Here is a 57,671-nt window from a genome sequence, read left to right on the forward strand (position 1 = left end):
AACAGCGGTGGCAGGAGGCATTAAACTGAATACACTTCCTGAAGTTGTGCAGTCACAGCCTGATCTTGTGATTGTAGGCGGGGGGATTACAAGTGAAAAAGACAAAAGAAACGTTGCAGAAGAAATGAAAAAAGTAGTCAAACAAGCAACTTTGGTCTAAAAATAAGCAAAAGTATTTAGGCCTTCAAAATTAATTAATCGGTAAATGGTTTAAAAAGAAGATAGCTAAGTTATTTTAGCTATCTTCTTTCCGTCATTTTTAGTATAACCATTCATTGATAAGAGTCATTTTGACAGATAGATAGTTTCTTTAAAATTCGTTATTCAAAAGAAAAAGACGGCGGTTTTTCTGGGATTTTAAAGTTAAGAAAGCGTTATCCGAACATTAGCGGAAGAAAGTGCAAAAAAATCTATGTCACACTTTTTGACAAAATACTTTGAAAATTATGAATATTAAAAATATAATTAACTATCGACAATATTTAACATCTTTAAACCAAAAAAGGAGGGAGATATGAAGTGATGGAACATAAGAGGATAGTAGTCATAGGAGCTGGAATTGTCGGGTGCAGCATTGCCTACTATTTAAGTAAAATGGGGCAAAGAAACATAACAGTGATTGAGCAAGGCCCTTTGTTTGAAACGGGAGGATCTACTTCTCACGCTCCGGGGCTTGTATTTCAGCTTAGCTTTTCAAAAATCCTGACAACACTAGCTTCTCAAACGGTCGAGACCTTTAAAGAGTTGAGTACAGATGAACAGCGCTCTTTTTACCCGGTCGGCAGTTTAGAAGTTGCCCGTACATCCGAGCGATTAGAAGACCTAAAGAGAAAGGCTGGTGTTGCCAGCTCATGGGGAATCGAAGCTTTTCTTCTTTCACCGCAGGAATGCGCGGAAAAAAATTCGCTGATTTGTCCTGAGCGTATTTGCGGAGGTCTCTATGTTCCGTCAGACGGTATTGCCAAACCTTTGCATGCCGTTGATAAAATGACTCGTTTTTCTAAAGAGTGCGGAGTAGAATTTTACGGTCATACAGAAGTGACGAATATCGAAGTGACAAATGGTCAAGTAAAAGCAGTGTACACGAGCGCTGGAAAATTTGAAGCAGATGTAATCGTGTGCTGTGCCGGATTTTGGGGACCTCGCATCGGAGAAATGGTCGGTGTAACGATTCCTCTTCAGCCGATGGCTCATCAATATGTGTTTACAAATGATTTACTTGAATTAAACGGAGAAACGGAAGAAACCGCGACTCCTCTTATTCGAGATCAGGATAATGCAATTTATTTTCGTCAGGTAGAGAAAGGGCTTGGGATTGGATCATATCAGCATGAGCCGTTTCCAGTCGAACTCAGTGACATTACAAAATACGGAGAAACAAAAGAAATGCCTTCTGTTAAACCCTTTACACCAAAAGATTTTGAAAAACCGTGGGAAGATGCAATGGAATTAATTCCGGCATTAAAACAAGCAGGAATAAAAAAAGGAATGAATGGCATTTTTTCATTCACACCTGATGGGATGCCGCTGCTTGGCGAATCACAAGCAGTAGGGGGATTTTGGGTAGCGGAAGCCATATGGGTAACGCACTCTGCGGGTGTCGCTAGGCAAATGGCCGAATGGGTGATGAATGGTGCTCCGACTGTGGATTTGGAGCTATGCGATATTAATCGTTTCGATACGTATGCATGCAGCCCTGTTTATTACAAACAGCGGTCTATTGAAGAGTATGAAGAGGTTTATAGCATTCATCATCCATTTATGCAGCGAAAAGTATCGCGAAACATGCGCGTAAGTCCATTTTATATGCGTCAGCAAGAACTAAAAGCGTATTTTAACGAAAAAGCAGGGTGGGAGCAGCCGCAGTGGTATGAAGCTAACTATCCGCTTATATCCACATATGAAAAGAAGATGGTAATAAGAAAGGGGTGGTCCGCTGAATATTGGTCACCAATTATCGAAGCTGAACAGTTGCATACTCGTCAGTACGCAGCGATTTACGATACAACGGCAGCAAAGAAAAGGTTGGAGATTAAAGGGGAAGGAGCTCTCCAGTTTTTACAGAAGCTAACGACAGGAAATATAGACATTACAGTAGGTCAAAGCATACGTACGTGTATGTTGCATGAGCGAGGCGGCATAAAAGATCAAATAACGGTTATTCGCAAAAATATATCCACTTTCTTGATTGTTTGTACGGGAGCTGTAGAAGCAAGCTGGATTCAAAAACACGTGCCTCAAGACGGTCAAGTTGTTTTTCAAGATGTAACGTCAGGGACATGCAGTATAGCATTAATTGGTCCTAAAGCTACAGGAGTAATGAAGTCCGTGGTTCAACGCTCAGACCTTAGCAGCACTTGGCTTCAAGGGCAAGCGAAAACCCTGTTTATTGAAAATAGTTCAGTTCTTGCTCTGCGTGATTCCTACGGGGGAATGGAGAGCTGGGAGTTGATTACGACTTCTGATCAAGGCCTGAATTTATGGGATTTATTAATTGAACAAGGACAGCCTTATCAGCTGATTGCCGCGGGAGACCGAGCTCTTGAAAACCTTCGAATTGAATCTTTTTCGTTAAAAAGCGGGAAAGACTTTTGGAGCGAGCATCATCCATATGAAGTTAACCTTCATGAAATGGTTGATTTAACAAAACCAGTTTTTATTGGGAAAGAGGCATTGCTTGATCGTCAGCGAAAAGATTCTGAAACAGTATTAGCGACGCTCATATTAGATGATCCTTCAGCGATAGTAATGGGATATGAACCGGTCTTTTATGGGGAAACAGCCCTCGGATTTGTTACAAGTGCCGGCTATTCATACAGCTTAGGAAAAGGAATTGTATACACTTTATTATCTCAAGCTGTACATGAAGAAATGGTTTTAGAAGTTGAATACTTTGGTCAGCGTTATAAAGCAAAAATGATGACACACTCCCCAGCGGTAGTTTAATTGATCAATCGAAAGACAGGAGGAATGCAGATGTCAACACATTATGATGTCATTATTATCGGATTAGGAGCTATGGGGAGTACGGCTGCTTATCAGCTCGCCAAAAAAGGTCAGCGGGTATTGGGGTTAGAACAATACGGTCCCGCTCATGACCTAGGATCGAGTCACGGCGGTTCTAGAATCATTCGACAGTCGTATTTTGAAGACCCTGCTTACGTTCCATTATTGCTTCGCGCCTACGAATTATGGAATGAAATTGAAAGAGAAAGCGGTCAAGAAATTCTTACGGTTACCGGTGGACTTATGATGGGACCTCCTGATAGCTTGACGGTTTCTGGAAGCATCGAAAGCTCTAAACAGTGGAATCTTGCGTATGAGATTCTAGAAGCAAAGGATATTTACAAACGGTTTCCGGCGTTTACACCTTCACCTGCTACGGTTGCTCTATATGAAGAAAGAGCTGGATTCGTTAGGCCGGAAGCGAGCGTATATACTCACCTTCTTCAAGCAGAAAAGTACGGAGCTGAGCTTCATTTTTTTAAGGAAGTGGTGTCGTGGGAAGCTCATCCTTCTGGTGAAGGCGTGCGCGTTGTAACAGCTAATGGAATATACGAAGCTGGAAAAATCATTATTTCTGCAGGCGCTTGGGCACCCGATTTATTACGGGATTTAGGTGTTAGCTTACAAGTAGAGCGTCATGTGCAAATGTTTTTTGAACCAACACAAGGAATAGATGTTTTTTCAGTGGGAAAACAGCCGATTTATATTTGGGAAGCAGATGATTATGTACAGTTGTATGGTTTCCCTTCTTTTGGATTAAAGGCTGAAGGAGCAAAAGTGGCGTTTTTCCGAAAAGGAACAGCGTGTACGCCGGAAACGATTGATCGAAATATATATGAAGACGAAGTGAACATGATGCGGCACTATTTAGCTCAAGGTATTCCGCAGCTTAACGGTCGATTTTTACAAGGGAAAACGTGCATGTATACCAATACACCAGATGAACACTTTGTCATTTCACTGCATCCTGAATATCCTCAAGTAGCGATTGCAGCGGGATTTTCTGGACATGGTTTTAAGTTTGCAAGCGTAGTAGGAGAGATTTTAGCAGATTTAGTGATAGAGGGAAAAACTAATCACCCAATTGATTTGTTTACTCCGCAGCGATTTGCGGCGAATAAAATAGTATAAATCGTCGTCAGCTCTTGCGAATGGTTCTATTTAAATGTTTCTAAAGAAGCGAAGGAGGAATAGTAGATGGTTATGGAACATGGTTTAGTGAATGATAATGGGAGACTTGAGCCCACGTTGAAAGGAGAGCTGTATACATCTTCGGACATTTTTAAGTTAGAAAAAGATCATATATTTTCTAAATCATGGAGTTTAGTTGCATTTGAATACGAAATAGCAGAACCAGGACAATATATTACGACGAGAGTTGAAGGCGAAAATATTTTAATTACTAGAGGAAAAGATCACGTGCTGCGTGGATTCTTGAACGTATGTCGGCATCGAGGAGCTAAGCTGTGCAGCCAAGCATCCGGTAAAGCAGGTGTCATTCGCTGTCCATATCATTCGTGGAGCTATAGCTTAGATGGTGATTTAGTAGGTGTTCCTAACACAAGCCACTGTCGAGAAGAACTCGTGCATAATGAAAATTACGGACTAACATCCGTTCACATTGAAGTGTGGCACGGCATGGTTTGGGTTAATTTATCTGACAATCCTATGTCTGTTGAATATCAGCTAGACGCACAAATTTTTGATCGTTTTGGAGAACTTTATACGTTTGCTAGATATGAAATTCAAAACTTGAAATCCGCTCATCGTGAAGAATATGAAGTCGAGGCAAACTGGAAGCTTATTGTAGAAAACTTTCAAGAGTGCTATCACTGTTCCTCTATTCATCCTGAACTTACGGCAACGCTGCCTGAATTTCGTTCGGGAATCGGCACTCAAAGTTCCGTGGGAGGCGGAGCTAAGTTTGGGAATGAATTAGAAGCTTTTTCAATCAGCGGGAAAGGAAGCCGTCCTATGCTAAAAGGATTGCTTCCTGAAGATGACCGCACGTATTTTGGCATTACCGTTCTGCCGCTTGTATTTATCAATTTAACACCGGATCACGTTATTATTCATCGTATTATTCCAATTAGTGCGGAAAAGTCTAAAGTGATTTGTGAATGGTTATTCGACCCGGAAGAAATGGCTAAGCCTGATTTTGACCCAAAAGATGCCGTGGAATTATTTCACCGCGTTAATTTACAAGACTTTGAAGCGTGTGAGTGGTGTCAAGAAAATATGAGCTCAAAATCTTATAAAGAAGGAGGTATTTTAGTACCTATCGAACAGCACGTTTCTCATTTTTACAATTATGTATTGGAAGCAATCGGTATGAAGGTCGAATAGTAAGTAGAAGTGGTCTGATACGTTACCTTAAGGTGTCAGACCACCTCTAACAATCTACTTTAAAATAAGGGGGAAATAAATTGAGTACAAGCTCTAAACTAACAGAACCCATTATCCGCGTTACCGATGTTTCAAAAGTATTTGGTCGCCAAAAAGAACAGGCTCTTAAGCTACGAGAAGCTGGAGAAAGTAAATATGAAGTCGAACAAGCTACTAAGACAACCGTTGCTATTTACAATGCTCATTTCGAAGTAAAAAAGGGAGAAACCTTTGTATTAATTGGATTATCAGGAAGCGGGAAATCTACTTTACTTCGATGCTTGAACGGGCTTGTAGAACCGACGGAAGGGACGGTATATCTAGAAAACACAGATATTTCTCATATGCCAAAAAGACAGCTTCAGGAAGTCCGGAGAAATAAAATTGGGATGGTCTTTCAAAATGTGGGCCTCCTTCCAAACCGCACCGTGATTGACAACATTACGTTCGGTCTAGAGATACAAGGTGTATCAGCAAACGAAAGAGAAAAGCGAGGGAAAAAAGCGCTTGAAATGGTGGGCTTAAATGGACAAGCTTATAAAAGAATTTATGAATTATCAGGAGGTATGCAGCAGCGGGTTGGATTAGCGAGAGCTCTTGCTTCTGAACAGGAGATTTTGCTGATGGATGAGCCTTTTTCAGCTTTAGATCCTCTTATTCGAAGAGATATGCAAAAGCTATTTCTTGATATTCAGGGAGAAGTACAAAAAACAGTTATTTTTGTGACGCATGATTTGGATGAAGCATTAACTTTAGGCCACCGGGCTGCCGTGATGAAAGATGGGGAAATTGTACAGCTTGGAACCGCTGAAGATATTTTAAGTCAACCGGCAACTGGTTATGTAAAGCTGCTTGTTCAAGACGTTAATTACGGCAAAATTCGCCTTGCTAAAGACGCGGTGGTTCCGGTAGAAACGGCTGCCTATGAGTATGAATCACCGCAAGTCGTATTAAGAAGAATGAGAACCAATCATTTATCTACTATTTTTGTTCTTGATAGTGCTGACCGCTTATTGGGCTTAATAAGCATTTATACGGTGATGGAGCTGATAGAAGCTCATAAGCATGATTTAAAAGGAAAAGAAATGACACAGCCGCATTGTGTTAATCCGGATATGTCTTTACAAGAAATGATTCCTTTATTTACAGACAGTCATTCGCCTGTAGTCATTGTTGATAATCATCATCGCCTACAAGGTATGATTTCCCCAAACACTCTTATTGCAAATCTCACTGAGCGTACTGCAGTGACCGAGCAACAAGAAGTTAAGTCATATCAAATGGAGGTCCGATAAATATGATGGTAAATTCCGCGACGATTCCTCGTATCCCTTTAGATAAATGGGCAAACTCATTTGTTGATTACATGATTGATAGTTTTTCAGGTGTATTTACTGGAATCAACCAGATAATGACCAGCTTAATAAGCAGTCTCGAATGGGTATTGACCGCTTCTCCTCCGCTAGTAACGGTCGTTGTTTTTGTTCTATTAGCGCTATGGTTAACAGATTTGAAGATAGCTGTATTTACGTGTTTTGGTTTACTTCTTATTATTAGCTTGAATTTATGGGAAGCATCGATGCTGACCTTATCTCTCGTTTTAGCTTCTACTATTATCTCACTTCTATTTGGCGTTCCTTTAGGCATATTATCACACCGTTTTAACAAAGTTGGAGCAGTGATAAAGCCCATTCTTGATATTATGCAAACAATGCCTGCTTTTGTTTACTTAATTCCGTCCGTACTTTTATTTGGATTAGGGAATGTTACAGCTCTTATTGCTACTTTTATTTTCGCAATGCCGCCTGCCGTTCGTCTGACGCTGCTTGGACTTCAGCAAGTTCCCCAAACCACTTTAGAAGCGGCAGAAGCTTTTGGAGCGACGGAATGGCAAAAATTAATTAAAGTCCAGCTGCCGCTCGCTTTGCCTATGATTATGTCGGGTGTAAACCAGGTTATTATGCTATCTCTTTCGATGGTTGTTATTTCTTCAATGGTCGGTGCAGGGGGCTTGGGTGCTGAGGTATTAAGAAGCATCAGTATGTTGGATGTAGGCTTAGGATTTATCGGTGGGATTGCAGTTGTCATTATTGCCGTTATTTTAGATCGTCTGACGCACTTTTCTACTCAAAAAAGAGAAGGTATTCAATCAAGTGAATAAAATGAATAAAGGTGGGAGTATATGAAACAATCAAAAAAAATTTCTTTTATTATGCTAACAATCGTCATTATGCTGCTTGTCTCCGCATGTGGCAATAGCAATACGGCAAGCAGCACCACGACTAAAAAAGAAATTACAATTGGATACATACCATGGGACGAAGCCGTAGCTGTTACGTTTCTATGGAAGGAATTATTAGAGGAAAAAGGTTATAAAGTTAAAGCAGTTCAAAGCGACGTAGCTCCGCTTTTCTCAGGAGTTGCTCAAGGAAACATTGATTTATTTTTGGATGTATGGATGCCGACCACCCATAGTTCTTATATGAAAAGATTTGGAAAACAAGTTGATGTGCTCGATACTTGGTATGATCAAGCAGATAGCGGATTGGCCGTTCCCGACTACGTAGATGCGCAGTCACTAGCTGATTTAAAAAATAAGAAAGATGAGTTTAACGGAAAGATTATTAGTATTGAACCAGGATCTGGAATAAACGGTCTTACTAAAGATCATGCGATGCCAAGCTATGGGTTAACAGACTGGAATTTAGTAGAAAGCAGCACAGCCGCCATGTTATCGGAATTAGATAAAGCCATTGCTAATAAAGAACCCATTGTTGTTACGTTATGGCGCCCGCACTGGGCTTTTGAAAAGTATAATCTCAGATACTTAAAAGATCCCAAAAATACGATGAATCCAACTGGACCTGAAAAAATACAGTCGATTAGCAAAAAGGCATTTAAAGAAGATTATCCAGAAGCAGCAAAGTGGCTGAAAGATTTTTCTATTAGTGCTGATCAATTGGCATCGTTGGAATCAGAAATTAACAGTGCAAAAGACGAAACAAAAGGCGTAAAAAACTGGATTTCTAAAAATAAAAAAGTGGCTGGAAGCTGGGTGAAATAAAGAAGAGAACGAAAATAAAAGAGCTGTCTCATAAGTGAAGCTATTGACTTAGAGACGGCTTTTTTGTGGGAATATAACTATTTTTATATGAAGCTTATCTCTTTCATTGAAGTGGGCATCCTATGTTAAAAGGATGGTGAAAGGCGATGGCAATCGACCGAATCTGTACAATTGGGCCTGCTAGTAATAAAGAAGATGTACTAGCGAAACTGTTAGCAAAAGGAATGACAATAGCTCGGCTGAACCTATCTCATGGGTCGCATGAAAGCCACAAGAAAATTATAGATACAGTAAGGTTTTTAGATCCCTCTATTCAAATCCTAGGAGATTTGCAAGGTCCTAAAATTAGGCTTGGAGTGATGAAACTAAAAGAAGTGGTGTTAAAAGAAGGAACCTCTTTTGTTTTGTATACAGAGGAGGTATTAGGAAATGAAAAGGGAGCCAGCGTTGATTACAAGGGTATCGTGCAGGATGTTCAAAAAGGAAGCAAAATCTTAATGAATGACGGCCAAGTAGAGCTAATTGTTGAAAGAGTAGAAGAAGATAAACTTGTCACAAAAGTAAAAAAAGGCGGCGTTATTTCTTCACATAAAGGAGTAAATTTACCAGCTACTCGCGTGCGTTTACCAGCCATTACTGAAAAGGATAAACAAGATATCAGATTCTTGGTGAAAGAAAAAGTAGATTTTCTTGCTTGTTCATTCGTAAGAACCCCTGAGCATTTAAAAGAAATTAAAGATTTTATCCATTTAAAAAATCCAAATACCCCAAAGCTAATTGCAAAAGTAGAAACGATGGAAGCTATAGAAAATTTTCAGAGAATATGTGAAGAAGGCGACGGAATTATGATTGCACGAGGAGATTTAGGAGTAGAGCTTCCATATGAATGGATTCCCTTACTGCAAAAAATATTAATTCACGAGTGCCGGTTGCACGATAAATACGTAATCACAGCGACACAAATGCTTCAATCAATGGTAGACAGCACGATTCCCACAAGAGCTGAAGTGACAGATGTGTTTCAAGCGGTGTTTGACGGAACGAATGCAGTGATGCTTTCTGCTGAAACAGCAGCTGGAAAATATCCGATTGAAAGCATAGAAACTCTTTATAAAATATCTTATTTTGCTGAAACTATTTTAAATAAAAACGCCCCTAGCCTCTCAGAGTTTTTAACAATGTTAAAGAGCTCGAGATAAAAAGTGCAGCAAGTAAATATGTAAATTTAAAAAAGTGGCATTGCTTTCTACTGTCCAAGTACAATTTAAATAATGAATGCTTTACGTTTCGTATGTAAGTATTTATTTATACCTATGTTGTCATAATTTATGTGATTCCCCAAAGCATAAATTACTTTTCATTACCTTATTGTGTACAAATATACTACGAGATAAGCCCATGCCTTTAAAGGCATGGGCTTATCTTTATATGGAGTTTTAAAACGTCAATTTCTAATTGGGGAATTAATCTTCACCTCTTGCACAATAAATATTCTTCTGTACAAAAATAGAGTGTATAATAGGAATGTTGACTTGATAGGAAAAAGAGAGAAGCCCTATCAAGTAAAGGAAGATGGAGTGGAGAGTGTGTACTGAAAGTGAAATTGTCCAGCGGCAAAAATAAACATGTTTTTCGAATGCTTCTAGAAGAATATCTAGAATGAAAGTAGGAACATTATGGAAAAGAAAATGAGGTTTGGCATCAAATCCAAAATTATTATTGGATATTTAATTGTTATTGTCTGTTTATTTATTGCATTTATTGTTTTAAACAGTCAAATTTCATCTTTGCAAAAAGAACGAAATTTTATCATTGATCATGATATTGAAGTGCATGATCTGACCAATCGAATTGAAAAACACCTGCTCGATATGGAAACCGGACAAAGAGGCTATATTATTACAGGAGAAGCGAGTTACTTAGAACCTTATAACAGCGCAGCATCAAGTTGGGAAAAAGATTATAATGCACTGTATCAGCTTCTAAATAATAATCCAAATCAGCAGGAGAAACTGGAGAAGATTAAAGGAAGCATTCAAGACTGGATTGAAGCTGCTGGTGAACCGACCATTGCATTAAAAAAAGAAAATAATACAAAAGAGCTTCAGCAGTTTTTTGAGAAAGATCCTGGGCGCCAGTATATGGACGATATACGCAGCCAGTTTACTTCTTTTAGAAATGTAGAGAAAAAATCGACTGAAACAAGAGCAACAGAGTTAGACGAGAAAAATCAAAAAATTAAAATTGGACTTTACGGTTTGCTGTTATTTGTTACGCTTATTTCACTTGCTATCGCTATTGTTTTGTCCAAGTCCATTGTGAATACGATTAAAGAAGTTACGCAAACGATCAAACGAATTACGGCTTCAAAAGGCGAGTTAAAAGGAAGAATTAAAGTTCGATCTAATGATGAAATTAAAGATTTAGGGATAGCCACGAACGCGTTGTTAGAAAATATTGAAGAGCGAAACTGGCTTCAAACGAACATTGCTCATGCTGTAACGATGTACCAAGGCATAGCATCTGTAGACAAGCTTGCGGAAAAATTTCTCTTTACGGTTTCAGAAATGACAGGAGCTTCTTTCGGAGCATTTTATGTTCGAGAGGAAAATGATAAAGGAGATCTATTCGTCAAACAAGCTGCTTTTGCAGATAGAAAAGGCGACGCGGGAAGAGAGAGCTTTTTGATAGGCGAAGGGCTCATTGGACAAGCTGCTTTAGAAAAAAGAACCCTTGTCATAAACGATGTACCTGACACGTACCAGCTCATTGCTTCAGGATTAGGAGACGTAAAACCTAAGAGTATTTTTATTGTACCCGTCTTGTTTGAAGATGAAGTAATTGCAGTTATCGAGCTGGCATCGCTGCACGAATTTACAGTTTTAGAGCAAGAACTTATTAGTCAAGTGATTGAAACGTTTGGTCTCACTATCAATGGTGTAATCAGACGTATGGAAATTGCCCGTCTATTAAAAGAATCTCAGGCGATGACAGAAGAGCTCCAGGCTCAGTCTGAAGAACTTCAAACACAATCAGAAGAACTGCAAATGCAGTCTGAAGAGCTGCGTATGATTAATGAGCAGCTAGAAGAAAGAACAAAAGATGCAGAAGAAAAATCGTTTGAATTAGAGGCTGCAAAAGAAGATTTAGAAGAAAAAGCGCATCAGCTGGAATTGAATTCTCAATACAAATCTGAATTCCTTGCTAATATGTCGCACGAGCTTCGAACACCGCTTAACAGCATTCTTATTTTGTCTGAAATGCTTGAGGAAAACGCGGCTAAAACGCTATCTGAAGATGAAGAAGAATATGCTCGTATTATTCATTCTTCAGGAAAAGACTTGTTGGCATTAATCAACGACATCTTGGATTTATCAAAAGTAGAGTCTGGAAAACTAGATGTCTTGCTTGCTGAGATGAATATGAGTGAGCTTCCAGATCAAATTGAACGTAATTTCAGCCACGTTGCTGAACAGAAAAAAGTACAATTAAAAATTAATAAAGCACAAGATGTACCGAACATCATTCACACAGATGAAAAGAGATTCCAGCAAATTGTGAAAAACCTTTTATCAAATGCATTTAAATTTACGGAATCGGGATCTGTCACAGTATCCATTCAACGAGTGGCTGACCATCGTCTTACAACAGCTATGCGTACAGTGGATACGGATTGCTGGCTAGAAATAGCTGTAGCTGATACAGGGATTGGTATACCAAAAGAAAAGCATCAGCTTATTTTTGAAGCGTTTCAGCAGGCGGATGGAGCTACGGTTCGCAAGTACGGAGGAACGGGACTTGGCTTATCTATTTGCAGTGAGTTTGCAAAATTATTGGGCGGCTGGATTTCCCTAAGCAGTGAAGTAGGAAAAGGAAGTACGTTTACACTCTATCTTCCTAGTCTCTCTAACGGTCTTGTTGACTATGAAAAAGTAAATTTTGCATATGAAGAAGTAGCAGTATCTATAGAAGAAGCTGAACCTGAAGCAGAAATAACTGAAATTGACCATCCTGTACAACCAGTTGAACCTTCATTGCCAGATGATGAAAATGTGTTTCAGGATAAGCGAGTGCTCATCGTAGATGATGACCAGCGCAACATCTTTGCCTTAAAAACTGCGTTAGCTAAACAAGGTATGACCATTATGACAGCTCATAACGGAATAGAGTGTCTTGAAATGATGAAGAATAGTGAACCATTTGATCTCATTTTAATGGATATTATGATGCCGCAAATGGACGGATATGAAGCGATGCAGAAAATTAGAGGAGAGCTAAAGCTTGTTGATTTGCCTATTATTGCACTAACCGCTAAAGCGATGAAAAATGATCGTGAAAAATGCTTGGAAGCTGGAGCATCAGATTATATCAGCAAACCTTTAGATTTAAATCAGCTGTTCTCCGTTATGCGTGTATGGCTAGTAAATTAAGCGGGGTATGAAACATAAATGGATATGAAGCACCTAGATTTAAGTGAAGACTTAGTTATGAATAAAAAAACAGATTTAGAGATTGATTTACTGCTGACGGCTATTTATCGATTAACAGGATTCGATTTCAGACAGTACGCTAAATCTTCTATCTGTCGCCGGGTCTATAATCGAATGAAAATTGAACGTATTCCAACCGTATCTCGATTGTTAGAAAAAGCGATTCATGAAGAAGAATTTATGAATCAGCTTTTAAATGATTTTTCGATAAATGTAACAGAGATGTTTCGCGATCCAAGCTTTTTTAAAGCATTTCGCACAAAAGTGATTCCGGTATTAAAGGATTATCCGGAAATTCGCATTTGGCACGCTGGCTGTGCAACGGGTGAAGAGGTATTTTCTATGGCGATTCTTTTAGAAGAAGAAGGGTTAATGGATAAAACGGTCATTTACGCAACCGATATGAACGAAGATGTATTAGAAAAAGCAAAACAAGGTGCCTTTTCTTTACGTAAAATGAAGTCATATACAAAAAATTATATTCAAGCCGGTGGAAAGAACGCCTTCTCGGAATATTATCAGACGGACCATCACTATGCATATTTTCATCCGTCGCTGTTAAAAAATATTATCTTTGCTCAGCATAATTTAGTCACGGATCAGTCATTTAATGAATTTCACGTCATCATTTGCCGAAACGTCCTTATTTATTTTACAGCTCAGCTGCAAAATCAAGTGTATAATTTATTTTCAGAAAGCCTGTGTGCAAAAGGATTTCTTGGGCTTGGTGATAAAGAAACGCTTCGCTTTGCTGAAGGAGAAGCTTCTTATATCGAGTTTGCAGGGAACGAGCGCATCTATCAAAAGCAATAAAAAAAGACCTCATTTATGAGGTCTTTTTTTATTCTGCTTGTGCTTGAATCATAAGCACGCACATGTCATCAGGCTGATTTAACTTTTGTTCTTCTGAAAAAATTTCATTCATAAATGTCTGCGGATTTGTCCATTTTTGTTCAGTAAGCTTTTGAAGACGAAGAGCAGATTCATTTTCGCAAGGGCCCATTGATTCAAGAGCTCCGTCTGTAAATAACAAAATTTGCACATCGTTTTCAAAGCTGACAACAGATTTCTGAACGTCCATTTCTTCAAAAAACCCTACAGGACAGCTTCCTCGTTGAAGAGGAACGAGCGTATGTTCATCCACTAACATATAACCTTCTGGATGCCCGGCATTCACATATTCTACTGTCTTAGCTTCCGTATCAACCACTAAATAAATAGCAGTGAAATAGTAAGGGATTTCATCTTTTTCGCTGTGCAATAATTCCATGTAGCGATTCAACTCTGTAATAACCTGCTCAGGGTCTATGAGAGACTTGATAGCTTCTCTGAGCACAGACGAAATAAACATACAAACAAGCGAGGCAGAGATGCCGTGCCCCATCATATCAAAAAGAATAATTCCGTACCGATGCTCGTCAATTTTGTGCCAATAGTACATATCACCCGCTAATTTAAAAGAAGGATAATATGAAACTTCCATTTGAATATCTTTCTCTCGTAAAGGGGGACTGAGTAAGTTTTGCTGTACGTGCGTAGCTAAATCTAACTCAGTTTGAATTTTCTTTTCATGTTCCGTGTGCCAGTCAATTTCTGCTTTAAGGCGTAAGGCTACCCGCATACGAGCCAGCAGTTCCACTTTATTAATCGGCTTTGTGACGTAATCTGTTCCGCCGGCGTCTAGAGCTTCTACTAATTTGCTGCTGTCTTCTAGAGCTGTGACAAAGATAATTGGAATATGTTTTAAGCGTTCTACCTGTTGAATTCGCCTGCAGGCTTCAATTCCATCAATTTCGGGCATCATAATATCAAGTAAGATCAAATCGACCGAATTCGTTTTTGAGTTCTCATCGTCCAGGTTAAGATAGTCGAAAAGGGCATGGGCAGACGTAAGAGACACACAGTTATCGTAGCCAGCACCTTTTAAAATTTTTTCAATCACAAATAGATTGACTTGATTGTCATCTACTAGAAGAATGGTCATGCTTTATTTCCCCTTATTATGTTTGAAGACTAATGATTGAGTATGTAGTTTTCAAGCATTTTTATACTTTTTCTGTTTTTCTATTTATCTATTATACAGAAAAGACAGCGTTTAGGGTATTTTTTAAGATTATTCTTTTTTATCAAAAAAGTAATTTACTCCCATAAAAGGAGACGGATTACTTTTTATAGCAACTTGTATAACGCAAATATCCCGAAAGTCAGTACAACTGCTCCCGAAATACGATTTACCCAGATCAAGCTGTTATTCGTAAACTTCGACCGGGCAAGACTAATAGCAAAACTGAGCGAAAGCCACCAGCAGGCCGATCCTAAAAATACGCCTGCAACCATTGTCAAAGCAGAAGCAACATCAAATGCTGATTTACTAATGCCTACACCAGAAAATACACCAATAAAAAATAAGATCGTCATTGGATTCGTAACCGTTAAAAAAAGAACGGATGTATAAGAACGAAGCAAACCCCCTCCTTTAGCAGCGGCAGCGTGCTCTGCAGGTTGAGAACGAAAGGTTTGTACACCTAAATAACATAAAAATAATCCCCCAATCAGCTGAAGCCAAATCTTTTGGGTTAGTAAAAAGGTTGTAATGAACGTTAGGCCAAACGCAGCGATGCATCCATAAAGAGCATCTGCTGTAGCTGCTCCCAGCCCGGATACAAATCCGTGTAATCGCCCTTTAGATAACGTGCGATTAATACATAAAATACCAATGGGACCGACGGGAGCAGCAACGGAAAAACCCATCACTAACCCCTTTAGAAAATAAAATAAGTTCATCTTTTACGTTGCTCCTATGAAGTTTTTCTTTAGTATAGTACAAAAGCAAGCGTGAATGAAGCCAATTTTGAGAAAGTTGTTAACACATGTTTTTAGTCTGTTCGGGTACATCATGATGGTGTTATAAAAAACATCACTAGTAAATTTATTTTAATCATTAAAAAGTTAAAAAACTAAATTATTTTACACAGAAAATTAAATGTAGTAAAATAATTCACTGTTACATATATAGAAAGATCTACCACTAAAAAGTAGTCATTCGTAATGAGATAAAGAGAGGTTAGTCATCATGAGTAATCTGTTTGCAAAAAAAGATGTTAACAAGCTGTTAGAGGAAAATGCAGCAAAAGAATCAACTAAGACCCTAGGGTTATTTGATGTGATTTTGATGGGAGTAGGAGCAACTATTGGGACAGGAGTTCTGGTTATAGCAGGGTTAGTTGCCGCCAGGGATGCAGGGCCCTCGGTTTCCATTTCCTTTGTTATTTCTGCAGTAGCCTGTATTCTTGTTGCGCTGTGTTATGCAGAATTTGGTTCAGCTATTCCAAGTTCGGGAGGCGCATATACATACATATATGTTTCACTAGGAAAATTTGTAGCGCATTTAATAGGGTGGTCCATCGTAGGCTGCTATACGGTATCTTTAGCTTCAGTAGCGGGTGGATGGTCATCTTATGTGAATAATGTGCTTACTGAATTTGGTATTAGACTTCCTGAATCGTTCACGGCCATACCGAGCGATGGAGGTATTATTAATCTTCCGGCAGTATTTATTGTGCTGTGCATGTCGTTTTTATTAACAAGAGGGGTAAAAGAAAGTAAAAAAATAAATAACTTAATGGTTTTAATCAAGATAGGTATTGTTCTTTTATTTGTAGCCGTCGGCGTCTTTTTTATTCATACAAATAACTGGCACCCATTTACCCCTTTTGGTGTGAAAGGAATCTTTGCAGGCGCAGCTTCCGTCTTTTTTGCATATAACGGATTTGATGCCATTTCTACTTCGGCAGAAGAAGTGAAAAATCCGCAAAGAAACTTGCCGCTAGGCATTTTGATTGCACTAAGTGTTTGTGCAGTCATTTACGTAGTAATTGCATTAGTATTAACAGGAATGGTTTCCTATAAAGAGCTAAACGTAGGCGATGCGTTGTCATATGCGCTCAATAGTGTAGGACAAGAATGGGCAGCGCTCATTGTATCTATAGGAGCGGTTATTGGTATTATGGCCGTCGTATTTGCTTATTTGTTTGTCGTGCCTCGCATACTGATGTCAATGAGCCATGATGGATTATTGCCGTCTCTTTTTGCGAAAGTAAACCGAAAAAACAGCGAACCTGTCATATCCACATGGCTTGTGGGCGCGTTAGGCGCTGTTGTAGCTGGTTTTGTTGATTTAAAACAGCTGGCAGATTTAGCGAATATGCTAGCGATTGTCACGTTTGCTGCCGTTTCATTTTCGATTTTGGCTCTACGAAAAACTCAGCCTAACCTAAAACGCGGTTTCAAAGTACCTTTTGTACCATTTATTCCGATTATTGCTATTCTTTGCTGTATCTTTCTCATGTTCAACTTATCAATGAAAACGTGGATGTATTCAATCTGCTGGATGCTGATTGGCGTCTTTATTTACGTTGGATATGGCAGAAATAAAAAGAGCGTTTAGCAAAAAAAGACTCTAAGCGAACAAGCTAGAGTCTTTTTTGTGTATATATTTATCTTGAAAGTGAGCTATGAACATAACGTAAAAATTAAAAATTTATTTGAGACATATGTCCTTTTTATTTTAGGAAATGTTATTGTTTAATAAAAGAAACCGTTATGATGGAGAGGAAAACATGAGGGAAATTACGAGTGAGAAACAGCTGATGGAGTATATAAATACTTATAAATTAGAGTCGGTTTTCAAAAAAGAGTTACTACCGCATTTGTCATTGTATGATGTCGAGGCAGGGGAACGTCTTTGTTCTCAAGGAGATGCGTCTCACTGTTTGTACATATTGATGAAAGGCAAGGTTAAAGTTTATACCATATCGCCCGAAGGCAAGACGCTTGTTCTTTCCTTTAAACAGCCCCTTGAAGTAATAGGCGATATTGAGTATGTACAAGATGTTGATATTATGAATACGGTTGAAGCCGTTTCACCTTTAGTTGTTATCGGTATACCATACAAACGATTAAAACAGCATGCGAGCAATGATCCACAGCTGCTGACGTTTTTACTGGAAATGCTCACAAAAAAGTTTTGCGCAAAATCGAACTCGCTAAGCTTTAATTTAATGTACCCAGTTGAAGTGCGGCTGGCTAGTTACTTGCTCTCTATTTTTTGTGAAGAATCGCATTTGGTTATGAATCAAAAAACAGAAAGCTTAAAAGATATAGCTAATTTAATCGGAACGACTTACCGGCATTTAAATCGTGTTCTTCAGAAATTTGTAGCGCAAGGAGTTATTGAAAAAAAGAAAGGCTCCATTATTCTCAAAGATAAGGAAAAACTGAGCTGTCTAGCAAACGACAATATATACGAGTAGACAAAGTAATAGATTAGTTGAAGGAGAGAGAGAAGAATGAAAACGTACCGAACGCTGCTATTTGACATTGATAATACGCTTTTAGATTTTAACGCAGCCGAAGAGCAGGCTTTACAGCTTCTTTTTGCTAACCACGATATTCCGCTGACTGAGGAAAGCAAAAAACGTTATAGCTTGATAAACCAGGGGTTATGGACAGCTTTTGAAGAAAATAAAATAAGCCGTGAGCAAGTTGTAAATACTCGCTTTTCTACTCTATGTAAAGAATATGGAATAGAAAAAGACGGAAAGCTGCTTGAAGTAGAGTACCGAACGTATTTGAACAATGGTCATCAGCTAATTGACGGAGCAATTGAGGTAATTAAAAACCTGAGCTGTCACTATGAGTTATATGTTGTTACAAATGGCGTATCGGCTACGCAATATAAGCGCCTTCAGGACTCGGGTCTATATCCTTATTTTAAAGAAGTATTTGTTTCAGAAGATACGGGCTTTCAAAAACCTATGAAGGAATATTTTGATTATATTTTTTCACGTATAAAAGAGCTATCCGTACATGAAACATTAATTGTTGGAGATTCTTTGAGTGCAGACATTCAAGGCGGGCAGCTAGCGGGTATTGACACGTGCTGGTTTAATCCTCAGGAAAAAAAGAATGATACAAATTGGAATTCAACCTATGAAATAGGAAGGCTTCAAGAGCTTTATGACCTGCTGAACGTAAATAATGAAGTAGCTTCGGTACAAGTGTAAAAGTGTATAAACGTTAGAGAACGCAAAAAGTGCTAACCTTTTTTTAAAACAAAAAGGGTTGGCGCTTTTTCTATTTTATGGCTTTCAAAGGCTTAAAATACGCTAGGGATATTGGTCTATAAATAGGATGGCTAAAGTAATCAATACAAATTTAAACAGTTTTATCACAAAAGCAATAGGGTATTTTACCAATATCCCAGATAAAGTAAGTAACTAGGAGGTCATAAAAGATGATTAATGGAAAAAGTTTATCTCGTTCAGGAAAGAGTTCATATAGAAGAGAAACAGCGGTTGGAAAAACAGGAATGGTAGCCAGTGCTCATCCAATTGCAACAGACGCCGGAGAACAGGTGCTAAGAGCTGGAGGCAATGCAATTGATGCAGCAATTGCCGTTCAGTTTGGGCTCAACGTTGGAGAACCGATGATGACCGGTATTGGAGGCAGCGGCTTTTTTATGGTATACCACAATGAAAGCAAAACAACTAAAATTTTTGACGGTCATTCGCAGGCTCCTAAAGCAGCTTATCCTGAAATGTTTCTTGATGAAAATAAAGAAGTTATTCCGTTTAGAAAGCGTTCTACTCATGCAACAGCAATTGGAATTCCAGGGATTTTAAAGGCGATGGAAGCAGCCCGTAAAGAGTATGGAACAAAACCCCTTGCAGAATTGATTGAACCGGCTGCCAAAGCAGCAGAAGCAGGTGTGGAAACAAACTGGGTTCTTGGAGATATTTTAAAAACATATGCCTACCGACTAGGAGAACATGCTAAGCAGCTATATTCTCCAAACGGCAAGCCGATACAAGAAGGAGATATGATTAATAAAAAAGATCTTGCTAAAACATTTCGCATTCTTCAGGAAAAAGGTATCGAGGCTTTTTATGAAGGTGAAATTGCAGAAGCCATTATTTCAACGATCAAAGAGCACGGCGGTTTTATGGAACTGTCGGATTTGAAAGAATACCAGATTAAGATCGATGAGCCCGTGTGGGGAGATTATAAAGGATACCGAATTGCTTCTTCCAACATGCCTAGTGCAGGAGGAGCCACCGTGCTGCAAATCTTAAAGCTATTAGAAGACTTTGATGTGTCTCAGTACGACGTGAAATCTTGGGAAAAGTATTATTTGTTTGCAGAGGCTATGCGCATTGCATTTTCAGATAAAATTGCATTCTCTGGAGATCCAGCCTACAGTGACATTCCATTAAAAGGGCTTTTAAATGACGAATATATAAAGGAACGTCAAAAATTAATTAATTGGAAGCATAAAAATGAGAAAGTTGATTTTGGCAACCCGTGGGATTATGAGAAAGGCCAAAAAGTGAACGTTGTGCGTCAGCCTTATGAACCTGAACGTGAGCTTAGTGAAACAACTCACTTCACGGTAGTTGACCGCTGGGGCAATATTGTCGCTTGTACATCGACTGTGGAACATCCTTTTGGTACAGGAATTATGGTTAAAGACCATGGATTTTTACTCAACAACGAGCTTACTGATTTTGATGCTGTTCCTGGAGGGTTAAATCAAGCGGATGCAGGAAAGCGTCCGGTTAGCTGTAAAAGTCCCACCATCGTTTTTAAAGACAGTGAACCTGTACTCACTTTAGGGTCTCCAGGCGGACCAACGATTGTAGGGTCTGTGTTTCAAACGCTTATGAATGTCTTAGACTATGGGATGGATATAAAAGAAGCGATTGAAGAACCAAGAATTTTTAATAGTACAGGATCACTTATCGGTTGGGAAGCCGGAGTGGATATGAATGCCAAAGGAGAGCTAGAAGCCATGGGGTTTAATTTTGGAGATGAGCCATTCCCAATCGGAAATGTTCAAGGTATTCAAATTGATAAAGAAAACGGCCGTTTATTTGGAGCAGCTGATTCCAGCCGTGAAGGAAAAGCGACTGGCTTAGACTCTTAATATTTAAAAAATGCATTATACGCTCTCTCTTTTGTAAAAAGGGAGAGCGTATAATGCATTAAAAAAGATAAAAATAAGTAGGTAAAAAGAAGGAAAATTTTTTTCTGAAAACATACTTTAGACCTTTATTATTATCAGCCTAATCTTCAGAAAGGAAAAAGAATAGAACGTTTTCATGTCCGGATAATAAAAAAAGGTACTAATTTTTCAAGAGATTGAGGAAAACGAAATGATCGGAAAGTATAAAAAACGGAATAGCGTTTTCAATGCTGGAAAGATAAAGTGTTTAATCATGTAGAAAGTATAAAACGCAACGTCTGGAAATCGTGGTTTGAAATGTAAAAAAGCCGTCCACTTTTGTTGGAAAAACGGTTACATAAAAAAGGCTCTTACACGTAAACTTTGGTCCTAGTTACAGCTCAATGAAAAAGATGAAAATGAGAAATAGCTACATTTGGCATGTTTGACTTTCGTCATTTATCCAAGTAATCTTTTGGTTGAACGGAACCGGTTCTGTTTTCGGATTTTTGATAGCTAATTGAATTAATAAATTTATATTCTTTACTAACACAAAAGGAGAAAACATATGAAAATGAAACGAGTTGCTAAGCATACAACTGCTGCTACATTGGCTGCAGCCCTACTAGTAGGCGGGGGATATCAAACATTTGCTAAAGGAAATGACAGCAAAGACTTTAATAATAGCTACGGAATTTCGCATATTACTCGCGATAATATGGTGAAAATTCCACAGCAGCAAAACAGTGATCAGTTTAAAGTTCCTGCTTTTGATGAATCAACTATTAAAAACATTGCTTCTGCTAAGGGAAAAGATGCATCGGGAAATACAATTGACTTAGATGTATGGGACAGCTGGCCATTACAAAACGCTGACGGAACAGTGGCGACTTATCATGGATATCAAATTGTGTTTGCCCTAGCAGGTGATCCAAAAGATTCGAATGACACGTCTGTTTATATTTTTTATAAAAAAGCTGGAGACAAATCTATTGACAGCTGGAAAAACGCTGGAAGAGTGTTTAAAGACAGCGATAAATTCGTTCCGAATGACCCGCATCTTAAAAATCAAACACAAGAATGGTCTGGTTCTGCCACGTTAACAAAAGATGGTAAAGTTCGTTTATTCTATACGGATTATTCAGGTAAACAATACGGAAAACAAACGTTAACGACAGCTCAAGTAAACATGTCACAGCCCAACGATAATACGTTAAAAGTTGATGGAGTAGAAGATTACAAGTCAATCTTTGACGGTGACGGAAAGATTTATCAAACGGTTCAGCAGTTTATTGATGAAGGCGGTTATGACACAGGGGATAACCATACGCTAAGAGATCCTCATTACATAGAAGACAACGGACATAAGTACCTTGTTTTCGAAGCTAACACTGGAACAGAAGATGGCTATCAAGGCGAAGACTCTCTATATAACAGAGCATACTACGGAGGAAACAATCCTTTCTTCCAATCTGAAAAGAAAAAGCTTCTTGAAGGATCTAATAAAGAAAAAGCTTCTTTAGCAAACGGGGCTTTGGGCATTATTGAGTTAAATGATGACTATACGCTTAAAAAAGTAATGAAGCCGCTTATTACTTCAAACACAGTTACAGACGAAATTGAACGTGCAAACATTTTCAAAAAAGATGGAAAATGGTACTTGTTCACTGATTCTCGCGGATCTAAAATGACGATTGATGGAATCGGACAAGATGATGTGTATATGCTAGGCTATGTTTCAAATACGTTAACAGGAAAATATAAGCCTTTAAATGATACGGGATTAGTTCTTCATATGGATTTAGATCCTAATGATAAAACATTTACGTATTCTCACTTTGCTGTACCTCAAACAAAAGGCGATAATGTCGTTATTACAAGCTACATGACAAATAGAGGCTTTTATGAAGACAACCACTCTACATTTGCACCAAGCTTCTTAGTAAATATTGACGGTTCAAAAACATCGGTTGTAAAAGATAGCGTTCTTGAGCAAGGTCAGTTAACAGTGGATGAAAACTAAGTGCTTTGCAATAGCAACAAAAGAAAATGGTGATTGTAATCACCATTTTCTTTTGTTTTATTCGATGTAGACAAAAAAGAGAAAGGCGGGGTTTGTTTGAAGAAAAAAGGTGCTTATAAATGGATAATGCTTGCCGTTCTTTTAGTTGTAATAGCCGGACTCATTATAGCAGGCGTATCCAAAAAAGAGGATACAAAAGATCAAGGAAAAGAAAAAGGGAATAAAAGTGAATCCACTTATCGCCCGGTGTATCACTTTAGCACGCCTGATAAATGGAAAAATGATCCTCAAAAGCCTATTTATTTTGACGGGAAATATCATTACTATTACTTATACAATCATGATTACCCTAAAGGCAACGGGACGGAATGGCGACATGCAACGTCTAAAGATTTGGTTCACTGGAAAGATGAAGGAGTAGCTATTCCAAAGTATACAAATAAAAATGGCGATATATGGTCCGGATCCGTTGTAGAAGATAAAGAGAATACAGCAGGCTTTGGTAAAGGCGCAATTGTAGCGATTATGACCCAGCCTTCTGCTGATGGACAAAAGCAAGAACAGTATCTATGGTATAGTACCGATAGAGGAAAAACCTTTAAATCATATAGCAAAAATCCTATCATGCCTAATCCAGGCACCAAAGATTTTAGAGATCCCAAAGTCATATGGGATAATGAACATGACAAGTGGGTTCTCGTCATGTCAGAAGGTGAAAAAATCGGATTTTATGAATCTTCTAATCTAAAGGATTGGACGTATACGGGAGGATTTGTAACTAAAGATATTGGCATTACCGAATGTCCAGATCTTTTTCAAATGAAGGCAGATGACGGGACAGTTAAGTGGGTTCTCGGGACAAGTGCAAATGGAAAAGAAAGCGGAAAGCCAAACACCTATGCTTATTGGACAGGAAATTACGATGGAACAACATTCACTCCCGATATGGATGAGCCACAATGGCTCGATCATGGCTTTGATTGGTACGGAGCAGTCACGTTTGAAGACGGTAAAAATAAAGGTTCCTTAGAAAAACGCTACGCTTTTGCATGGATGAACAACTGGGATTATCCAGATAAGACGCCAACGATGAAAGAAGGGTTTAACGGCTTCGATTCAGTAACCCGTGAAGTTACGCTTTCAAAACAAGACGACGATCAGTACAGCCTGTTATCAAAGCCTGTTGAAGAATTAAATCAGCTAACTGATTCAACAAACTCTCTTGAACAAGTAGAAGTAAACGGAGAGAAAAAGTTAAAGATAAAAGGTGAAGCTTATCAGCTTGATACAGATATTTCATGGTCAGATGCAGAAAATGTAGGCTTACGACTTCGAGAGTCCGCAGATCAAAAGCGGCACATTGATGTGGGCATTTTTGCAAAAGATAACGTCTCGTATGTGAACAGAAGCTATAGCAATCAGCCTGATCAAAGCAAAAAGTATGTGGAAAGCCGTGATTATTTTGATGCAGGCAAGAAAAATGTTCATTTGAAGATATTGGTAGATAAAACAAGCATTGAAGTCTTTGTTGATGATGGAAAAACCGTGCATTCTAGCGAGGTGTTTCCGCGTCACAACGACCAAGGAATTACGCTTTTCTCTCAAGGAGGAACGGCTCTCTTTAAAAATATAGAAATCAAACATCTTCGCTCCATTCAGTAATTTCCCTACTTTTAAAAAGAAAGAGCAGAATATCGCCTTATTGCGGTTTAGGACTAGGTAGAAAGGGTACATGTCTACTAACAGCAAATGAAAGGGTGTTTATTCAAATGGAAGAGAAAATGAGACAACTAATAGAGGGACTTAATACCGATTTAGCGGGTGAATATTCGGCGGTTATTCAGTACACTTACTATGCGTCTACAGTAACCGGCCTAGAATATCAAATTTTAAAACCTTTCTTTGAAGGAGAAATTCCTGACGAGCAAGGACACGCCCTTTATTTATCAGAAAAAATCAAAAACCTTGGCGGTGAACCAACAACAAAGCCGGCTGAGGTAAAGCACGTTTCAAACGTGACGGAAATGCTTAAAGAAGCGAGCAAGGCTGAAAAAGAAACTATCCAGCGCTACGAAGAGCGTAAAAAGCAAGCCGAAGAGTTAGGGTTAACAGAGCTTGTTGTAAAGCTTGAAGATATGATTGCAGATGAAACAAATCATATGGAAGAAATGGAACGTTTATTAAAAGATCCCCGACTAAGCTAATCATACAAAATTACAAAAAAGCATCCCGTACCAGGTATTACGGGATGCTTTTTTGTAATTTAAAAAGGAAATAAAACATCATGTAAGCATGTTTCTATCAATGAGAGGAAAGTCATATTTTTGAAATTATCTATCGCTTTGAAAAAATTTATAGTAAAATAATTATTTGGCTGCATATGGCAGCAACTATATGCGGGGCATCACATACATATAAAGGTTAAAAGGGTATCCGTATATTGAAACCGCTTTTATCTTCTATAAGAAAAACCATGGTATGCCCGCAGTTGCAAGGAGAGAGAAAGATGAGGAAACGAATCATGACAGCGCTGCTGCTTGTCACTGTTTTAGCTGCAATGGAAGGAACCATTGTCAGTACGGCTGTTCCAAGAATTACAAGTGATTTGTCGGGCATTGAGCTAGTTAGTTGGGTATATGCCATTTATATGCTGACAACTGCTGTATCTACACCTATATACGGAAAGTTAGCGGATCTATTCGGCCGCAAAAAAGTTATGCTTGTTGGAATCATTATTTTCTTAATTGGATCGATACTTTGCGGACTTAGCTTTTCAATGCAGCAATTAATTGTCTATAGAGCTATCCAAGGGCTAGGCGCCGGGGTCGTTATGCCGCTTACAATGATTATTATTGGCGATTTGTATGAAGAAGCAAAAGAAAGAGCCAAAGCGCAAGGGTGGATTAGCGCAGTTTGGGGAGTTGCGGGAGTTCTCGGGCCTCTTCTTGGGGGATTCTTAGTGGATACGCTGTCTTGGCGCTATATTTTCTTTTTAAATATACCGTTTGGACTAATGGCTTTTTTTGTTCTTTTAGTAAACTATAAAGAAGAAGTGGTAAAAGAAAAACGCTATATCGATTATATTGGAGCGGTGACGTTTTCAGTGGGAACAATTGCGTTTTTATATGCGCTTTTAACCGGAAGTCAGCATCAAAACTGGGGAGATCTCACCATTATAGGGTTATTTGTTCTAGCTGTTCTAACATTCATTGGCTTTATTTATATAGAAAAGAAATCTCCCGAACCTCTTATCCCGCTTGAACTGTTTTCCATTCGAAGTGTATCTGTTATAAACTTATTAACACTTCTTGTGGGATCAGTAGTTATTAGTATTACGGTCTACCTTCCAATTTGGAGTCAAGGAGTGCTGGGGAAAAGTGCAACCGCTGCTGGTTTTGTATTAATGCCTATGCCAGTATGCTGGACGATTGGTTCACTGCTTTCAGGGAATTTAGTAGGGCGTCTTAAAACGCACTCCATCCTTACGCTGGGCACGGCAATTGTAAGTACGGCTTGTTTTATGCTGTTTTTAGTTTCCACCCACTCACCCGTATTTTTAATTTATGTAGCCGTTGGGGTCCTTGGGTTAGGAATGGGTATTATTACGCCTATTTTTATGCTAGTTATTCAATCAGCGGTCCCGGCTAGCAAAAGAGGAGTAGCGGTGGCTCTTAATACGTTTACAAATACATTTAGTCAAACGCTAGGTTCTGCGGTGTTTGGTACAATCTTTAACTTAGTGACACTTTCACAAGCAAAGAAATTAGGGCAAGAAAATTTAAATGCTTCGTTTGAGACAGGTGGAGTACCAGCAGAAGAACTGTCAAAGCTGCATGAAATTCTTGCATCGGGTGTTCACATTATTTACAGTGGAACGTTTTTAGCTGCATTACTAAGCTTTGCTGTTTCATGCTTATTAGTAAAAAACGAACATAAAAAAATAAAGACCATATCTATGCAAAAGTAACGGAAGAGGCTGTTACAAAAGTATTTTAGTTGAAGGACCATCCGAACGAGTTTGATTAAGAACCAAACTCGTTCGGATTTTTTTATGGGTATGGTGAAGGTAGGTTTCATGTATGTGGCTGCTTCTAGCTGTTGATTGGATTGATTTCGTTATATATCAGTCTCTTCCTTAAAAGAATTATCAAAGAAAGAAAATAAAAAAGATATTGTCTGATAACGTTCCCGTAAACTCATTCATAATAAGAAAGATTCTTATCAATGCAGAAAATTTTTTATTTTTTGTTTTTTTAGTATGGACATTTACCTAGTTGTTTATTATTATGAATTCTATAAGCATTGAATTTTAAGCGCTTTCAAAAGAAACATTTGTCTTTCTCAGGAATACACTTGATTTTCAACTCATATACTGTAAGTGCTTAGATTAATCTTTTAATGGGGAAAAGAGAAGTTTATAAGACGTGTTGAACAACAATGAGGGGGTATGGAAGATGACAAGCAGACGTTTAAAAGAATTCTTGAATAATAATTTAGAAGATTTAAAAGATAAAGGATTATACAATGTCATTAATCCGGTAGAGGGGCCAAACGGACCTGTGATTCAAATTGAGGGAAAGCAATTAATTAATTTATCATCCAACAATTATTTGGGTCTTGCTACAGACGAGAGGCTTATTAATGCGTGCAACGAAGCCACTGAAAAATACGGAGTGGGGGCTGGAGCTGTCCGAACGATTAATGGAACTCTAGATATTCATATTAAGCTAGAGGAAAAGCTAGCCGAGTTTAAGCATACAGAAGCAGCTATAGCTTATCAGTCTGGCTTTAACTGTAATATGGCAGCCATCTCCGCGGTTATGGATAAACATGATGCGATTTTATCAGATGAGCTGAATCACGCTTCAATTATTGACGGATGCCGGCTATCAAAAGCAAAAATTATTCCTTTTAAGCATTCAGATATGGAAGATCTTCGTGCAAAAGCAGGCGAAGCACAAAAATCCGGTTTATATAATAAAATAATGGTAATTACCGATGGTGTATTCTCAATGGATGGAGACATTGCTAAGCTTCCGGAAATTGTAGAAATCGCAGAGGAATTTGACTTAATCACATACGTAGATGATGCTCACGGGTCGGGCGTATTAGGGAACGGCATGGGCACAGTCAAACATTTTGGCTTATCTGAAAAAGTAGACTTCCAGATTGGAACATTATCAAAAGCGATTGGAGCTGTAGGTGGGTACGTGGCCGGAAAAAAAGACTTAATCGACTGGTTAAAAGTAAGAAGTCGTCCGTTTTTGTTTTCGACTGCTATTACACCAGGCACGGCTGCTGCCTGTATGAAAGCAATTGAAATCCTAAGCACAAGTACAGAACTGCAGCAGCAAATGTGGGAAAACAGCCGGTATTTAAAGCAAGGATTAAAAGAACTAGGCTTTAACATTGGAGAAAGTGAAACACCTATCACTCCGTGCATCATAGGAGATGAAAACCAAACGCAGATTTTTAGTGAGAGATTAATAGAAGAAGGGGTATACGCTAAATCAATTGTTTTCCCAACCGTTCCAAGAGGGACAGGACGCGTTCGCAATATGCCGACGGCTGCTCATACGAAAGAAATGTTAGATGAAGCACTTCGTATCTACAAAAAGGTAGGCAAGGAAATGAAATTAATCTAAACGTTTAATCTAGGCAGTACACGAGGAGGATATTGACATGAAAAAAGTATTAATAACGGGCTCTTTAGGGCAAATCGGTTCTGAGTTAACGACGAAAATGAGAGAGATATATGGTTCAGAAAATATTATTGCCACTGATATTCGCAAAACGACGAGCGATGTCGTGACTTCAGGTCCATTCGAGATTTTAGATGTAACGGATCAGACTGCGTTATTTACGATCGCTAAAAAGCATAAAGTTGATACGATTATTCACTTGGCTGCGCTGTTATCAGCGACAGCCGAGCAAAAACCGCTTCTAGCTTGGAATCTAAATATGGGCGGATTAGTAAACGCGCTCGAAGCAGCACGTGAGCTTCAGTGTCAATTTTTCACTCCAAGTTCAATTGGTGCATTTGGTCCAACGACTCCAAAAGACTGGACGCCGCAGGATACAATTCAACGTCCTACCACGATGTATGGTGTTAACAAAGTAGCGGGTGAATTACTTTGCGATTACTACCACCATAAATTCGGACTAGATACACGAGGGCTACGTTTTCCAGGCTTAATTTCATACGTAACGCCTCCGGGTGGAGGAACAACGGACTACGCTGTTGAGATTTATTATGAAGCCGTTAAGCATAAGCGATATACCTCTTATATTGACAAAGGAACATATATGGATATGATGTATATGCCTGATGCATTAAATGCTGTTATCCAACTAATGGAAGCAGACGGTTCTAAGCTGAAGCACCGAAATTCATTTAACGTTTCTGCCATGAGCTTTGATCCAGAACAAATGGCGACTGAAATCAGAAAAACGATTCCGGAATTTGTGCTGAATTACCAAGTAGATCCTGTTCGACAAGCAATTGCTGAAAGCTGGCCTAACCATATAGATTCCAGCTGTGCGATGGAAGAGTGGGGATTTAAAGCAGAATATAACCTGGAAAAAATGACGAGAGAGATGCTGGGAAAGTTAAAAGTTGAATCACAGCTTGTCTTAACGTAAGTAGAGAAAAATGATTTCTTCCTTAGAAATAAAGTAAGCGCTTACTAAACGGTGGGTTACTTATTTATGCAAATTCTACTTCGTAAGAGTGGTGGACAGTACACATAGATCTCCTAACCCTTTAAGTGAGCGCTCGTTCGTTGAATAATCAGCACCCTTTTAGGTACCGTCTGTTAAAATAATAAGGGGATAGAAGGGAGGGAATGACAGTTGAGTAATAAATTTCAACAAGTTAATGATTTTTCAATGGGAAGATTAACATCTTTACTCGTTCTTTTACATAATACGGAACTAGCTGAAGGTATTGAAAAGGAAATCAATGAGAGAGGATACAGCTACACAGTAGGAAAAGTGGGAGCGATGGAGCTGTCTAAAGTCGTGGCGGCAATTGAAACGAGCGCCAAGACAAATAAAATTATTAATGCCCAGTCGTACCGGGAAGTTCACGCTCTTTATCATGCTATACTTGAAGCCATTCAAGGAGTTAGTCGAGGAACGCTGCAGCTGGGTGATATTTTACGGACGGTCGGACTCACATTTTCAATCGTACGAGGAAAAATTGAGTTTTCAGGATCAAGCGACGAATGGATTAGCGTTTGTGTGTATGGAACGATAGGTGCGCCTAAAAAAGGTTTTGAACATGATACATTAGGCTTTGGTTTTAACCATATTTAAAAAATAATGAACGAAATAGTATGAATGTAAAAAGTGAGAGATGTACATAGCTGCTTTAAAGAAGATATTTTTCTTATTGAAAGGTTCTGTGCGGCGTGTTAACATAATGATTAATATAATAACTGCCTTTAAGACGGTCCAGAGAGGCCGAAAAGGACGGATCACTTATTTACTGCTTCTATGCCTATCTGTGCCCTTTTGCCCTCTGCGACAAAAGGGCTTTTATGTGTTACTTACCTCTTTTAAACGAAGTCCAGAGAGGCTTCAAAAGAGAATGGAGATATGTTATTTATCCATTCCTTCAAAAAAGAAAGAGCGTTGATACAGAAAGAATACACTGGAGGGTGGAACAACATGAATTATCGTAACAAGACAGTTGTAGCATCAGTAGCAGGTTTGACGTTAGAAGGGATGGACATTATGTTTATCTCGTTTGCTATGTCAATGATTATTGCTGAATTTCACATTGATTTAGCAACAGGTGGACTTATTTCTTCTATTACGAATATAGGAATGCTGATAGGTGGAGTCATCTTCGGAATTTTAGCAGATAAATTTGGAAGAGTGCGGGTTTTTACCTACACGGTTCTTCTATTTGCAGTCGGAACGGCATTGACAGGTTTTGCAGCAAATGTTGAACAAGTGTATGCTTCGCGATTTATTGCCGGAATTGGGGCTGGAGGAGAGTACGGGATCGGTATGGCCCTTGTAGCAGAAGCGTGGCCGAAACATAAGCAAGGACGAGCTTCATCCTATGTTAGTATTGGCGCACAATTTGGAGTGATCCTTGCGGCGCTTTTAAGTTCTCTGATCCTGCCGATTTTCGGATGGAGAGCGCTGTTTTTTGTCGGAATTATCCCCGTCATTTTTGCTTTTATCGTACGAAAAAATTTAAACGAATCTCCTGAGTGGCTACAAGCTCAAAAAGAGAAAACAGCGGTTGTTAAAAATAATGGTAAGCTTCGTCAATTATTCGCTACGCCTAGGACGGCGATGACGACTATTTCGCTGGCAGTGATGGCTACAGTTCAAATTGCAGGCTATAACGGACTCATGATATGGCTTCCGTCTATGCTTCAGCAATCACAAGGCCTCTCTGTTTCAAGTTCAGCTCTTTGGACAATCAGTACAGCCGTTGGAATGATTATAGGCATGCTAACATTTGGTCAATTTATGGATCGTTTTGGTTCGAAACGTACTTTTGGAATCTTTCTTCTCGCTTCAGCGTGTGCGGTATTTTTATACTCGTATGCCGAAGGAAGTGCAGGGCTGCTTATAGGAGGAGCTGTAGTCGGATTTTTCTCAAACGGAATGTTCGCGGGATACGGAGCATTGATCAGCAGCCACTATTCAGTAGAAGTGCGCAGCACTGCAACGAACACTATTTTTAACTTTGGGCGAGCGTTGGGAGGGTTATCACCCATTCTTGTCGGCTATCTTTTGCAAAGCTATGATATGACAGTAGCGATGACGTACTTGGCGGGGCTGTACTGTATTTCGTTTATTTTTATGGTAAGTCTTAAAAGAACGGGAGAAAAGAAAGTGAAACAAATGAACGCTCAATCTGTTCTTTAAAATAAAAGACAGATTCTATGCTTTTCTGGAAAAACCGCGCTTACTCAAAAGGGCGGTTTTTTTGAGTGTATAAAAAATAAGTTCAGGTGTTATATGGTTGTTTCTTTCGGAGATGCTTTATTAACAATGACACATTATCTATAAAAATATTTATGGATAAGCAGATATTTTCTAATTTGTATTATAGTAATTCCTCTTTTACAATATAGTGTGTAAGGCGGAAACAGAAAATACTATCTTTATTTACAGGAGGACGTTACTATGTCTAAACATATATTAATGGTCGTAACAACGGCTGACAAAATGAAAGAAAATCATCCAACAGGCCTTTGGCTTTCAGAATTTGGTGAAGCGTACGTAGAGTTCGAAAAAGCTGGATTTACGATTACGGTAGCAAGTCCTCTAGGAGGAAAAGCGCCGGTGGATGCTCGCAGCCTTGAAGGGGAGACTTCTCAAGAAATCTTAAATACAGCTAAGCATCTAGAGAATACCCTAAAACTTGATACAATTACAGACAGTGCTAAATTCGATGCTGTTTTCTTACCAGGCGGTCACGGCACAATGTTTGATCTGCCAGATAATCAAACGCTCCATGATTTAATTCGTGAACTATACGAAGGAGACAAAGTAGTAGCCGCTGTATGCCACGGACCCGCAGGCTTAGTAGGTGTTACATTATCAGATGAAAAGCCGTTGGTCGAAGGAAAAGATGTCGCTGCGTTTACAGATGATGAAGAACGTGAAACAACATTGGACCGCTTCATGCCGTTTCTTTTGGAAACACGTCTGCGTGAACTTGGGGCAAATGTAGTAACTGCTCCAAACTGGACAGATAATGTACAAGCAGATGGCAACCTAATAACAGGTCAAAATCCTCAGTCAACAATCAGTGTAGCAAAAGCAGTGGTAAAGCAATTATTGAAATAAGATGTAAAAAAGCCTGTAGGCTTATAGCCTACAGGCTTTTTTATCAACAGCATCAAGAAAGACCGCTGTAGATAACATGGATGTTTTGCTGTCTTGGACTAGAGAAATCAATCATCATACAAAAAATATGATGGTCAGTGTAATAAATACAAAAAGAGGGAAGCTTTTTATGGGAAATATTTTTTAAAGAAATGAGGAAAAACGATGTCAGAAATTATTATTAACGCCATTTTGAAAGCCAAGCCAGGAAAAGAAGAAGAGCTTCGATCAGAGTTAGTAAAAGTTATTGAACCATCAAGAGGAGAAAAAGGATGTATTCAATACACTCTCCACCAGGATACAGAAAAAGCAGGCACATTTGTTTTTTATGAGAAATGGGAAAGCAAAGAAGATGTTGAAGCTCACATTGAAACACCTCACTATCAACAATACAGACAGCAAACAGAACCGTTAATTGAAAGCAGAGTGGTACATCGTTTACAAGAAGTACGTTAATACAAAAGAGGGGAAAACAAAAGTGTTTTAGTTGAAGGAAGATCCGAACGAGGAACCGAGATTCTTGACGTAGAATCAAACTCGTTGGGATTTTTTTGTGGTTATGGTGAATATAGGTTCCATTTAGTGAGACCACGCATAAGGGTAAGCGATGAGGAGACTCATCGACCGCCCGCGGAAAGCGAAGGCTTGCACGGAAATCAACAGGGGTATAACAAATAATCCATACTAGCTCCTTTAGCCCAATTGTTCATCTTTAGATGGGATTGATTTCGTTATGACTCAATCTCTGTTTGTTATAAAGAACTAAAAAGCTTCAGGGGGAAAATAATTTCAGCTGCGAAAAGCGGATTGGAAAAGGGATAAGGCAGTGAAAGAAACAAAAAATAATAGAAGCGGTGTTTGAGAAGCAGACAGGCGGGTAGATAAAAACTAGATGACATAGTTCAACAATTAACAAACTAAAAGTAACAAACTAAAAGGAGAGATCAAATCAATGCGTACAAATTTAAAACACTTCATTAACGGAGAATGGATTGAATCAACAGGAAACGAAACGTCAGATGTGATCAATCCTGCTACTGAAAAATCAATTGGTAAAATTAGTTTAGGTACAAAAGAAGATCTAGATAAAGCCGTGGCAGCAGCTAAAGCAGCTCTTCCCACATTTTCAAGAACAACAAAAGAAGAGCGAATTAAAATGCTTCGCAATATTGCAAAAGGATATGAAAAGCGTAAACAGGAGCTTATTGAAGTTATGACTGAAGAGCTTGGCGCTCCTTTAAAGATTTCAGAAGAAGTTCACTATGAAATGGGACTTAGCCACTTTAAAGAAGCAGCTAATGCACTTGAAGATTACACATTTGAAAAAGATCATGGAAGCTACAAGGTCGTGAAGGAGTCTATTGGAGTAAGCGGACTTATTACCCCATGGAACTTCCCAACAAATCAGACGTCTACTAAAATTGCAGGAGCTATCGCAGCAGGAAGCCCAATGGTATTAAAACCATCAGAACTTACACCGTATGCAGCGATGATATTAGCAGAGATCATTGATGAAGCTGGTGTACCAAAAGGTGCCTTTAACCTTGTAAACGGAACGGGAAGCACAATCGGTGACGGTATTAGTTCTCACCCGGACATTGATTTTGTATCATTTACAGGATCAGGTGCTGTAGGCGAAAAAATTATGCAAAATGCGGCTAAAACAATCAAAAAAGTAGCGCTTGAGCTAGGCGGGAAATCACCGCTAGTTGTATTAGAGGATGCGGATGTAGAAGAAGCGGCTAAAATAGCAGTTTCACACATTGCAATGAATACAGGGCAAGTATGTACGGCAGCAACGCGCATTATCATTCCTGCCTCTATGAAAGAAAAATTTGAAGAAGCAGTGAAGAAGGTTCTACCATCATTCCCAGTTGGTGATCCATTAAATAAAGACAACGTAACTGGACCGCTCGTAGCGGAAAAACAGTGGGATCGCGTACAGGATTATATTAAAAAAGGAATGGACGAAGGTGCAAAACTTCTTACTGGCGGAACGGGCAAACCAGACGGCTTAGAGACAGGATACTTTGTTAAACCCACAGTCTTTACCGACGTTTCAAATGATATGGTTATTGCACAAGAAGAAATCTTTGGACCTGTAACAACTATTATTACGTATAATGATCTAGAGCAAGCTCTTGAAATTGCAAATGATACAATTTATGGACTTGCAGGCTATGCGGTCGGAAAAGACCAAGAAACACTTGACTATGTTGCTAAAAATATTAGAGCTGGTCAAATCATCGTCAACGATGCCGAGCAAGACAGAGCTGCACCATTCGGTGGATTTAAGCAATCTGGTATTGGACGCGAGTGGGGAGCATTTGGTATCGAAGAATACCTAGAGCCAAAAGCGATCATGGGCGTTAAAGTTCCGGCAAAAGTATAATTGGTGTAAAAAAAGAAAGGAGTTTTTCTCCTTTCTTTTTTTATGGATACATAAAAGAAAGCCAGTTAAAGAAAGAATAACGAAAGCAAAGGTGGATAGCATAAACGTGTATCACGTATACGAAGTGACACGTTAAAGGAGGGAATTATAAATTGAATAGAGAGATGCACGGAAGTTCATCAACGGAAAGTTTCATTCCTATGAGCTCTATAGCCAGTGGAAAAGGAGTCGAAGTGGCGCCGGATATCTACAGCTACACTACACAGATTGTTAACGTATGTTTTATAGGAAATCCAGACAAAGAAAATAGTTTTGTACTTGTGGATGCGGGAATGCCTAATTCGGCTTCTATGATTATCAAAGAGGCAGAAGAAAGGTTTGGAAAAGAAAAAAAACCAAAAGCAATTATTCTTACACATGCACATTTTGATCATATTGGATCTATTATTGAATTAGTGGAGAAGTGGAACATACCGGTATATGCACATCCACTTGAACTTCCATATGTGACGGGTAAAAAAAATTATCCTACACCAGATGGTACAGTGGAAGGCGGGCTCGTGGCAAAGCTTTCTCCATTATTTCCAACGGAAGCCATTGATTTAGGCTCTCACGTGCAAGCTTTACCAGCCGACGGCTCCGTACCTCATATGCCGGAATGGGAATGGATTCACACCCCTGGTCATTCTCCAGGACATATTTCTCTTTTTAGAAAGCAGGATCTGGCGCTTATCGCAGGAGATGCTTTTGTTACCACTAAGCAAGAATATTTACTGGATGTACTAGAGCAAGAATTGGAAATTAGTGGACCTCCTCGTTATTTAACTACGGACTGGGCATCTGCCAAAAGATCAGTTGAAGTGCTTCAGTCACTTTATCCATCTGTGGCGGTGACCGGACATGGAAAACCAGTTTCCGGAGAATGGCTTTCAACTAATTTATTGAAGCTTACGAAGAATTTCGATGAAATTGCTCGTCCTGATTACGGAAAGTATGTATAAGGCTAAAGAAAAAATGATACTCTTTACGCAGCTCTTAAAAGCTGCAGGTGAAGATCAAAAGCTCTACGAACTCAGTGAGTTCGTAGAGCTTTTTTAGTTTTTCGTATAAAAGTAAAAAAAGTTATAACTACCCTTATTAAAAATTTTGCTGAATAGCCTGCTGGGCTTCGCGTAAATGTCTTAAGTGTTCTTCCATTCGTCTTAATTCTTTATCACCAGACGCCGCTTCTTTTTGTTCATTAATTTGCTGCTGAACCATATTCAAATGCATTTGAGCTTTTTGAAAATTGGCTGCATCCAAATTCATCTGTCCTTGATAAACAGCCTGTTCAGCTAATTGTAATGCTTCTTTAATATGAGTGTATGAATTCATGCTTCTCATCCTTCTGTATAGTATTTACAGTTAACATGCGCTGGTTTTTCGCAGGTATACAAACGGATTTAGAAATAAAATAAAAATTACGTAGTACAAGCTAAGCAGGCTGCATACATTTATCATAGTTCAATTTATAAAACCTCAGAAGCAGGGAGGGATGCATGTGGGAGCTTTTTTCAGCTATATGTTATTAGGGCTATCGTTAGCCGCACCAATCGGTCCAATTAACGCCGCTCAGCTTGATAAAGGAATCAAAAATGGTTTTTTACATGCTTGGTTCTTAGGGATAGGAGCAACATCGGTTGACGCTCTTTATATGCTTGTGGTTTATTTTGGGTCCGTTCATTTTTTAAGCAGCGATTTTATGAAAACGTTTCTTTTTTCGTTTGGGTGCTTTGTATTAATTTATACAGGTGTTGAGGGGCTAATGGGCGCAGGGAGGATTACACAGCATAGAAAAACAAACGGTGATTCTGTGTTAAAGTGTTTTTTCTCAGGTTTTTTGCTGTCATTAACGAATCCGCTTACAATTCTCTTTTGGCTTGGCATTTATGGCTCTGTTTTAGCAAAAACAGCTAATACATATGAAACCGAACAGCTTATCTTATATAGCTGCGCTATTTTTACGGGAATTCTGTCTTGGGATATTGCGATGGCAGCTTTAGCAAGCACGTTTCGACGATACTTAGCTGCGACGTTTTTAACTGCCGTGTCCGTTGTATCGGGGTTATCTTTAATAGGGTTTGGCCTGTATTTCGGCTGGCAAGCCGCACAGCAATTAGGCTAAAAGAAGTGCTAAATCTAAAGTGTTTTCAGTACGTTGAAAAATAATAGAAAAGGTGCTTCTTTTACGCATAAATTTTTCAAACTATCACACACTACATCGAAGTGTGAGGAGTGATAGAGTGAAAAAGAAAATAGGCTGCGGAAGTCAAGTTGAAGGGAAATTAAAATGGTGGCAGCTGTCTTTAATCGGAGTAGGATGCATAATCGGTACAGGCTATTTTTTAGGATCAAGTATTGCAATAAAAGCAGCCGGCCCCGCTGTATTAATCGCCTTTTTATTAGCGGCAGTGTGTACATTTATTGTGTTTGATGCGCTTGCTAAAATGAGTGCTCAAGATCCTCAAAAAGGTTCTTTTCGTTCCTATGCTAAAAAGGCTTATGGAAGATGGGCAGGATTTAGCAGCGGATGGGTGTACTGGAGTTCAGAGATGCTGATCATGGGGAGTCAGCTCACTGCTTTATCTCTTTTTACACGTTTTTGGTTTGACGGTATTCCACTTTGGGTCTTTGCCTCTATTTATGCTGTTTTAGGCATTGCTGTTGTATTAATCGGAACAAAAGGCTTTGAGCGAATGGAAAATGTATTTGCTGTCACAAAAGTGGCTGCCATTTTAATGTTTATTGTATTAGCTAGTCTCGCTTTATTTGGATTTCTTGATCAAGGTGCCAAACAAGGAGTGCCGCGAACGATAAGTGAAGTATTTCCTCATGGATTTTTAGGTTTATGGGGCGCTTTGCTTTATGCCTTTTATGCTTTCGGCGGCATCGAAGTTATGGGGATCATGACGGTTCGTTTAGAAAAAAAAGAAGACGCACCGAAAGCGGGAAGAAGTATGCTTATTCTCCTTGGAATTATTTATATCGCTTCACTGAGTTTAGCTATTTTAATTGTGCCATTTCATGATTTTCATGGAAATCAAAGTCCATTTATAACGGCTTTAGAAACATACCATCTTCCATTTTTTCCTCATGTTTTTAATGGAGCAATGATTGTTGCTGGGTTTTCAACAATGTCGGCGTCTTTCTTTTCTGTAACAACAATGATTGTCACTCTTTCAGAAGATGGAGATGCTCCTGCATTATTTTCAAAGCAAAAAAAGAAAAAGCTGCAATTTCCTTTACCGGCTTTACTTTTAACAACAGCGGGATTAGTTGTTTCTATTGTTCTTTCCTTGCTATTGCCCGGGAAAATTTATGAGTACATTACAACAGCAGCGGGACTGATGCTGATTTATAACTGGTTCTTTATTTTAATTTCTTTTCATCGCCTAATGGAACAAACCGTTTGGGATAAAGTAAAACAAGCTGTTGGTCTCTTATTAATCCTGCTAGCGGTAAGCGGTACGCTGTTAGAATCTGCAAGCAGGCCAGGTTTCTTTGCAAGCTTAGGCTTCTTAATTGTTATAAGCCTTGTTATTTTAAAACTGCGCCATAAGTGGAAAGAAGAAGAAGCCGCTAGCTAACATATATTTAATCTTTATGAGGGATACTATGCACGTTGTACAATTACAAAAATAAAAGGTGGTTATGATCATGCCAAAAAACAAGCAGACTCCTTCTTCACAAGTAGATCAAAAACAAGTAGTAGATGACAAAGCAAAAGCGCTACGAGAAAATAATTATGAAGATGGTCATATTCGCAAGATAACTCAAAGCGGGGCAGACGGCCAATAATAAAAAATAAAAAAAAGACGCGTTCGCGTCTTTTTTTGTTGAAGTGTACCCTTACCAACGATGAGCTTTTGCATTACTTCGCAGGATGATGTTCGTTTGAGACATCTCTGTATGTCCATTTACTTGGGACTTTGAACGCTTCGGTCTCGTCCAGTTGTGGCGGAATAGTTCTGAATGCTGATCTACGTGATTTTTATCATTCATCATAATCACCTCAAGGATAGGATACTTTCACAAGATATTTGCGGTGAAATATCTCTCTTATAGAATGGGATAAAAAAGAAGAAATACACCTAACACTTTTAACCATACATATAAAAGCAGTGCCTATTCATAAACTACAGAAGGCCACTTCTAACTTTAGGTTAAGCTTCGGATTTATAAAGCAAAAACTGCCTTAGTGGGGACTAAGGCAGTTTTTGCTGGAGGGATTAAACTTCAATAATGATGGGAAGAATCATAGGTCTTCTTTTCGTTTGGTTATATAAGAACTGTCCAAGGGTGGTCTTAATTTCTTTTTTCATAATATTCCATTGGTGAACGTGCGCTTTTTGTAATTGGTTTACGATTTTAGTCACTTGTCGATTAACGTCTTTTAATAGCTGCTCTGAGTCTCTTGTATAAACAAAACCTCGCGAAATTGTATCTGGACCAGACACAATTTTTCCTTCCGTTTTATTTAAAGTAATCACAATAACCAGCATGCCATCTTCCGAAAGTTGTTTACGGTCACGTAAAACCGCGTTTCCAACATCGCCAATGCCAAAACCGTCTACATATACATTGCCTGCAGGGATTTTTCTTGTTTGAACAGCTGTTCCGTCCTTGATGTCAACAATATCACCGTTATTTATAATAAAAATGTTCTCTTTTTCCACCCCGACGGATTCTGCTAATAAGCTGTGGTGATGAAGCATTCGAAACTCACCGTGAATCGGGATAAAATACTTCGGCTTCATCAATGTAGTCATTAGTTTTAGCTCTTCTTGATAGCCATGTCCTGATACGTGCATACCTGTTGCGCTTCCTGAACCGTAAATCACATGAGCCCCGAGTGTGAAAAGACTGTCGACAATACGAGAGATATTACGTTCATTGCCAGGAATAGGCCCTGCTGATAAAATGACCGTGTCTTCAGGAAGAATCTCTACTTGTCGGTGATTTCCACTGGCTAACCTAGATAAAGCGGCCATTGGCTCGCCTTGGCTTCCAGTGCAGAGAATAGCGACTTGCTCAGGCGCAAGTGAATGTACTTCATAAGGTTCAATTAGCATCCCTTCAGGAATGGTTAAATACCCTTTCTCTAAGGCAACTGATACAACGTTAACCATGCTTCTTCCAAGAAGCGCAAGCTTTCTATTCGTTTTAATCGCTGCATCTACAATTTGCTGTACGCGGTTAACATTGGAGGCGAAAGTAGAAATAATCACTTTTCGCTTTGCTTTACGAAAAGCTTCTTCTACATGTTTGCCAACTAGCTTTTCTGAAGGCGTAAATCCAGGGCGTTCAGCATTTGTGCTTTCTGATATTAAAGCCAGTACGCCTTCACTGCCGATTTTCGCCATTTTATGAAGATCTGGATATTGGTCGTTAACAGGAGTTAAATCAAACTTAAAATCTCCCGTATGCACAACAGCTCCTTCAGGGGTATGAAAGACAATGCCGAGACAATCTGGAATGCTGTGATTCGTTTTAAAAAAAGAAAGCGGAATATTGCCTAATGTAATTTCTGACTCTTCGTTGATTTCAATAAGCTCCGTCTCTGCAGATAATTGATGCTCCTGGAGTTTAATGTCAATTAATCCAAGGGTAAGGCTTGTTGCATAAATTGGAAGGTTCAACTGTTTTAAAAGATAAGGAATACCTCCAATATGGTCTTCATGACCATGAGTCACAACCAGTGCGCGAACTTTTTCTCGATTCTCTTGTAAGTATGTAATATCAGGTATGATCAAATCTATTCCTAATAAACTTTCATCAGGAAATTTAGACCCGCAGTCAATCACAATGATGTCATCGTCATATTGAACGGCATACATATTTTTTCCTATTTCATTAATGCCGCCTAAAGCAAAAATGGATAGTGTATTGCTATTTGTACTCACGCTTATTTCCTCCTATATTTTCAAAATAGACACATACAGTTTCTACTCTTAGTATGAGCAGTTATTTCTGGTGCATTCTGTTAAATATGGAGATTTTATTTTTATTTAATAGGAGGAATACAAGCAAAAAGAAAAGAAGGTCATTTTCCTAATACTACCTCTTATTTTCTTTTCATAACTCCATAAAATATAGACGTTACACATGGAGGTGGATGTAATGAGTAAACAAAATAAAAGCAAAAACCAAGGAATCAGCAGCAGTGCAGCTGCTGTCGATAATGTGAATAAAAGTATTTTATCAAACGATATTCATACAGATGAGCTTCAAAAAGCAAAAGTAAGCCGTCATAACAAATAAAAGAATGACAACCAAAAGAGCAGCTTTGAGCTGCTCTGAATAAAATAGAGATAGGGAAGTGAAAAACGTGTCCGAAAATAAAAATTATCATTATAAAGAAGAAAAGGTGTCAACTCCTAATCGTCCTCTTGAATATAAAGAACGCGCAAACGAATCAAAAAGTACACGTCAAATGCTGCGCAGTATTCTCGAATATTCAAGTCGTTATCGTTAACAAATTTTACATATAATCATGGGCATATTTAAAAGGGCTCGTCTCGACAAATATAAGGTATAAAGAACCTTTTTTGAAAAAATATATATTATTTACAATAAATTTAAAAAAATCATAAATGAACCTGCTATAATCCTCTTGAAAAGACAAGCTTTGCAAAAATTTGAGAGGAGCATTTTATATGCGAAAAAAATATACTCGCGTAGGTTATGCCGTTTTAACAATGTGTACAGCTTTATCTATCTCACTGCCTTTTACTACTCATTCAGCATCAGCAGAAAGCGCTGCTGACCCTGCACCAGAAATTAAAGCCTCTGTCGTAAATGAAAATAACGGTAAAAAAATCTTGTTTGATAATACCCATGGTCAAACTGCGGGTACAGCAGATTGGGTTATTGACGGAGGTTTTTCTGATTTTGGGAAAGGACTGGCTGGTAGCGGGTTTGATGTAAAAGAGCTGCGAAAATCTACGCCGATTACATACAGTGACCTCAGTGGCTATAGCGTGTTTGTTGTGCCAGAAGCGAATATTCCGTATAAATCTTCTGAACAAGCCGCCCTTTTACAATATGTTCAGAGCGGGGGAAGCGTCTTTTTTATTGCTGATCATTACAATGCAGACCGAAACAAAAACCGGTGGGACTCTTCAGAAGTTTTTAACGGATACCGTCGCGGAGCATGGACAAACCCCCAAAAAGGCATGACAACGGAAGAAGCAACCTCCGATGCAATGCAAAACGTAACAAGCTCTGACTGGTTAGCGAGTAACTTTGGTGTTCGCTTTCGCTATAATGCCATTGGTGATGTGACAGCCAATGATATTGTAGCTCCTTCTCAGGCATTCGGTATTACGCTAGGTGTTTCCACCGTTGCTATGCATGCAGGTTCTACGGTTGCTATTACGGACCCAAACAAAGCAAAAGGAATTGTGTATCTTCCTAAGACAACGACAAAATGGTCAAATGCTGTAGATCAAGGAGTGTATAATGGAGGAGGAAGAGCGGAGGGACCTTTTGCTGCTGTTTCAAAAGTAGGGACAGGTAAAGCTGCTTTTATAGGAGATTCTTCACCGGTTGAAGATGCTACACCAAAATATAAACGAGAAGATACAGGATCTTCTAAAACCACATATGACGGATTTAAGGAACAAGACGATTCTACACTGCTTGTAAATATGGTCAATTGGCTAGCGAAGAAAGAAAGCTATACGTCTTTGAATCAAGTATCAGGACTTCAATTAGATCAGGCTACAGCATTACTTTCGTCGGAAACGCCAAGTCAGTCCACTGAGCCTCAGCCAGAGCCATGGTCAGCACCTACATCAGGCTATAAATGGTACGATACGTCAACTTTTGCATCTGGTTCATATGGTTATAAAGGTGGAACCACACAGCCCCCAGCTGCTAGTGCTTACGTATTGGAACATCAAGCCATTTTACCAACGAGCGGCGTATTCCAAATACGCGTAAAGGTAAGCGGGCTTTCAGCTAACACTACGTACAGCACGTTTAATCTAGGTGCATATAACGGATCGGGAACTCAAATTGCTAAAGTTCAAAACGCAGATGGAAGCTGGCCTTCATCGTATGGATACAGCAGCAATTTTTCAATTACAACGGACGCAGCTGGAAATGGAGAAAAGGTTTTGAATGTCCAATTAAATCCAAGCGCAGCGGGGAGTGCCAATCTTCGCTTACGCCAAAGCGGTACGAATGCATATACAGAAGCTGTAACGGTAGGGAACGTAGCGGTTCAACCATTGCCTTAATAAGAGCGGAAGCAAGCACTTGTGCTTGCTTTTTTATTGTTGTATTCTCTATCTTTGAGCGTTAAAGAAGCGTCAGACGAGAGGCTTATCCATAAAGGAGAAATATGATATCTTAGAAGAAAGAAAGAAGTAAAAGGAGTCAGCTAATATGTCTAAATATAAAGAATTAGAGACGGGTTATCTAATGGATAAGATTAAAGAATACAAAGAATTAATTTGGAGAGTAGGGCCAGGAAGTGAAAGAACTATAGAAGCTGTTCAAGAGATTCAAGGAATGGAAAAAGAGTTAAAAGCACGCAATGCAGAATTTGAAACTACGGATTGGAAAGCTTTTACTCGGGAAATAAAAGAAAACTACGATTTTACTTATTAAGAAGACACATTCATAATAATGTGATAAGGAAAAATGTCTCCAAGTAGAAGGCTTTCTGCTTTCTACTTGGAAACGATAGAAATAGTATGAAGACGATTAAGAAAAATGATCTAGTATCAGTGAAGCAAGTAATCCAAGTGCAGCAATTAATCCCGTAATAGAACCTCCTTCTTCATAGGCCTCTGGCATCATTGTAGAACCTACCATAGCAATAATACCACCGCCGGCAAAAGCAGCAATAGCAGCCATAAGTGTCTCAGATGCATGGTCTAAAAAAACAAAGCCTGTCCATGAGCTAAAAGCTGAAATGAACAAAACAGCTGCCCATAGTAAAAAAATTTTCTTTTTAGAGAATCCGCTTTTCAATAGACCTGTCGTACTGGACAGTCCTTCAGGAATATTACTTATAAAAATAGCGATAACTAGAAGCCAGCTAACGGTTGCATTTTCAAGTAAGCTAGCCCCAATCATAATGGACTCTGGGATTGCATCCATTACGGTTCCTATAAATATAGCAATTCCAGAACTATTCGCAGCCATTTGTTTGGTAGACCTCTTTCTTTTATTCGCTCCTTGACGTGAAATTAGATAGTCTAAAAAAGTAAAAACGACAGCCCCGGCAAGAAAACCAAGGGAAGTAGCTTTTAAACCACCGTTATGAACCGAGTCTCCAAGCAGCTCATAGGTAGATGCTCCGATTAATACACCTGTCCCAAAAGCCATAATATAACCAATTATCTTTTTGCCGATAGGCAAAAAAACTGCTGCTAAAGCACCAAGAAGGACAGCTGATCCTGAAATTCCGCCCCACATCGCAGCTTGCCACATGAAAAATCCCTCCTCATCTCTATTTTCTATGGATACTTTCCCTAAGAAGAGAAAGAAAAAACGTAAAAGTAGAAGAAAGGAATTTTTTCGATTAAGTAGTGGTTTCATTTCGTTATCCTTAAGAAATAGAGTGTTCCGGCACCCTGCGTCTATATCTGTTTTTAATATTCATAAAATTTAAATTATACTGAAATAAAAAACTATTTCACTGAGATGACTGATTTAACAAAGGTAAATGGTTTACTTGAGTGTTTTTCTGAAAAAAACAATTGTATTTCTGAGGGAAATTCATTATCATAAAATAAGTAATTATACAGTCGAATAGCTAAAAATAGAAAAAATAGTTTAGTTGTAAAGGTGCTGGTTAAAAATGGAAGGTTTTAAAAACGATAGCTGTTCCATCAGACACAAAAAGTATCTTTCCTAACAGAGCTATAACAAGTTTAGGAGGAGGAAATGGAATGGCAGACAAAGAGCTAAAAAGAGGCTTAGAATCCCGTCACATTCAAATGATCGCGCTAGGCGGAACAATTGGCGTTGGATTATTTATGGGATCAGCAAGCACCATCCAATGGACAGGTCCATCGGTATTGCTTGCTTACGCAATCTGCGGAATGTTTATTTTCTTTATTATGCGTGCCATGGGCGAAATGCTGTACATGGAACCAAGCACAGGTTCATTCGCTACATTTGGCCACAAATATATTCATCCATTAGCAGGTTATATGGCTGCGTGGAGCAACTGGTTTCAATTTGTAATCGTAGGTATGTCTGAAATTATAGCGGTAGGAGCATATATGCATTACTGGTTTCCCCATTTACCAGCTTGGGTGCCTGGTATTATCGCCATGTTGATTTTAGGCACAGCAAACTTAATTTCAGTAAAATCATTTGGAGAGTTTGAATTTTGGTTTGCGATGATTAAGATTGTAACAATTATTTTAATGATTATCGCAGGACTTGGGTTAATTTTCTTTGGATTTGGAAATGGCGGAGACGCAATCGGGTTATCAAACCTTTGGGCACACGGCGGCTTCTTTGCAGGTGGATGGTCAGGCTTTTTCTTTGCGCTATCTCTTGTTATTGCAGCTTATCAAGGAGTCGAGCTAATTGGTATTACAGCTGGTGAAGCAAAAGATCCTAAAAAAACGTTAACAAGCGCAATTCAAAGCATCATTTGGCGAATCTTAATTTTTTATATTGGAGCAATTTTTGTCATCGTGACGGTATATCCGTGGAATGAGTTAGATTCTTTAGGAAGTCCATTTGTATCTACATTTGCTAAAGTTGGTGTTACAGCAGCTGCAGGTATCATTAACTTTGTAGTTATTACAGCAGCGATGTCAGGCTGTAATAGTGGAATTTTTAGTGCAGGACGCATGCTTTATACGCTTGGTGTAAACGGTCAAGCACCTAAATTCTTTACGAAAATTTCTCGTAACGGTGTTCCAATTTACAGCACACTCGCTGTTATGATTGGGTTAGTAATTGGCGTTATTTTAAACTACATCGCTCCACCGAATGTATTTGTTTATGTATACAGCGCTAGCGTGCTTCCAGGAATGATTCCTTGGTTCATTATTCTTATCAGCCAAATTCGTTTCCGTAAAGCTAAAGGTGCTGAAATGAACAGTCATCCTTTCAAAATGCCTTTTGCGCCTGTAACAAACTATATAACTATTGCTTTTTTACTTATGGTGCTTGTAGGCATGTGGTTTAATGATGAAACGCGTATTTCACTTATTGTAGGGGTTATTTTCCTCGCTCTTGTTGTCATTAGTTTTTACGCATTCGGAATAAATAAGCGTATGATACCTGATACAGAGAACGGTCAAATAAAGAAATAAATATGCTTTTTCATAAGTGAAAGGCAAAACAAAAAAACGGCTGAGAAAAGCCGTTTTTTTGTTTTGTTTAAATGAAAGATACAAGAAAAATGTCATTGTACGCTGATAGTTTGGATAAACTATATTCGTTCATATAACGTAAAGGGAGCGAATATTATGAGAAGCCACAGATATATTATTAAAGATTCACTAAAAGCTGAGGAAGTTGCCCGAGATTTGGAACTGCAGCTGGATATAAACCGAATGTCGGATGTCAGAATCCTTTCGGTAAATGCACAAAACGAAATACTCGTTCAAATGGAGGAGGAGAACGAAGAAGCAGGAGATGTCATTGATGTATTTATGAAAGAGTATAAAACCGCAGAAATTATTGAATAGCATGTAATTGAGAAGAATATTGAGGGGTTTCGTTGAATAAATAAAAAGAAAACACCTTTACTTTTTATTTAAAAAGGAACGCACGAAGAAAACTTCTTGTTTATCAAGAAGTTTCTTTTGTATCTGAACATTTGTTTGTATAGGTAGGGAGAGGTGATGAAGGTGAAAAGAAATGGTGAGGGTCACGTCTTTTTTATTATTCTCGGAGGCCTGTTTATTTTAATAGGCACACTCTTTGCAAATACTTCCGTTTATTTTCTCATCTCCGGATGGATAGCAGCTGTCTGTTGTTTAGGAATCAGCGCTGTACTAAAGAAAGGAAAAACAAAATCAGTCAGTAAAGAGGAGGAAGAATAATAATTTTTATATAAAGATGGAAAGTAAATATATGAAAAGGAAGAATGGATATCCATTCTTCCTTAAGTCATGGTGTGTATGAAATTGTCTTAGAAACGTCCGCCGCCAAGTTGTTGCTCAGCTAATTGTACAAGACGTTTTGTGATTTCGCCGCCTACTGATCCGTTTGCACGTGCAGTAGTGTCAGCTCCTAAATTTACTCCGAACTCGCTAGCGATTTCATATTTCATTTGATCGATTGCTTGTTCAGCTCCGTATACTAATAATTCATTATTATTGCTGCTTTTGTTGTTTGCCATTGTATTCAACTCCTTTCTGTAACGTTAAGTTGTGAACAAAGGAAGAAGAATATGCAACAAACTGATATTTATTTTATAAAAAACGTATTTTTACGTTGTTTGTCCCTCTAGAAGCTTAACGGGAAGGCAGATTTCACGAGGTATATTGCTGAATTCTCCTTCAATTTCTTTTAGTAAAATATCAATGGCTGTTTGAGCAATCGATTCAATGGGCTGTTGAACTGTAGTTAGACCAGGTAACAAAGTCTGACTGGCCTCCGTTCCGTCATAGCCCACGATTTTTAAATCTCTTGGGATGTTTTTTCCTCTTTTTTGTGCTTCCGCAACTACTAAAGCTGCAAGTAAGTCATCACTTGCAAAAATACCATCTACTTCCGGATGTTCTTCGAAAACCTTAGAAATAGTTTCTCGCTGAATGTTGCGGTCAAAGGTATTTGAAATTTCATACGTGATAGGCTGTTTTCCGTCCTTTTTCATCACGTTTTCATAAGCTTTCCTTCTTAAGTTAGCTGGAGTTTCAAGTTTAAGGGGGCCGTTAATATGAACAATATGCTTACAACCTTTTGAAATGAGCAATTCCGTGGCTTGTTTTCCTCCAGAATAGTTATCAGAAGATACGGTAGGAATATCTTTCGATAAATAATGATCCACTGCTACCACAGGAAGACTTTGACTTTCTGAATCAAAAATACCTCTATTATAAGTAACGGCAATAACACCATCTACCTGATTTCTAATGAGCATCTCTACATATTTTTTTTCTTTATCAATTCGATTAAGACTGTTACAAAGAAGTACTTTGTAGTTAAGAGAAGCACATATACTTTCAATGTGAAAGGCTAACTCTCCGAAAAAAGGGTTGCTCGTTTGCGGGACAATCATACCGATTAAATTTGTTCGCTTATTAAATAATGAACGCGCAATATCATTTGGGAAATAATTAATTTCTTTCATTACTTTATAAACATTTTCTCGCGTTTCTTTGCTTATGTAACCACGGTTATTTAATACACGAGAAACGGTAGTCGGTGAAACACCTGCAATTTTTGCTACATCACTAATTTTGGCTTTCATCTAGTTTCCTCCTAATTTCTCCAAAGCATTGCTTTTATAGTATATATCAGACATGTAAAAGCCTTAAAATAAATGCAATCAAGCAAGCAGCTTTCCAGTCGTTACGTTTTATTTTAATCGATAAAAATCTATGTAAGAATTGTAAACGGTTTATTAAACAATTTAAACATACCACAAAGCCCACTTTTACACCTAATACAATCTTTTTGCAATATAAAGTATGAAACCGGTTGACATATGAAACCGGTTGACATAAAATCAAATTGAAAGTGCTTTCATTTTGTTAGATAAAAGATTTTATATCTTAAGCTAAAGGGGTAACTAAAATGAAAAGTTCAAAAAGTTTATATTGGAAGCTGAGTGCATATTTTTTCTTCTTCTTTTTTACGTGGTCGTCTAGCTACTCTTTATTTTCTATCTGGTTAGGGCAAGAGATTAAGTTGAACGGATCAGCTACAGGCTTAATCTTTTCTGTAAACGCTATCTTTGCTTTGTGTATGCAGCCTTTGTACGGATATATATCTGACAGGATAGGTTTAAAGAAACATATTTTATTTTTTATTAGCTGTCTTTTAGTGTTTGTAGGACCATTTTATATTTTTGTTTATGGACCTTTGCTTCAATACAATGTGTTGATAGGAGCTATTATTGGAGGCTTATATTTAGGAGTAGCGTTTTTGGCGGGCATCGGAGCGATTGAAACATACATAGAGAAAGTCAGCCGAAAATATAAATTTGAGTACGGAAAATCTAGAATGTGGGGGTCATTAGGCTGGGCTGTAGCTACATTTTTTGCAGGACAACTATTTAATATTAATCCCCATATTAACTTTTGGGTGGCATCTGTTTCAGCGGTTATCCTAATGGCTATTATTTTTTCTGTAAAAGTAGAAATGAGCAGCTATGAAATGGAAAAAGCTGAATCCGTCACGCTGAGAGATGTAGGTAATTTATTCTTATTGAAGGAATTTTGGTTTTTTATGATTTATGTTGTTGGCGTTACGTGCGTGTATGGGGTATACGATCAGCAATTTCCTATCTATTATGCATCTTTGTTTCCTACTGAATCGATAGGTAACCAAGTATTTGGCTACTTAAATTCGTTTCAAGTATTTTTAGAAGCTGGAATGATGTTCGCAGCACCGTTTATTGTAAATAAGATCGGTGCAAAAAATAGTTTAATTTTAGCAGGATTTCTAATGGGGTTTCGTATTATTGGGTCAGGGCTTGTTGTTGGTCCAATTGGAATATCTTCGATGAAACTTATTCATGCATTAGAACTTCCTATTATGCTCATTGCCATCTTTAAATATTTGGCAGCTAACTTTGACACGCGCCTATCTTCTATACTTTATTTGGTTGGATTCCAATTCGCTTCACAAATAGGTGCTTCAGTTCTTTCACCTATAGCCGGAGGATTATATGATAGCGTAGGTTTTTCCCGTACCTATTTAATTATGGGAGGTATGGTTTTGGTATTTAACGTTATTTCGATGTTTACACTACTAAACTCTAAAAAACACAAGTTTATGAGAAAAGATGTACAAGAAAAAACGCAGATTATATAGGGGGATATGATGATGTTAACGATAAATAAAATCGAACAAGCTCAACATTCATTAAATGAAGCAGAGAAAAAGGTAAATCATCAATACCGGTTAGGGTATCATATTATGGCGCCAGCGAACTGGATTAATGATCCGAATGGGTTGGTTCAGTATAAAGGAGAATATCATGTTTTTTATCAACATCATCCATATGACGAGAATTGGGGACCGATGCATTGGGGACATGTCAAAAGCAAAGATCTTGTTCATTGGCAGCATTTACCGATTGCTTTAGCTCCTGGAGATACATTTGATAAAGATGGATGTTTTTCTGGAAGTGCCGTAGATAACGAAGGAGAGCTTACGTTAATTTATACAGGACATAATTATATAGACAAAGAGCTGGATACTTTTTTTCAAAACCAAAATATAGCTGTTAGTAAAGACGGCATTACCTTTGAAAAAGCAGAGACCAACCCAGTTATTGCTGAGCCGCCAGCAGATAGCTCTCATCATTTTCGGGATCCTAAAGTATGGAAGCACGAAGATTTCTGGTATATGATTCTAGGAAACTCAACAAAGAAAAAAGAGGGACGTGTTATCTTATACCGATCTTCAAATCTACGAAAATGGGAATATGTTGGTGTTCTTGCTAAAAGCGATGGAGATCTAGGGTATATGTGGGAGTGCCCAGACTTCTTTGAGTTAGACGGAAAGCATGTGTTAATGATTTCTCCTCAAGGGATAGAAGCAAAAGGTGATTCTTATCACAACCTTTTCCAAACAGGATATTTAGTTGGAGAATATAATTATGAAACCAATACATTTCATCATGGGTCATTTACTGAATTAGATTACGGCCACGATTTTTATGCTGTTCAAACGCTTTTAGATGATAAAGGGCGGCGAATTGCAATTGGCTGGATGGACATGTGGGAAGCTAATATGCCAACGAAAGAGGATGGATGGTGCGGCGCGCTAACGCTTCCGAGAGAACTAACTTTAAGAGAGGATAAAGTGTTAATGAACCCCGTCCAAGAGCTTACATCACTTCGGAAAACTCAGTATAATATGCTAACCAATAAAGCTCTTTCTAACAGCTATGTAGTAGAAGTAAATGAAGACTTGCTAGAGATACAAGCTGTATTTGATTTAGCGGACTGCCAAGCTTCATCGGTAGGAATAAAAATTCGTGGAATAAACAACGAAGAAACGCTTATGTGTTACAACCTTAATGAGCAAAAGCTATTGCTTGACTGTACTTACTCGGGAAAAGAAGATGGAGTGAGGAAAGTAGCGTTACAAGCAGGTGAGACACTAGCTTTACGAATATTTGTGGACCGTTCTTCCGTTGAAGTATTTGCAAACGAAGGACAAGCGACCATGACGAGCCGTATTTATCCAAAAGAAAGCAGGCTCGGAATTGAGTTATTTACTGAAGGAGGAAACGTAATCGTAAAAGAGTTAACGTATTGGAATTTAAAAGATATTTGGGGGTAAAATACAGAGGAAGAAGTATATTAATACTTCTTCTTTTTTGAGCATTTAATAGCCCGTCAACAAAGTGGAGGTATATAAATGGATAAGGCACTTTAGATTAAAAGCACGAGCAAATACGATATAATAGTAAAAGAGATAATGAATGAAAGAGAAACTGTCCTGCTCTAAGATGCCCAGAAGAAAGTAGGACAGAGAAGGGCTACTGCGCTTATAAAACAACGATCAGTAAAGAAAGAATTATGTTTTAAGACACAAAAAGAAAAGGAGATACGATGACTAATCAAAAAGAAACAGGATGGAATTTACGTAATAGCTATGCGGAGTTACCAAACATCTTTTTTACGCCTCTTGATCCTAATCCAGTGAGTTCACCTAAAATAGTTAAATTTAACGACTCTTTAGCCGCATCTCTAGGGTTACAAAAAGAACAGCTGCAAAGCCCAGAAGGAGTTAGCATTTTGGCTGGAAACAGTGTCCCAAAAGGTGCTTTCCCGCTTGCACAAGCTTATGGGGGGCATCAATTTGGTCACTTTAACATGCTAGGAGACGGCCGGGCTATGCTGATAGGGGAGCAAGTTACGCCTTCGGGTGAGAAAGTAGATCTTCAGCTTAAAGGCTCAGGCCGAACTCCGTATTCCCGCGGAGGAGACGGTCGTGCAGCTCTAGGACCTATGCTGCGTGAGTATATTATTAGTGAGGCCATGCATGCTCTTGGTATTCCGACTACTCGGAGCCTAGCAGTCGTAACAACAGGCGAATCCATTGTTCGTGAAAAAGAACTGCCGGGGGCGATTTTGACGCGTGTAGCTTCCAGTCACCTTCGTTTTGGCACATTTCAGTTCGCTGCAAAATGGGGAACGGTCGAAAACCTTCAAGCTTTAGCTGACTATGCATTAGAACGTCACTTTCCCCATATAGAAAAGAATGAAAAAAAATATTTATCATTGCTTCAAGAAGTGATTAAGCGTCACGCTACCCTAGTTGCCAAATGGCAGCTTATTGGTTTTATTCATGGCGTCATGAATACGGATAATATGACAATTAGTGGAGAAACAATTGATTATGGACCATGTGCATTTATGGATACCTATGATCCAGAAACTGTATTTAGTTCAATTGATGTACAAGGGCGCTACGCTTATCAAAATCAACCAGGCATTACAGGGTGGAATCTTGCGAGGTTTGCTGAGGCTTTATTACTGCTATTGGATCAAGATATAGAAAAAGCAGTTGAAATAGCGCAAAGCGCCGTGATGGAATTTCCAAAATTCTATCGGGAAAACTGGCTGGCAGGTATGCAGGCTAAACTTGGGCTTTTTAACGAAGAAAAAGAAGATGAAGCATTATTCCAAGAGCTTCTTACAATAATGAAAACCTATAAAGCTGACTATACAAATATGTTTCGTGCATTAACTTTCGATAAGCTAGAAAATAGTGATCTGTTTAAAAGCAAAGAGTTTGCACAGTGGCATGAGCTATGGCAGAAAAGACTAGGTAGACAACAACAATCTAAAGCGGATTCACAAGAGCTTATGAAAAATAATAATCCGGCTGTCATTCCTCGAAATCACCGAGTGGAAGAAGCGTTAAACGCAGCACAAAAAGAAGACTACAGCGTCATGGAAACCCTTCTTGAAGTGCTTTCTAGCCCATATGAATCTCCGGGTCAGCCAGAGTATTGTACACCGTCTGCTCCGTCTAATCAGCCTTATCAAACGTACTGCGGAACTTGATTCATTTAAATAAGAACTGCTATTTAAAAACAGCATAAATGATATCAAAAAGAGCTCTTTATAAAGAGCTCTTTTTGATTTTCTGAAAAATGTATTATTGATTATTAAAATGATAACGATTTCTCGTGAAAAGCTACATAAAATTTAACAGGATAAAAGAATCAAATTGAAAAGTAATCATCTAATTCTTTTGTCTCTTATTATTGCCAATAGGAACTATTATATAATAAATTATTCCACTATTTCACAAAAAATACATTAACGATATTTTTTTGAAAATGGCTTACTTTAACAGCTGTAGAAGAGCTTATAAAAAATAGCAGGTTAAATATGATGATGAATTTGCCCATTTAATCAAAAAGTTGAAGGTTTAAGACTTTATAACCAAATAAAAAATACAAGGGGAGAAAAATGAGATAATCACTCCATTTTACCTATTTGACTTTTCAATATTATGCAAGTAATCTTGGAAAGGTAATGGAACCGGTTCTGTTATTTCGCCAGATTGATATTACTTCTCGATACATAGAAAATGAATTGCTTGTGAGTGACACAAGAAAAGGTATTATACAAAAGGGAGAAAAACAGATGAATATTAAGAAAATCGCAAAGCAAACTACAGCTTTATCTTTTGCTACAGCTCTGTTAGTAGGTGCTGGATCTCAAACATGGGCTGCTGAAAGCAATCATAAAGATACCAACAATAATTATGGAGTTTCCCATATTACGCGTGATAACATGCTGAAAATTCCTCAGCAGCAAAAAAGCGAACAGTTTAAAGTTCCAGCTTTTGATAAATCAACAATCAAAAATATTGCCTCTGCAAAAGGGTATGATAAATCGGGCAATTTAATTGATTTAGACGTATGGGACAGCTGGCCTCTGCAAAATGCTGACGGAACAGTAGCCAACTATCATGGTTACCAAGTTGTATTTGCACTAGCAGGTGATCCGAAAGATGCTGATGATACATCTATTTATGTGTTTTATCAAAAAATCGGTGAAGATTCGATTGACAGTTGGAAAAATGCAGGAAGAGTGTTCAAAGACAGTGACAAATTTGTACCGAATGATCCTCATTTGAAAAAGCAAACACAAGAATGGTCAGGATCTGCTACTTTAACATCAGACGGAAAAATACGCTTATTCTATACTAACTTTTCAGGTACAAACTATGGAAAACAAACCTTAACAACAGCTCAAGTAAATGTATCCCAGCCAAGTGGAGATACGTTAAAAATTGAAGGTGTTGAAGATCATAAATCCATTTTTGATGGTGATGGTAAAAAGTATCAAAATATTCAGCAGTTTATTGACGAAGGCGCATATGGTTCAGGAGATAATCATACGTTGAGAGATCCTCACTATGTAGAGGATAAAGGGCATAAATACCTTGTGTTTGAAGCAAACACAGGAACTGAAGATGGTTATCAAGGTGAAGATTCCCTTTACAATCGAGCTTACTACGGTGGAAATAATCCATTTTTCCAATCAGAAAAAGAGAAATTACTTCAGAGCTCTAATAAAAAGAAAGCCTCTTTAGCAAACGGTGCATTAGGCATTGTTGAACTAAATAACGATTATACCTTGAAAAAAGTAATGGATCCACTGATTACTTCAAACACGGTGACAGATGAAATTGAACGCGCAAATGTATTTAAAAAAGATGGGAAATGGTACTTATTCACAGATTCTCGCGGATCTAAAATGACTATTGATGGTATCGGCCAAGATGATGTATATATGCTAGGGTACGTATCAAATACGCTGACAGGAAAATACAAGCCGCTAAATGATACAGGACTTGTTTTACATATGGACCTCGACCCTAATGACAAAACGTTTACGTATTCACATTTTGCAGTTCCACAAGTGAAAGGAGACACTGTCGTAATCACAAGTTACATGACAAACAGAGGCTTCTATTCAGAGGAACATTCTACTTTTGCTCCTAGCTTCTTGTTAAATATTAAAGGATCAAAAACAGCTGTTGTGAAAAACAGTATTTTACCACAAGGGCAATTAAGTACGGATAAATAATTTTTAAAAACGAAAGAAGATGGCGACAACTGCTGCTGTTTTCTTTCGTTTTATTATTTAATCAAAAATGTGCTGTAACCGCAGCGGTGATTAAAATAAAAAAGCAGTATCTACATTAATAGTTATTTAAAGAAAATGAAACATTCAGACAGACTATAACTTTAAGAATGAAACCGGTTGACATGCAGGTTTGACTAACTTAATATATTTACATATAATGGTTTGAAGCGTTTTCATAGATTAGTATGACATGAGGGTACTTGTAGATGAAATAGCTTGTAGTAGTAGGGAATGATCATTTCTTTGAAAGAGAAAATCCCAATCGTGAACTGAAAATAAAGAAGGTGCTTCTAATGAAACGAATTGATAAGGTATACAATCAGCTGTTGAGTAATTTTCAAGAGTTTACAGAAGTGGAACTTTTACATAAACAAGGAAGCTCAGCGGTTGAAATTGCTGAACAGTTAGATTTAGAGAGATCTAATGTAAGTCTTGAACTTAATAAACTTGTCCGCATGCAAAAAGTAATCAAAATTAAAATGTTCCCCGTTCGCTACGTTCCGCTAGAGGTTGTCGAAACCATTTGTCGTCAAAAGTGGGATACGAATAAGATGGAAGTAGAAAAACTAGAGCAGCTATCTAATGTGGGAAAAGAAGAAGCTCTTCCTGCTAATCCTTTTGAATTAATGATTGGAGCTACAGGCAGTTTGAAAAAATCGATTTCTCAAGCAAAAGCTGCTGTTCTTTACCCGCCTAATGGATTACATATGCTGCTATTAGGTCCCACGGGATCGGGAAAATCTCTTTTTGCAAAACGAATCTATCAATTTGCCTTATATTCAGAGAGGCTAAAAACAGATGCCCCGTTCATTACCTTTAACTGCGCTGATTATTACCATAATCCTCAATTACTTCTTTCTCAGTTATTTGGTCATAAGCAAGGGAGTTTCACTGGAGCAACTGAAAGTAAAGTAGGTTTAGTAGAACAAGCAAATGAAGGGATTCTCTTTATGGATGAAGTACACCGGCTTCCTCCCGAAGGCCAAGAAATGCTTTTTTACCTCATTGATCAAGGTACGTACAATCGCCTAGGGGAAACAGATCACAAGCGAACGTCTAAGGTATTAATTATTTGTGCTACAACTGAAAATCCCGGTTCAGCCTTACTGCAAACTTTCTTAAGAAGAATTCCGATGACTATCCATATTCCCTCATTAGAAGAGAGGTCTTTAAAAGAAAAAATTCGCCTCACCACGTTTCTTTTAGAACAAGAGGCTAAACGAATTAATAAAAAGCTAAGTGTCCACATTGATGTATTAAATGCTTTAATCCACACTGAAAAATTCGGGAATGTAGGGCAGTTAAAGTCGAATGTGCAGCTCGTTTGCGCACACGGATTTTTAAATAACCTTGATAGTAAACATATGGTGGAACTTACAGTGCGAGATCTGCCTGATGATATTAAACGAGATTGGATTTCGAATAGTAAAAATATGGAGCGCAGCAAAAAAATTTCTGAATATGTAAACCTTAAAACGATTATCTCCCCGGCTATGGAGAGCCAAGAAATAAAAATGGAGGAAGACGTATCATTTAATTTATATCAGTTAATAGAAGAAAAAGTAGATGTTTTAACAAAAGAAGGTTTATCTCAAGAAGACATCAATCAGTATATTCTTACCGACATTCATTTGAATGTTCGGAGCTTTTTTAATCAAAAAAATGGCCAGAGCTCTAATTTAATGAAATTCGTAGAAGACGATGTGATTCAGCTTACAAAAGAATTAAAACAGTTGGCTGAAAAAGAATTGAACTGTAAATTTGATCGCAGGTTTATTCATTTTTTAAGTATGCATATGGAATCCTTTTTAAAGCGAAAAAAACAAGTAGACGTATTAAATACAAAGGAGATAGATGAAATTCGCGAAACATATCCAAAAGAATATGCGGTAGCACTGCTTTTTAAAAATCGAATTGAAAAGTGGTTTAACATTAGCGTGCCGGAAATAGAAGTCATTTATCTCACAATGGTTATTCAATCGATTCGAACGTTAGAAGAAAATAAACGAGTAGGGATTGTAGTTGCTGCGCATGGAAACAGCACGGCAACTTCTATGGTTGAAGTTGCTACGGAGCTTTTAGGAAGCACTCCTATTATAGCTATTGATGTGCCTTTGACGGTATCTCCGGTTG

Annotated in this window: 49 protein-coding genes (2 of these 49 cut by a window edge); 41 read left to right on the top strand and 8 right to left on the bottom strand. The window is 38.3% G+C overall.

Annotated elements, in window-relative coordinates; genetic code table 11:
* The 10 genes from hxlA to MKY06_RS07775 form a co-directional block, all read left to right on the top strand.
* On the top strand, positions 1–160 hold the 3' end of the coding sequence (gene hxlA / locus MKY06_RS07730) for a 3-hexulose-6-phosphate synthase (RefSeq protein WP_013056245.1). It extends 482 nt beyond the left edge of the window; only the last 160 of its 642 coding nucleotides appear in the window; its start codon lies off the left edge, out of view; it ends in the stop codon at positions 158–160.
* Between the two features lie 362 nt (positions 161–522).
* A complete protein-coding gene (locus MKY06_RS07735; RefSeq protein ID WP_213019858.1) occupies positions 523–2,946 on the top strand; it encodes a GcvT family protein in 2,424 nt (807 codons plus the stop codon).
* A gap of 30 nt (positions 2,947–2,976) precedes the next feature.
* A complete protein-coding gene (gene solA, locus MKY06_RS07740) occupies positions 2,977–4,137 on the top strand; it encodes an N-methyl-L-tryptophan oxidase (protein ID WP_053487048.1) in 1,161 nt (386 codons plus the stop codon).
* 66 nt (positions 4,138–4,203) lie between these two features.
* Complete coding sequence (locus MKY06_RS07745) at positions 4,204–5,352, top strand: aromatic ring-hydroxylating oxygenase subunit alpha (protein ID WP_013056248.1); 1,149 nt, start codon at positions 4,204–4,206, stop codon at positions 5,350–5,352.
* Between the two features lie 80 nt (positions 5,353–5,432).
* Positions 5,433–6,686, top strand: a complete 1,254-nt coding sequence (locus MKY06_RS07750; RefSeq protein ID WP_013056249.1) for a quaternary amine ABC transporter ATP-binding protein — start codon at positions 5,433–5,435, stop codon at positions 6,684–6,686.
* 2 nt (positions 6,687–6,688) lie between these two features.
* Positions 6,689–7,552, top strand: coding sequence for an ABC transporter permease (locus MKY06_RS07755; RefSeq protein WP_078081643.1), 864 nt, complete (start codon positions 6,689–6,691; stop codon positions 7,550–7,552).
* 21 nt (positions 7,553–7,573) lie between these two features.
* On the top strand, positions 7,574–8,455 hold the full coding sequence (locus MKY06_RS07760; RefSeq protein WP_098476420.1) for a glycine betaine ABC transporter substrate-binding protein: 882 nt from the start codon (positions 7,574–7,576) through the stop codon (positions 8,453–8,455).
* A gap of 146 nt (positions 8,456–8,601) precedes the next feature.
* Positions 8,602–9,654: a pyruvate kinase gene (locus tag MKY06_RS07765; RefSeq protein WP_029324194.1), complete on the top strand. Its 1,053-nt coding sequence runs from the start codon at positions 8,602–8,604 to the stop codon at positions 9,652–9,654.
* Between the two features lie 477 nt (positions 9,655–10,131).
* A complete protein-coding gene (locus tag MKY06_RS07770; RefSeq protein ID WP_098476421.1) occupies positions 10,132–12,885 on the top strand; it encodes a CHASE3 domain-containing protein in 2,754 nt (917 codons plus the stop codon).
* An 18-nt stretch (positions 12,886–12,903) separates the two neighbouring features.
* Entirely contained in the window at positions 12,904–13,758 is an 855-nt protein-coding gene (locus MKY06_RS07775; RefSeq protein WP_098287240.1) for a CheR family methyltransferase, read from the top strand.
* Positions 13,759–13,786: 28 nt separating this feature from the next.
* On the opposite strand, the gene MKY06_RS07780 is transcribed toward MKY06_RS07775, so the two are convergent.
* Together MKY06_RS07780 and MKY06_RS07785 are read right to left on the bottom strand one after the other, a co-directional pair.
* Positions 13,787–14,929 (bottom strand): fused response regulator/phosphatase, encoded by a 1,143-nt coding sequence (locus MKY06_RS07780; RefSeq protein ID WP_272812252.1) that lies wholly within the window; start codon positions 14,927–14,929, stop codon positions 13,787–13,789.
* A gap of 185 nt (positions 14,930–15,114) precedes the next feature.
* Positions 15,115–15,729: a LysE/ArgO family amino acid transporter gene (locus MKY06_RS07785; protein WP_098287239.1), complete on the bottom strand. Its 615-nt coding sequence runs from the start codon at positions 15,727–15,729 to the stop codon at positions 15,115–15,117.
* Positions 15,730–16,018: 289 nt separating this feature from the next.
* On the opposite strand from MKY06_RS07785, the gene MKY06_RS07790 reads away from it, so the two are divergent.
* The 16 genes from MKY06_RS07790 (at position 16,019) to MKY06_RS07865 (ending at position 36,221) form a co-directional block, all read left to right on the top strand.
* Positions 16,019–17,392: an amino acid permease gene (locus MKY06_RS07790; RefSeq protein ID WP_098287238.1), complete on the top strand. Its 1,374-nt coding sequence runs from the start codon at positions 16,019–16,021 to the stop codon at positions 17,390–17,392.
* A 172-nt stretch (positions 17,393–17,564) separates the two neighbouring features.
* Entirely contained in the window at positions 17,565–18,257 is a 693-nt protein-coding gene (locus MKY06_RS07795) for a Crp/Fnr family transcriptional regulator (RefSeq protein ID WP_013056257.1), read from the top strand.
* A 36-nt stretch (positions 18,258–18,293) separates the two neighbouring features.
* On the top strand, positions 18,294–19,010 hold the full coding sequence (locus tag MKY06_RS07800) for a YjjG family noncanonical pyrimidine nucleotidase (protein WP_289912793.1): 717 nt from the start codon (positions 18,294–18,296) through the stop codon (positions 19,008–19,010).
* 230 nt (positions 19,011–19,240) lie between these two features.
* On the top strand, positions 19,241–20,929 hold the full coding sequence (gene ggt, locus MKY06_RS07805) for a gamma-glutamyltransferase (RefSeq protein ID WP_029324200.1): 1,689 nt from the start codon (positions 19,241–19,243) through the stop codon (positions 20,927–20,929).
* Between the two features lie 586 nt (positions 20,930–21,515).
* On the top strand, positions 21,516–22,970 hold the full coding sequence (locus MKY06_RS07810; protein WP_029324202.1) for a glycoside hydrolase family 68 protein: 1,455 nt from the start codon (positions 21,516–21,518) through the stop codon (positions 22,968–22,970).
* A gap of 96 nt (positions 22,971–23,066) precedes the next feature.
* Positions 23,067–24,632 (top strand): glycoside hydrolase family 32 protein, encoded by a 1,566-nt coding sequence (locus MKY06_RS07815; protein ID WP_420742935.1) that lies wholly within the window; start codon positions 23,067–23,069, stop codon positions 24,630–24,632.
* 107 nt (positions 24,633–24,739) lie between these two features.
* A complete protein-coding gene (locus MKY06_RS07820) occupies positions 24,740–25,174 on the top strand; it encodes a ferritin-like domain-containing protein (protein WP_013056263.1) in 435 nt (144 codons plus the stop codon).
* 302 nt (positions 25,175–25,476) lie between these two features.
* A complete protein-coding gene (locus tag MKY06_RS07825) occupies positions 25,477–26,937 on the top strand; it encodes an MDR family MFS transporter (protein WP_029324206.1) in 1,461 nt (486 codons plus the stop codon).
* A 487-nt stretch (positions 26,938–27,424) separates the two neighbouring features.
* Positions 27,425–28,615, top strand: a complete 1,191-nt coding sequence (locus MKY06_RS07830) for a glycine C-acetyltransferase (RefSeq protein ID WP_013056265.1) — start codon at positions 27,425–27,427, stop codon at positions 28,613–28,615.
* A gap of 37 nt (positions 28,616–28,652) precedes the next feature.
* The gene (locus MKY06_RS07835; protein WP_029324207.1) at positions 28,653–29,612 is read left to right on the top strand and encodes an L-threonine 3-dehydrogenase; all 960 of its coding nucleotides are present in this window, start codon (positions 28,653–28,655) and stop codon (positions 29,610–29,612) included.
* A 210-nt stretch (positions 29,613–29,822) separates the two neighbouring features.
* Complete coding sequence (gene hutP / locus MKY06_RS07840) at positions 29,823–30,287, top strand: hut operon transcriptional regulator HutP (RefSeq protein WP_013056267.1); 465 nt, start codon at positions 29,823–29,825, stop codon at positions 30,285–30,287.
* A gap of 354 nt (positions 30,288–30,641) precedes the next feature.
* A complete protein-coding gene (locus MKY06_RS07845) occupies positions 30,642–31,862 on the top strand; it encodes an MFS transporter (protein ID WP_013056268.1) in 1,221 nt (406 codons plus the stop codon).
* Positions 31,863–32,123: 261 nt separating this feature from the next.
* The gene (locus MKY06_RS07850) at positions 32,124–32,789 is read left to right on the top strand and encodes a type 1 glutamine amidotransferase domain-containing protein (RefSeq protein ID WP_289912818.1); all 666 of its coding nucleotides are present in this window, start codon (positions 32,124–32,126) and stop codon (positions 32,787–32,789) included.
* A 204-nt stretch (positions 32,790–32,993) separates the two neighbouring features.
* Complete coding sequence (locus MKY06_RS07855) at positions 32,994–33,284, top strand: putative quinol monooxygenase (RefSeq protein WP_078081654.1); 291 nt, start codon at positions 32,994–32,996, stop codon at positions 33,282–33,284.
* Between the two features lie 496 nt (positions 33,285–33,780).
* On the top strand, positions 33,781–35,220 hold the full coding sequence (locus MKY06_RS07860) for an aldehyde dehydrogenase family protein (protein ID WP_013056271.1): 1,440 nt from the start codon (positions 33,781–33,783) through the stop codon (positions 35,218–35,220).
* Positions 35,221–35,372: 152 nt separating this feature from the next.
* A complete protein-coding gene (locus MKY06_RS07865) occupies positions 35,373–36,221 on the top strand; it encodes an MBL fold metallo-hydrolase (RefSeq protein WP_029324209.1) in 849 nt (282 codons plus the stop codon).
* Positions 36,222–36,357: 136 nt separating this feature from the next.
* Here MKY06_RS07865 and MKY06_RS07870 read toward each other — a convergent pair whose 3' ends face one another.
* Entirely contained in the window at positions 36,358–36,594 is a 237-nt protein-coding gene (locus MKY06_RS07870) for a hypothetical protein (protein ID WP_013056274.1), read from the bottom strand.
* 166 nt (positions 36,595–36,760) lie between these two features.
* On the opposite strand from MKY06_RS07870, the gene MKY06_RS07875 reads away from it, so the two are divergent.
* The 3 genes from MKY06_RS07875 to MKY06_RS07885 all read left to right on the top strand — a co-directional run bounded on the left by MKY06_RS07875 (position 36,761) and on the right by MKY06_RS07885 (position 39,057).
* Positions 36,761–37,384, top strand: coding sequence for a LysE family transporter (locus MKY06_RS07875; protein WP_029324211.1), 624 nt, complete (start codon positions 36,761–36,763; stop codon positions 37,382–37,384).
* Positions 37,385–37,502: 118 nt separating this feature from the next.
* On the top strand, positions 37,503–38,846 hold the full coding sequence (locus tag MKY06_RS07880; RefSeq protein WP_057274637.1) for an amino acid permease: 1,344 nt from the start codon (positions 37,503–37,505) through the stop codon (positions 38,844–38,846).
* A 70-nt stretch (positions 38,847–38,916) separates the two neighbouring features.
* Positions 38,917–39,057 (top strand): hypothetical protein, encoded by a 141-nt coding sequence (locus MKY06_RS07885; RefSeq protein ID WP_013082476.1) that lies wholly within the window; start codon positions 38,917–38,919, stop codon positions 39,055–39,057.
* Positions 39,058–39,108: 51 nt separating this feature from the next.
* On the opposite strand, the gene MKY06_RS07890 is transcribed toward MKY06_RS07885, so the two are convergent.
* A complete protein-coding gene (locus MKY06_RS07890; protein ID WP_014460817.1) occupies positions 39,109–39,261 on the bottom strand; it encodes a YpzG family protein in 153 nt (50 codons plus the stop codon).
* A gap of 227 nt (positions 39,262–39,488) precedes the next feature.
* On the bottom strand, positions 39,489–41,162 hold the full coding sequence (locus tag MKY06_RS07895) for a ribonuclease J (RefSeq protein ID WP_064471502.1): 1,674 nt from the start codon (positions 41,160–41,162) through the stop codon (positions 39,489–39,491).
* Between the two features lie 217 nt (positions 41,163–41,379).
* On the opposite strand from MKY06_RS07895, the gene MKY06_RS07900 reads away from it, so the two are divergent.
* From MKY06_RS07900 to MKY06_RS07915, 4 genes are all read left to right on the top strand, one after another.
* Positions 41,380–41,520 carry a hypothetical protein gene (locus tag MKY06_RS07900; RefSeq protein ID WP_170960130.1) on the top strand — a complete coding sequence of 47 codons (141 nt, stop codon included), beginning with the start codon at positions 41,380–41,382 and terminating at the stop codon, positions 41,518–41,520.
* Positions 41,521–41,587: 67 nt separating this feature from the next.
* Positions 41,588–41,734 (top strand): hypothetical protein, encoded by a 147-nt coding sequence (locus MKY06_RS07905; RefSeq protein ID WP_156622810.1) that lies wholly within the window; start codon positions 41,588–41,590, stop codon positions 41,732–41,734.
* A 181-nt stretch (positions 41,735–41,915) separates the two neighbouring features.
* The gene (locus tag MKY06_RS07910; RefSeq protein WP_064471503.1) at positions 41,916–43,502 is read left to right on the top strand and encodes a hypothetical protein; all 1,587 of its coding nucleotides are present in this window, start codon (positions 41,916–41,918) and stop codon (positions 43,500–43,502) included.
* Positions 43,503–43,650: 148 nt separating this feature from the next.
* Complete coding sequence (locus MKY06_RS07915) at positions 43,651–43,875, top strand: hypothetical protein (protein WP_064471504.1); 225 nt, start codon at positions 43,651–43,653, stop codon at positions 43,873–43,875.
* Between the two features lie 96 nt (positions 43,876–43,971).
* Here the strand turns inward: MKY06_RS07915 and MKY06_RS07920 are convergent, their stop codons facing one another.
* On the bottom strand, positions 43,972–44,703 hold the full coding sequence (locus MKY06_RS07920; protein WP_064471505.1) for a ZIP family metal transporter: 732 nt from the start codon (positions 44,701–44,703) through the stop codon (positions 43,972–43,974).
* Positions 44,704–45,164: 461 nt separating this feature from the next.
* On the opposite strand from MKY06_RS07920, the gene MKY06_RS07925 reads away from it, so the two are divergent.
* The 3 genes from MKY06_RS07925 to MKY06_RS07935 all read left to right on the top strand — a co-directional run bounded on the left by MKY06_RS07925 (position 45,165) and on the right by MKY06_RS07935 (position 47,285).
* The gene (locus MKY06_RS07925) at positions 45,165–46,550 is read left to right on the top strand and encodes an amino acid permease (RefSeq protein WP_064471506.1); all 1,386 of its coding nucleotides are present in this window, start codon (positions 45,165–45,167) and stop codon (positions 46,548–46,550) included.
* Between the two features lie 156 nt (positions 46,551–46,706).
* Entirely contained in the window at positions 46,707–46,928 is a 222-nt protein-coding gene (locus MKY06_RS07930) for a hypothetical protein (protein ID WP_098287231.1), read from the top strand.
* Between the two features lie 156 nt (positions 46,929–47,084).
* Positions 47,085–47,285, top strand: a complete 201-nt coding sequence (locus tag MKY06_RS07935) for a hypothetical protein (RefSeq protein WP_013056287.1) — start codon at positions 47,085–47,087, stop codon at positions 47,283–47,285.
* 89 nt (positions 47,286–47,374) lie between these two features.
* Here the strand turns inward: MKY06_RS07935 and MKY06_RS07940 are convergent, their stop codons facing one another.
* Complete coding sequence (locus MKY06_RS07940) at positions 47,375–47,584, bottom strand: alpha/beta-type small acid-soluble spore protein (protein ID WP_013058452.1); 210 nt, start codon at positions 47,582–47,584, stop codon at positions 47,375–47,377.
* A 90-nt stretch (positions 47,585–47,674) separates the two neighbouring features.
* Positions 47,675–48,658: a LacI family DNA-binding transcriptional regulator gene (locus MKY06_RS07945; protein WP_340960538.1), complete on the bottom strand. Its 984-nt coding sequence runs from the start codon at positions 48,656–48,658 to the stop codon at positions 47,675–47,677.
* A 326-nt stretch (positions 48,659–48,984) separates the two neighbouring features.
* Between MKY06_RS07945 and MKY06_RS07950 the strand changes: the two genes are divergently transcribed.
* From MKY06_RS07950 to MKY06_RS07970, 5 genes are all read left to right on the top strand, one after another.
* Positions 48,985–50,226, top strand: coding sequence for an MFS transporter (locus MKY06_RS07950; protein WP_078081655.1), 1,242 nt, complete (start codon positions 48,985–48,987; stop codon positions 50,224–50,226).
* Between the two features lie 21 nt (positions 50,227–50,247).
* Positions 50,248–51,705, top strand: coding sequence for a glycoside hydrolase family 32 protein (locus MKY06_RS07955; protein ID WP_029324235.1), 1,458 nt, complete (start codon positions 50,248–50,250; stop codon positions 51,703–51,705).
* A 272-nt stretch (positions 51,706–51,977) separates the two neighbouring features.
* Positions 51,978–53,438, top strand: a complete 1,461-nt coding sequence (locus tag MKY06_RS07960; protein WP_272812254.1) for a protein adenylyltransferase SelO — start codon at positions 51,978–51,980, stop codon at positions 53,436–53,438.
* A 588-nt stretch (positions 53,439–54,026) separates the two neighbouring features.
* Entirely contained in the window at positions 54,027–55,478 is a 1,452-nt protein-coding gene (locus tag MKY06_RS07965) for a glycoside hydrolase family 68 protein (RefSeq protein WP_194757955.1), read from the top strand.
* A 353-nt stretch (positions 55,479–55,831) separates the two neighbouring features.
* Positions 55,832–57,671, top strand: the 5' portion of a protein-coding gene (locus MKY06_RS07970; RefSeq protein WP_194757954.1) for a sigma 54-interacting transcriptional regulator. It continues 947 nt past the right edge of the window; 1,840 of the gene's 2,787 nt are visible here — the first part of the coding sequence; its start codon is at positions 55,832–55,834; its stop codon lies off the right edge, out of view.

Source organism: Priestia sp. FSL P4-0332 (assembly GCF_038005845.1).
Lineage (GTDB): Bacteria > Bacillota > Bacilli > Bacillales > Bacillaceae_H > Priestia.

What these genes read in the sequence shown, in the direction of transcription:
- MKY06_RS07735 (WP_213019858.1), top strand. Translation starts at nt 523, where the DNA reads ATGGAACATAAGAGGATAGTAGTCATAGGAGCTGGAATTGTCGGGTGC.
- solA (WP_053487048.1), top strand. Translation starts at nt 2,977, where the DNA reads ATGTCAACACATTATGATGTCATTATTATCGGATTAGGAGCTATGGGG.
- MKY06_RS07745 (WP_013056248.1), top strand. Translation starts at nt 4,204, where the DNA reads ATGGTTATGGAACATGGTTTAGTGAATGATAATGGGAGACTTGAGCCC.
- MKY06_RS07755 (WP_078081643.1), top strand. Translation starts at nt 6,689, where the DNA reads ATGATGGTAAATTCCGCGACGATTCCTCGTATCCCTTTAGATAAATGG.
- MKY06_RS07760 (WP_098476420.1), top strand. Translation starts at nt 7,574, where the DNA reads ATGAAACAATCAAAAAAAATTTCTTTTATTATGCTAACAATCGTCATT.
- MKY06_RS07765 (WP_029324194.1), top strand. Translation starts at nt 8,602, where the DNA reads ATGGCAATCGACCGAATCTGTACAATTGGGCCTGCTAGTAATAAAGAA.
- MKY06_RS07770 (WP_098476421.1), top strand. Translation starts at nt 10,132, where the DNA reads ATGGAAAAGAAAATGAGGTTTGGCATCAAATCCAAAATTATTATTGGA.
- MKY06_RS07775 (WP_098287240.1), top strand. Translation starts at nt 12,904, where the DNA reads ATGGATATGAAGCACCTAGATTTAAGTGAAGACTTAGTTATGAATAAA.
- MKY06_RS07780 (WP_272812252.1), bottom strand. Translation starts at nt 14,929, where the DNA reads ATGACCATTCTTCTAGTAGATGACAATCAAGTCAATCTATTTGTGATT.
- MKY06_RS07785 (WP_098287239.1), bottom strand. Translation starts at nt 15,729, where the DNA reads ATGAACTTATTTTATTTTCTAAAGGGGTTAGTGATGGGTTTTTCCGTT.
- MKY06_RS07790 (WP_098287238.1), top strand. Translation starts at nt 16,019, where the DNA reads ATGAGTAATCTGTTTGCAAAAAAAGATGTTAACAAGCTGTTAGAGGAA.
- MKY06_RS07795 (WP_013056257.1), top strand. Translation starts at nt 17,565, where the DNA reads ATGAGGGAAATTACGAGTGAGAAACAGCTGATGGAGTATATAAATACT.
- MKY06_RS07800 (WP_289912793.1), top strand. Translation starts at nt 18,294, where the DNA reads ATGAAAACGTACCGAACGCTGCTATTTGACATTGATAATACGCTTTTA.
- ggt (WP_029324200.1), top strand. Translation starts at nt 19,241, where the DNA reads ATGATTAATGGAAAAAGTTTATCTCGTTCAGGAAAGAGTTCATATAGA.
- MKY06_RS07810 (WP_029324202.1), top strand. Translation starts at nt 21,516, where the DNA reads ATGAAAATGAAACGAGTTGCTAAGCATACAACTGCTGCTACATTGGCT.
- MKY06_RS07820 (WP_013056263.1), top strand. Translation starts at nt 24,740, where the DNA reads ATGGAAGAGAAAATGAGACAACTAATAGAGGGACTTAATACCGATTTA.
- MKY06_RS07825 (WP_029324206.1), top strand. Translation starts at nt 25,477, where the DNA reads ATGAGGAAACGAATCATGACAGCGCTGCTGCTTGTCACTGTTTTAGCT.
- MKY06_RS07830 (WP_013056265.1), top strand. Translation starts at nt 27,425, where the DNA reads ATGACAAGCAGACGTTTAAAAGAATTCTTGAATAATAATTTAGAAGAT.
- MKY06_RS07835 (WP_029324207.1), top strand. Translation starts at nt 28,653, where the DNA reads ATGAAAAAAGTATTAATAACGGGCTCTTTAGGGCAAATCGGTTCTGAG.
- MKY06_RS07845 (WP_013056268.1), top strand. Translation starts at nt 30,642, where the DNA reads ATGAATTATCGTAACAAGACAGTTGTAGCATCAGTAGCAGGTTTGACG.
- MKY06_RS07850 (WP_289912818.1), top strand. Translation starts at nt 32,124, where the DNA reads ATGTCTAAACATATATTAATGGTCGTAACAACGGCTGACAAAATGAAA.
- MKY06_RS07855 (WP_078081654.1), top strand. Translation starts at nt 32,994, where the DNA reads ATGTCAGAAATTATTATTAACGCCATTTTGAAAGCCAAGCCAGGAAAA.
- MKY06_RS07860 (WP_013056271.1), top strand. Translation starts at nt 33,781, where the DNA reads ATGCGTACAAATTTAAAACACTTCATTAACGGAGAATGGATTGAATCA.
- MKY06_RS07870 (WP_013056274.1), bottom strand. Translation starts at nt 36,594, where the DNA reads ATGAATTCATACACTCATATTAAAGAAGCATTACAATTAGCTGAACAG.
- MKY06_RS07885 (WP_013082476.1), top strand. Translation starts at nt 38,917, where the DNA reads ATGCCAAAAAACAAGCAGACTCCTTCTTCACAAGTAGATCAAAAACAA.
- MKY06_RS07890 (WP_014460817.1), bottom strand. Translation starts at nt 39,261, where the DNA reads ATGAATGATAAAAATCACGTAGATCAGCATTCAGAACTATTCCGCCAC.
- MKY06_RS07900 (WP_170960130.1), top strand. Translation starts at nt 41,380, where the DNA reads ATGAGTAAACAAAATAAAAGCAAAAACCAAGGAATCAGCAGCAGTGCA.
- MKY06_RS07910 (WP_064471503.1), top strand. Translation starts at nt 41,916, where the DNA reads ATGCGAAAAAAATATACTCGCGTAGGTTATGCCGTTTTAACAATGTGT.
- MKY06_RS07915 (WP_064471504.1), top strand. Translation starts at nt 43,651, where the DNA reads ATGTCTAAATATAAAGAATTAGAGACGGGTTATCTAATGGATAAGATT.
- MKY06_RS07920 (WP_064471505.1), bottom strand. Translation starts at nt 44,703, where the DNA reads ATGTGGCAAGCTGCGATGTGGGGCGGAATTTCAGGATCAGCTGTCCTT.
- MKY06_RS07925 (WP_064471506.1), top strand. Translation starts at nt 45,165, where the DNA reads ATGGCAGACAAAGAGCTAAAAAGAGGCTTAGAATCCCGTCACATTCAA.
- MKY06_RS07930 (WP_098287231.1), top strand. Translation starts at nt 46,707, where the DNA reads ATGAGAAGCCACAGATATATTATTAAAGATTCACTAAAAGCTGAGGAA.
- MKY06_RS07935 (WP_013056287.1), top strand. Translation starts at nt 47,085, where the DNA reads ATGAAGGTGAAAAGAAATGGTGAGGGTCACGTCTTTTTTATTATTCTC.
- MKY06_RS07940 (WP_013058452.1), bottom strand. Translation starts at nt 47,584, where the DNA reads ATGGCAAACAACAAAAGCAGCAATAATAATGAATTATTAGTATACGGA.
- MKY06_RS07945 (WP_340960538.1), bottom strand. Translation starts at nt 48,658, where the DNA reads ATGAAAGCCAAAATTAGTGATGTAGCAAAAATTGCAGGTGTTTCACCG.
- MKY06_RS07950 (WP_078081655.1), top strand. Translation starts at nt 48,985, where the DNA reads ATGAAAAGTTCAAAAAGTTTATATTGGAAGCTGAGTGCATATTTTTTC.
- MKY06_RS07960 (WP_272812254.1), top strand. Translation starts at nt 51,978, where the DNA reads ATGACTAATCAAAAAGAAACAGGATGGAATTTACGTAATAGCTATGCG.
- MKY06_RS07965 (WP_194757955.1), top strand. Translation starts at nt 54,027, where the DNA reads ATGAATATTAAGAAAATCGCAAAGCAAACTACAGCTTTATCTTTTGCT.